This is a genomic window from Paludisphaera mucosa (genome assembly GCF_029589435.1).
Lineage (GTDB): Bacteria > Planctomycetota > Planctomycetia > Isosphaerales > Isosphaeraceae > Paludisphaera > Paludisphaera mucosa.
Genome location: NZ_JARRAG010000001.1, coordinates 978,019 through 1,035,689, shown reverse-complemented (window position 1 = coordinate 1,035,689; position 57,671 = coordinate 978,019). Strand labels below are relative to the sequence as shown.

43 protein-coding genes (2 of these 43 only partly in view) are annotated in these 57,671 nt (G+C 68.7%); 16 read left to right on the top strand and 27 right to left on the bottom strand.

What is annotated here, in order from left to right; genetic code table 11:
• From PZE19_RS04350 to amrB, 10 genes are all read right to left on the bottom strand, one after another.
• Nucleotides 1-144: the 5' portion of a hypothetical protein gene (locus tag PZE19_RS04350; protein ID WP_277859346.1), read on the bottom strand. 1,320 nt of this gene lie to the left of the window's left edge; only the first 144 of its 1,464 coding nucleotides appear in the window; it begins with the start codon at nucleotides 142-144; the stop codon falls past the left edge of the window.
• A 76-nt stretch (nucleotides 145-220) separates the two neighbouring features.
• The gene (locus PZE19_RS04345; RefSeq protein WP_277859345.1) at nucleotides 221-1,513 is read right to left on the bottom strand and encodes a hypothetical protein; all 1,293 of its coding nucleotides are present in this window, start codon (nucleotides 1,511-1,513) and stop codon (nucleotides 221-223) included.
• Between the two features lie 94 nt (nucleotides 1,514-1,607).
• Nucleotides 1,608-3,146, bottom strand: coding sequence for a class II fumarate hydratase (locus PZE19_RS04340; protein WP_277859344.1), 1,539 nt, complete (start codon nucleotides 3,144-3,146; stop codon nucleotides 1,608-1,610).
• Nucleotides 3,147-3,252: 106 nt separating this feature from the next.
• Nucleotides 3,253-4,053 (bottom strand): UDP-2,3-diacylglucosamine diphosphatase, encoded by an 801-nt coding sequence (locus tag PZE19_RS04335; protein WP_277859343.1) that lies wholly within the window; start codon nucleotides 4,051-4,053, stop codon nucleotides 3,253-3,255.
• Between the two features lie 119 nt (nucleotides 4,054-4,172).
• Nucleotides 4,173-8,636 carry a DEAD/DEAH box helicase gene (locus PZE19_RS04330; protein ID WP_277859342.1) on the bottom strand — a complete coding sequence of 1,488 codons (4,464 nt, stop codon included), beginning with the start codon at nucleotides 8,634-8,636 and terminating at the stop codon, nucleotides 4,173-4,175.
• 84 nt (nucleotides 8,637-8,720) lie between these two features.
• On the bottom strand, nucleotides 8,721-10,061 hold the full coding sequence (locus PZE19_RS04325) for a serine/threonine-protein kinase (protein WP_277859341.1): 1,341 nt from the start codon (nucleotides 10,059-10,061) through the stop codon (nucleotides 8,721-8,723).
• 79 nt (nucleotides 10,062-10,140) lie between these two features.
• On the bottom strand, nucleotides 10,141-11,076 hold the full coding sequence (locus tag PZE19_RS04320) for a PP2C family protein-serine/threonine phosphatase (RefSeq protein WP_277859340.1): 936 nt from the start codon (nucleotides 11,074-11,076) through the stop codon (nucleotides 10,141-10,143).
• A gap of 84 nt (nucleotides 11,077-11,160) precedes the next feature.
• Nucleotides 11,161-11,919 (bottom strand): PIG-L family deacetylase, encoded by a 759-nt coding sequence (locus PZE19_RS04315; RefSeq protein WP_277859339.1) that lies wholly within the window; start codon nucleotides 11,917-11,919, stop codon nucleotides 11,161-11,163.
• A 41-nt stretch (nucleotides 11,920-11,960) separates the two neighbouring features.
• Nucleotides 11,961-13,229 (bottom strand): precorrin-6y C5,15-methyltransferase (decarboxylating) subunit CbiE, encoded by a 1,269-nt coding sequence (gene cbiE, locus PZE19_RS04310; protein WP_277859338.1) that lies wholly within the window; start codon nucleotides 13,227-13,229, stop codon nucleotides 11,961-11,963.
• A 125-nt stretch (nucleotides 13,230-13,354) separates the two neighbouring features.
• Nucleotides 13,355-14,605 carry an AmmeMemoRadiSam system protein B gene (amrB, locus tag PZE19_RS04305; protein WP_277859337.1) on the bottom strand — a complete coding sequence of 417 codons (1,251 nt, stop codon included), beginning with the start codon at nucleotides 14,603-14,605 and terminating at the stop codon, nucleotides 13,355-13,357.
• A gap of 617 nt (nucleotides 14,606-15,222) precedes the next feature.
• Here amrB and PZE19_RS04300 point away from each other — a divergent pair.
• A complete protein-coding gene (locus tag PZE19_RS04300; RefSeq protein WP_277859336.1) occupies nucleotides 15,223-16,143 on the top strand; it encodes an outer membrane lipoprotein-sorting protein in 921 nt (306 codons plus the stop codon).
• A gap of 331 nt (nucleotides 16,144-16,474) precedes the next feature.
• A complete protein-coding gene (locus tag PZE19_RS04295) occupies nucleotides 16,475-18,733 on the top strand; it encodes an NfeD family protein (protein WP_277859335.1) in 2,259 nt (752 codons plus the stop codon).
• 21 nt (nucleotides 18,734-18,754) lie between these two features.
• Here the strand turns inward: PZE19_RS04295 and PZE19_RS04290 are convergent, their stop codons facing one another.
• From PZE19_RS04290 to PZE19_RS04250, 9 genes are all read right to left on the bottom strand, one after another.
• Nucleotides 18,755-19,153, bottom strand: coding sequence for a response regulator (locus tag PZE19_RS04290; RefSeq protein WP_277859334.1), 399 nt, complete (start codon nucleotides 19,151-19,153; stop codon nucleotides 18,755-18,757).
• A gap of 203 nt (nucleotides 19,154-19,356) precedes the next feature.
• Nucleotides 19,357-20,757 (bottom strand): DUF1571 domain-containing protein, encoded by a 1,401-nt coding sequence (locus tag PZE19_RS04285; protein WP_277859333.1) that lies wholly within the window; start codon nucleotides 20,755-20,757, stop codon nucleotides 19,357-19,359.
• Between the two features lie 171 nt (nucleotides 20,758-20,928).
• On the bottom strand, nucleotides 20,929-22,623 hold the full coding sequence (locus PZE19_RS04280; protein ID WP_277859332.1) for a GH3 auxin-responsive promoter family protein: 1,695 nt from the start codon (nucleotides 22,621-22,623) through the stop codon (nucleotides 20,929-20,931).
• 29 nt (nucleotides 22,624-22,652) lie between these two features.
• Nucleotides 22,653-23,744: an alpha/beta hydrolase gene (locus PZE19_RS04275; protein WP_277859331.1), complete on the bottom strand. Its 1,092-nt coding sequence runs from the start codon at nucleotides 23,742-23,744 to the stop codon at nucleotides 22,653-22,655.
• A gap of 100 nt (nucleotides 23,745-23,844) precedes the next feature.
• Nucleotides 23,845-25,131, bottom strand: a complete 1,287-nt coding sequence (gene fabF, locus PZE19_RS04270; RefSeq protein WP_277859330.1) for a beta-ketoacyl-ACP synthase II — start codon at nucleotides 25,129-25,131, stop codon at nucleotides 23,845-23,847.
• A 73-nt stretch (nucleotides 25,132-25,204) separates the two neighbouring features.
• On the bottom strand, nucleotides 25,205-26,527 hold the full coding sequence (locus PZE19_RS04265) for a beta-ketoacyl-[acyl-carrier-protein] synthase family protein (protein ID WP_277859329.1): 1,323 nt from the start codon (nucleotides 26,525-26,527) through the stop codon (nucleotides 25,205-25,207).
• A 136-nt stretch (nucleotides 26,528-26,663) separates the two neighbouring features.
• The gene (locus tag PZE19_RS04260) at nucleotides 26,664-27,206 is read right to left on the bottom strand and encodes a 3-hydroxyacyl-ACP dehydratase FabZ family protein (protein WP_277859328.1); all 543 of its coding nucleotides are present in this window, start codon (nucleotides 27,204-27,206) and stop codon (nucleotides 26,664-26,666) included.
• 162 nt (nucleotides 27,207-27,368) lie between these two features.
• Complete coding sequence (locus PZE19_RS04255; RefSeq protein ID WP_277859327.1) at nucleotides 27,369-27,755, bottom strand: acyl carrier protein; 387 nt, start codon at nucleotides 27,753-27,755, stop codon at nucleotides 27,369-27,371.
• Between the two features lie 381 nt (nucleotides 27,756-28,136).
• On the bottom strand, nucleotides 28,137-28,664 hold the full coding sequence (locus PZE19_RS04250; RefSeq protein WP_277859326.1) for a 3-hydroxyacyl-ACP dehydratase FabZ family protein: 528 nt from the start codon (nucleotides 28,662-28,664) through the stop codon (nucleotides 28,137-28,139).
• 389 nt (nucleotides 28,665-29,053) lie between these two features.
• On the opposite strand from PZE19_RS04250, the gene PZE19_RS04245 reads away from it, so the two are divergent.
• Complete coding sequence (locus tag PZE19_RS04245; RefSeq protein WP_277859325.1) at nucleotides 29,054-31,183, top strand: hypothetical protein; 2,130 nt, start codon at nucleotides 29,054-29,056, stop codon at nucleotides 31,181-31,183.
• 2 nt (nucleotides 31,184-31,185) lie between these two features.
• Here the strand turns inward: PZE19_RS04245 and PZE19_RS04240 are convergent, their stop codons facing one another.
• Nucleotides 31,186-32,379 carry a M28 family metallopeptidase gene (locus PZE19_RS04240; protein WP_277859324.1) on the bottom strand — a complete coding sequence of 398 codons (1,194 nt, stop codon included), beginning with the start codon at nucleotides 32,377-32,379 and terminating at the stop codon, nucleotides 31,186-31,188.
• A gap of 106 nt (nucleotides 32,380-32,485) precedes the next feature.
• Here PZE19_RS04240 and PZE19_RS04235 point away from each other — a divergent pair, with 106 nt between their 5' ends.
• Complete coding sequence (locus PZE19_RS04235; RefSeq protein WP_277859323.1) at nucleotides 32,486-32,818, top strand: hypothetical protein; 333 nt, start codon at nucleotides 32,486-32,488, stop codon at nucleotides 32,816-32,818.
• 142 nt (nucleotides 32,819-32,960) lie between these two features.
• On the opposite strand, the gene PZE19_RS04230 is transcribed toward PZE19_RS04235, so the two are convergent.
• A complete protein-coding gene (locus PZE19_RS04230; RefSeq protein WP_277859322.1) occupies nucleotides 32,961-34,109 on the bottom strand; it encodes a M20 family metallopeptidase in 1,149 nt (382 codons plus the stop codon).
• 96 nt (nucleotides 34,110-34,205) lie between these two features.
• Complete coding sequence (efp, locus tag PZE19_RS04225; protein ID WP_277859321.1) at nucleotides 34,206-34,769, bottom strand: elongation factor P; 564 nt, start codon at nucleotides 34,767-34,769, stop codon at nucleotides 34,206-34,208.
• A gap of 270 nt (nucleotides 34,770-35,039) precedes the next feature.
• On the opposite strand from efp, the gene PZE19_RS04220 reads away from it, so the two are divergent.
• The 6 genes from PZE19_RS04220 to PZE19_RS04195 all read left to right on the top strand — a co-directional run bounded on the left by PZE19_RS04220 (nucleotide 35,040) and on the right by PZE19_RS04195 (nucleotide 45,132).
• Nucleotides 35,040-36,386 carry an MFS transporter gene (locus PZE19_RS04220; RefSeq protein ID WP_277859320.1) on the top strand — a complete coding sequence of 449 codons (1,347 nt, stop codon included), beginning with the start codon at nucleotides 35,040-35,042 and terminating at the stop codon, nucleotides 36,384-36,386.
• Between the two features lie 75 nt (nucleotides 36,387-36,461).
• Nucleotides 36,462-37,205, top strand: coding sequence for a TetR/AcrR family transcriptional regulator (locus PZE19_RS04215; RefSeq protein ID WP_277859319.1), 744 nt, complete (start codon nucleotides 36,462-36,464; stop codon nucleotides 37,203-37,205).
• A 135-nt stretch (nucleotides 37,206-37,340) separates the two neighbouring features.
• The gene (locus tag PZE19_RS04210; RefSeq protein ID WP_277859318.1) at nucleotides 37,341-38,744 is read left to right on the top strand and encodes an efflux RND transporter periplasmic adaptor subunit; all 1,404 of its coding nucleotides are present in this window, start codon (nucleotides 37,341-37,343) and stop codon (nucleotides 38,742-38,744) included.
• Between the two features lie 66 nt (nucleotides 38,745-38,810).
• Entirely contained in the window at nucleotides 38,811-42,062 is a 3,252-nt protein-coding gene (locus PZE19_RS04205; RefSeq protein ID WP_277859317.1) for an efflux RND transporter permease subunit, read from the top strand.
• A gap of 134 nt (nucleotides 42,063-42,196) precedes the next feature.
• Nucleotides 42,197-44,062, top strand: a complete 1,866-nt coding sequence (locus tag PZE19_RS04200; RefSeq protein ID WP_277859316.1) for an alkaline phosphatase family protein — start codon at nucleotides 42,197-42,199, stop codon at nucleotides 44,060-44,062.
• A complete protein-coding gene (locus tag PZE19_RS04195; RefSeq protein WP_277859315.1) occupies nucleotides 44,059-45,132 on the top strand; it encodes an alkaline phosphatase family protein in 1,074 nt (357 codons plus the stop codon). The genes PZE19_RS04200 and PZE19_RS04195 overlap by 4 nt, the downstream gene beginning before the upstream one ends.
• Before the next feature lie 472 nt (nucleotides 45,133-45,604).
• Here the strand turns inward: PZE19_RS04195 and PZE19_RS04190 are convergent, their stop codons facing one another.
• Entirely contained in the window at nucleotides 45,605-46,438 is an 834-nt protein-coding gene (locus PZE19_RS04190) for a gluzincin family metallopeptidase (protein ID WP_277859314.1), read from the bottom strand.
• Nucleotides 46,439-46,728: 290 nt separating this feature from the next.
• Here PZE19_RS04190 and PZE19_RS04185 point away from each other — a divergent pair, with 290 nt between their 5' ends.
• From PZE19_RS04185 to PZE19_RS04170, 4 genes are all read left to right on the top strand, one after another.
• A complete protein-coding gene (locus PZE19_RS04185; RefSeq protein WP_277859313.1) occupies nucleotides 46,729-48,084 on the top strand; it encodes a hemolysin family protein in 1,356 nt (451 codons plus the stop codon).
• 149 nt (nucleotides 48,085-48,233) lie between these two features.
• Nucleotides 48,234-49,019 carry a (Fe-S)-binding protein gene (locus PZE19_RS04180; protein ID WP_277859312.1) on the top strand — a complete coding sequence of 262 codons (786 nt, stop codon included), beginning with the start codon at nucleotides 48,234-48,236 and terminating at the stop codon, nucleotides 49,017-49,019.
• 38 nt (nucleotides 49,020-49,057) lie between these two features.
• Nucleotides 49,058-50,551, top strand: coding sequence for a LutB/LldF family L-lactate oxidation iron-sulfur protein (locus PZE19_RS04175; protein ID WP_368411274.1), 1,494 nt, complete (start codon nucleotides 49,058-49,060; stop codon nucleotides 50,549-50,551).
• Complete coding sequence (locus tag PZE19_RS04170) at nucleotides 50,548-51,210, top strand: LutC/YkgG family protein (RefSeq protein WP_277859310.1); 663 nt, start codon at nucleotides 50,548-50,550, stop codon at nucleotides 51,208-51,210. The genes PZE19_RS04175 and PZE19_RS04170 overlap by 4 nt, the downstream gene beginning before the upstream one ends.
• 80 nt (nucleotides 51,211-51,290) lie before the next feature.
• Here PZE19_RS04170 and PZE19_RS04165 read toward each other — a convergent pair whose 3' ends face one another.
• The 4 genes from PZE19_RS04165 to PZE19_RS04150 all read right to left on the bottom strand — a co-directional run bounded on the left by PZE19_RS04165 (nucleotide 51,291) and on the right by PZE19_RS04150 (nucleotide 56,536).
• On the bottom strand, nucleotides 51,291-52,616 hold the full coding sequence (locus PZE19_RS04165; protein ID WP_277859309.1) for a citrate synthase: 1,326 nt from the start codon (nucleotides 52,614-52,616) through the stop codon (nucleotides 51,291-51,293).
• Nucleotides 52,617-52,777: 161 nt separating this feature from the next.
• Nucleotides 52,778-54,337, bottom strand: coding sequence for a Gfo/Idh/MocA family protein (locus tag PZE19_RS04160; protein ID WP_277859308.1), 1,560 nt, complete (start codon nucleotides 54,335-54,337; stop codon nucleotides 52,778-52,780).
• A 30-nt stretch (nucleotides 54,338-54,367) separates the two neighbouring features.
• Nucleotides 54,368-55,495, bottom strand: coding sequence for a DoxX family protein (locus tag PZE19_RS04155; RefSeq protein WP_277859307.1), 1,128 nt, complete (start codon nucleotides 55,493-55,495; stop codon nucleotides 54,368-54,370).
• Nucleotides 55,496-55,501: 6 nt separating this feature from the next.
• Nucleotides 55,502-56,536, bottom strand: coding sequence for an FAD:protein FMN transferase (locus PZE19_RS04150; protein ID WP_277859306.1), 1,035 nt, complete (start codon nucleotides 56,534-56,536; stop codon nucleotides 55,502-55,504).
• A 383-nt stretch (nucleotides 56,537-56,919) separates the two neighbouring features.
• Here PZE19_RS04150 and PZE19_RS04145 point away from each other — a divergent pair, with 383 nt between their 5' ends.
• Both PZE19_RS04145 and PZE19_RS04140 read left to right on the top strand, forming a co-directional pair.
• The gene (locus PZE19_RS04145; RefSeq protein ID WP_277859305.1) at nucleotides 56,920-57,144 is read left to right on the top strand and encodes a hypothetical protein; all 225 of its coding nucleotides are present in this window, start codon (nucleotides 56,920-56,922) and stop codon (nucleotides 57,142-57,144) included.
• Nucleotides 57,145-57,341: 197 nt separating this feature from the next.
• A protein-coding gene (locus tag PZE19_RS04140; protein WP_277859304.1) for an STAS domain-containing protein crosses the window boundary here: on the top strand, nucleotides 57,342-57,671 show its 5' portion. Its footprint extends 54 nt past the window's final position; only the first 330 of its 384 coding nucleotides appear in the window; the start codon lies at nucleotides 57,342-57,344; its stop codon lies beyond the right edge, outside the window.

Here is a 57,671-nt window from a genome sequence, read left to right as displayed (position 1 = left end):
CTTGCCCTTGTCGGCAAGTTCGTCGCCGACTGAGAGGAGTCCGGTCCCCGCCTTGACGTCCGGGTGTTCCTCGGCCCGGGCGAGGCCGACGGCGAGCATGGCGAAGGGGAGGACGAGGATCGACTTCAGCGCAAGCGAGTGCATGGAGACTTCCCTGGACGTCGAGGGCCTGAGGGTCGAACGTGACGGGTGGCGTCGATCGGGTCCGGCCCCGACCGGATCACTGACGATTCGCATTCGGCGAGGTCGTACGACGGATCGCGGAGGGCCGAGCGGGGACCGCGGCCGGCGATGTCGCGCCTGGTGCACCGGGAGTCGCGGGCGCCGGCGGAATTCGGAGGAGTTGCCTGGCCGCGATGAGGCGGACCTCCCCTGAGTCGCGGGGGCCGTTGCGAGAGTTGATCGTCCGGTGGGCCCGATTCGCCAGGTAGTCGAGGATGCCCGCCTCGGGGACGCCGAGGGTGCGGAGCATCCGGATCTCGCCGTCCCTCGTGAGCTTGCCCTTGTAGTGGGCGAGACCCGCGTAGGCGCGATCCTTCAGTTCCTGGCTGTAGCCGCGGCCGAACTGGTCGCAAAGGTCGTCGATCGCCTGACCCGCGTCCCGGCCTCCCGCGGAGACGATGTCCTGGAGCGCCTTGCGGAAGGTGACGCGCTCGTTGTCGACGCGCTCCACCGCTTCGGCGTCGAAGCGGGCCACGGCCTCCTGCTTGCGTCGCTCCAGCTCTTCCTGTTGAGCCTGTTTGAGTTCCGCCTCCTGGCGGATGCGTTCCATCATCTCCTCGCGAGTGGGGGGGGGCGGCTCGGCGAGTGGACGGGCGTCGGGTGCGGCCGAATCGGGGGTCGGAGCCGGCTTCGCCGTATCCGGCGAGGTCGAAGCGATGGAGATGCGAGAGCGGTCGCGCTCGACCGTCGGGGTTTCGCCAGGCGTCGTCGGGTTCGCCGCGACGGGGATCTCGTCGGCCGGCTTCGGCGTTTCCACGGGCCTCGACGCGACGGAGGTTGGAGGTGCAGGCTCGGAGCCCGGCCAGATCAAGGCGTCGGTGGAGGCCGCGGGCCCGGCCGCGGCCGGCTGCGGAAACGCCTGGGCGGACGGCGGCAGTCCCAGGGGCAGGGGCTGGCTCTCAAGCGTCAGCGGCATCGGAAGGACCTGGGGCTGAACGGCGATGGCCGCCGAAACCTGCGCGAGCGTCTCGTCCAGATTCGGCGAGGCGGCGGCTCCGGACGGCTTTTCGATCCCCGCTCCCGGCTCGTTCCGGGGGGGGGCGAAGCCGCCGCGGCTGAAGATTGGCTCCACGAAGAAGTGGTGGTAGCCCGCGAAGAGCGCCAGCGCGGTGATGAGGGTCAAGGGGAAGAGAAGGAACGGCGAGAGGCCCCGACTCCGATACTGGATCACCACGACGGGTTCGGCGGGCCGGGGCTCGGCCGGTGCGGCGGGTTCCGTCGTGCTCGACGGCTCCGACGGGGGCGGGTCGATCCAATCGGACTCGAGGTTGAATTCCGTCGGCTGGGTCATGAGACGTCGCCCTCGTGGTCGCGTGTCCGGCGTCGCGCCCGATTTTCTCCGAAAAGGCCCCCGCTCGCCCAGAGGAGTTTCGCCGAAACCCCCTTCAGCCGCCACTTCCCGACCCGGCGCCGACGCCCCGCTCGGTCTGGCGAAGCGGGTCGAGCAGCCGATCCACCTCGGCCCTGTTCGGGAAGCCCCCATGCTCACGGATCGCTTCGGCCGAGGCCGGCGCGCCGAGCTTGCGGGCGATCTCCTCGGGATCCATCCCGTCCAGGGCGTGGGCGACCTCGCGGACCGTGGTCCCCTCGCGATAGGCGGACTTCGCCAGGGCCGAAGCGTTGTCGTAGCCGATCCGGGGCGCCAGGGACGTGCACATGGCCAGGCTCTGCTCGACGTGCTCGCGACAACGCTCCTCGTCGGCCTCGATGCGGGTCGCCCCCTGGGCCTTCTGGCCTGCGAGGAACTCCCGAGCGTCGATGCACTTCCGAACGAGGTGATCGGCCGCGTCGGTCAGCAGCTCGATCGACTCCAGTAAATCGTAGGCCATGACGGGCATCATGACGTTCAGGTCGAAATTCGACCCCAACGCGTTGGCCCAGGCGATCGTGGCATCGTTCCCGACGACCTGCGCGGCGACCATCATGACGGCTTCCGGGATGACGGGGTTGACCTTCCCCGGCATGATCGAGCTCCCGGGCTGCAGCTCGGGGATGCGGATCTCGCCGATCCCGCAGCGCGGGCCGGAGCCCAGCAGGCGGAGGTTGTTGGCGATGTTGGACAGGCTCACCGCCGTCGTCCGGAGCATGGCCGAGGCCTCGACGACCGCATCCCGGCCGGCCATCGCCTCGAACAGGTTGGCGGCGGGCCGGAACGGCAATCTCGTCTCCCGTCCGAGGGCTTCGACCATCCGCACGGCGAACTCGGCGTGCGTGTTCACACCGGTCCCCAACGCCGTGCCGCCGATCGGCAGCTCGGCGAGGGCCTCGGACGCCACGCCGACGCGCCTCAAGGCGTGCTCGACCTGGGCCGCGTAGCCCGAAAATTCCTGGCCGAGCCGGATCGGGACCGCATCCTGGAGGTGCGTTCGACCGATCTTGACGACCGCGTCGAAAGCCTCGGCTCGCTCGTCGAGGGCGTTCCGGAGCCGTTCCAGGGAGGGGAGCAACCGCTTGTGGATCTCCTCGCACGCCGCGACGTGGATCGCCGTGGGGATGACGTCGTTCGACGACTGACCCATATTGACGGCGTCGTTGGGATGCACGGGAGACCGACCGCCTCGCTCGCCCGTCGCTTTCTCGTTCGCCAGGCCGGCGATGACCTCATTGGCGTTCATGTTCGTCGACGTCCCGCTGCCGGTCTGGAAGATCAGCAGCGGGAACTGGTCATCGCGGCGGCCGTCGGCGACTTCCTGGGCGGCCTCCTCGATCAGGACGCTGAGCTTCGCCTCGAGCAGACCCAAATCCCGGTTGACCCCGGCGGCGCTTTTCTTGATGAGGCCGAGCGCGCGCAGGAACGCGCGGGGGAACCTCAGCGAGCCGATCTCGAAATTCCGCCTCGCGCGCTCGGTCTGGGCGCCGTAGTAGGCGTCGACCGGCACGTCCATCTCGCCCATCGAATCGCGTTCCGGTCGAGTCTGCTCCAAGGGTAGGCTCCTGCTTCGGGGCGGAGGGCGCGCGGCCGAGAGGACGGTCGCCGGACGCCTTCCGACGACCATCGGCATGGAAACGCCGTGCCGATCGCGGAGATCGTCAGCCGAGGGCCGGCAGGACCGGGGCCGTCGGCCCCGGCGTCGGTTCGGAGCGCTCGATCGATTCGGGGTCGAGGACGAAAGCCGGCAGGGGCCAGAATTCGAGGCGGATCTCATCTCCATCCACGACGACGAAGGGACAGGGCGGCGTCTCCGTCCAGGTCCCGCTGTTGATGTAGACGACGCCGTCGTGCTCGGCCGTCAGGGGCAGATGGGTATGGCCGCAGGTCACGAAGCGGAACCCTCGGCCGCGGGCGTATTCGGCCGCCCGATGCTCGATGAGCTGGCTGTTGCGCTGGAACTTCTTGGTCAGGCGGCGGATCCAGCGGGCGGCCTGGTGCGGCATCCATTTCTGGATGTAATAAAAAGCCCCGCAGGCCAGGTCGGTCAGCCAGGGGTAGTCGCTGACGATCGTGTCGAACTGGTCGCCGTGGAGGATGAGGAGCCGGATCCGGCCGTCGTCGAAGACGTATTCGTCGTGGATGTCGACGCCGACGATGTGGCTGACGATCTCGGCCGGCCCGTCGTGGTTCCCTCGGACCCACACCACGCGGACGTCGGCACGGTCGCTGTTGCGGCGGATCTCTTTCAGGCAGGCGAAATGCCGCTTGCTGAGGCGTTTGAAGTTCAGGTCGTCGAAGATGTCGCCGTTGATGACCAGGGTGCGGCAGTGGCCGAACGCCCAGATCAGGAACTCCTCCAGCAGCCTGGCCTGACAGACCGCGCTGCCGAGGTGGAGGTCGCTGATCACGATGCAGTCGTAGATCCGGTTCTCGGGGCTCGTCGCGGTGTTGACGGACATCGTGAACGGGCGACTCCAACAGGACCTGACCGCTCGGCTCGACCTTCAATCGAGGCTACAACCTTCGCAGCCCCAAGGCAAACCCGCGCCCGTCCGAGTTCGGCCGATCCATGGAAACTTCAAACGCCGTTCGCCGACCAGGCGGCGTAATACGTCATCGCGGGATAGTCCCTCACGAAACCCAACTCGGCGAGCCGCTCCGCAGCGGGGCTCGCCAGCGAAGGCTGGCCGTTGTAGGTCTCGACCTTGAAGACCCGGCGCTCCGTCGAGACGAGGTCGAGGACCCGGGCGAGTGCGGAGTCCAGCTCGGCCTGCGACGCCGAGGCCAACCCGGTGAGCCGCTTCCCATACGCCTCCATGATCAGGACCGGTCGACCGCCCCGGAGGACGAGGTAATTGCCGGGCGACCGACTCAGCCGGGCCGAGCCGCCTTCCAGCAGCGCCACGTCGAGAGGCGCCCCGGCCCCGTAGAGATTGGCCGGGTCGCCCGCGGGGATCAGGATCTCGGGGTGTTCGCGGCCGGCGGCCGACGCCAGCGAGCCGAGCCCTTCCGCCGCCTCCTCGGTCGCGTACTGCACCCCCGACAGGCCCTCCACGAAATAGCCCCTGCGGATCTCGCCCCTCAACTCCAGGCGGGCGAGGTGCGGATACAACTCCGACCAGGGAGGGCCCCAGGGGTCCATCGCCGTCGTCTCCCGCGTCAGAACGCCGTAGCGTGCGAAAAGGACCTCGATCCAGGCCAAGGCGCGGCGCTCGAGATCGTCGTCGGCCGGCGGCACGACGTCCCAGCGGCCCTCGGGGCGCGCGAGGTCCGTCCGGCGCACACGAGGGCGACGCAGGCCGCCGCGTGGCACCGACGCCGCCACGTCGAGGATGTCGAAGGCGCCCGGACGTAGGGGGTCGAAGCGGTCGTTGCTCACCTTTCCCAATCGCATGAGCGATCGCAACGACCTCCGCAGCGCCATCGGCTCGATCGCCGTCGCTCGTGCCAGATCGGCCGCGAACGACGCCCCGCGGTGCCCCAGCGCTTCCAGAACGCCTTGCTCGGCGTCCCCGATCGAAATCGGTTCGGCCGGCTCCCGCCGGCCGCCAAAGAATTCGCGGGCGACGATCGCGACGAGGGGCTCTCCGACCCCCTCGGCCGCCGCGCGCCACGCCCAACCGCCGCGGGCGAGGGCGTCGTCGAGCCAGGACCCGACGAATCCGGCGACCCGCCGCGGGAGCAGCTCCTCCTCCCAGGCGAGGGCGGTCGCGGCGAAGCCCTGGAGCTGGTCGAGGGTCGCCTCGACGCCCTCGACGCCCGCGAGACGATCGTCGGGGTGGACGTGCTGGCGGCGGGCGACGAAGTCGGCGAAGACCTCGGGCGCCACGGCCACGCTCTCGCGACGGCGCTGGGCGAGCGTCAGCCGCTGGATCTCGGCGAGGTTTTCGCGCTCGGCCCATCGCGGGCCGTCCTCCCCGTGATCGATCCGGACGACGCCGCTCGATTCCACCCAATCTTCGAGCAGCGTCCGGGCGGTCGCCGCGGCCAGAGGATAGCGACCGAGGACGTCGGTCAGGCCGACAAGGGCGTGAGTCCGGAGGAATCGGCGCACGATGGTCTCGACCGCCCCCGGGTCGGCCTCGTCGGGCGTCGCGAACGCCGCTAGGTAGAGTGCGTGCTCCTCGGCCGAGATCCAGCGCCCGGGTTCGGCGGCCCCCGGCAGCTCGATCTTCACGGCCCGTCCCTGCGCGGCCAATTCGTTCGCGAAACCCTCCATCGGGCCGTCCAGCTCCGATGCGGCGAGGTCTCCGAGGGTGCGGAGCGTCTCGCCCATCTCGTCAGCCGTCCTGGGAGGCCGTCCGCGGTGGCGGAGACGGCCCTCGACTCGACCGATCGCCTGCTCGTCGAGCGTCCGGCCGGCCTCCAGGCCGTGCAGGAGACCGTCGAGCAACGACTCGTCCACCGCCGCCGACGCGGTCGGCTCGGGCTTCCGTCGGGGCTCGTCCCACTCGTACATGTAAGCCATGGTGAACTGGAAGACGAGGTCCGAGGCGAACGGCGAGGCCAGCTCGGCCGATCGCCTCGCGACCCGGATCGACCCCGCCGCGATGTCGTCTAGGAATCGCCGGAGCCTGGGCATCTGCAGGTCGTCGTCCAGGCACTCGCGATACGTCTCGACGACGATCGGGTGGTCCGGGAAGTCGCCGACGACTCCGAGCAGGTCCTTGGCTCGTAGGCGCTGGAGCCAGAGCGGGGTACGTTTGGCCGGGTCGGGACGCGGCATCAGGAGGGCCCGGCCTGCATTCTGGCGGAAGCGTAGGCCGAAGAGGGCCGTGTCGGGGAGGACGCGGCGGATGAGGCGGTCAGCCTCGGCGCCGTCAAGGCCGTCGAGCAGGTCGAGCGGCGGTTCGTCCGTCTGCGGTAGGCGGAACAGCAGGCCGTCGTCGCCGTGGAGGCACGACGCCGTGAAGCCGTAGCGATCCTGGATCCGCGCGAGCAGGGCGAACTTAAGTCCCAGGTGCATACGTCCGTAGGGGGAAAGCACGGCGAGCGCCATCTCGCCGGTGGGGTCGCGGAAGCTCTCGACGAGGACGGTCCGGTCATCGGGGACGACGCCGGCCAGCCGCTGCTGACGGCCGACGTGGCGGATCAGGAACCGCGCGGCGGGTGGTTCGAGCCGGCATTCGGCCTCCAGCCGGCCGGCGAGACCGGGATCGTCGAGGCCGCCGGCGATCTCGCGAGTCAGGACGCCGACCGCCTTGCCCAGTTCGAGCGAACGCGGGTTCGTCTCGCCCCTCCAGAAGGGCATCACGACCTGACTCCCGCCGGCGGGGCTGACGACGACCTTGTGGACGTCGATGAGGTCGATCCGCCATGCGCTGTTGCCGAGCATGAAGCTCTCGCCCACCCGCCTCTCGAACACGAACTCTTCATCCAGTTCGCCGAGCTTGGGCCCTCCCTCGCCCAGGTAGACGGGATAATGGCCGACGTCGGGGATCGTGCCTCCTCCGGTCAGCGCCAGGCGGGAGGTCCCCGGCAGCGCCGCCAGGCGGTTGTGGATCCGATCCCAGGCCACCCGCGCCCGCAGGTCGCGGATCGAGCCCGTCGAGTAGCGCCCCGAGACCAGGCTCAGCACGCGCTCGAACGCCTCCGCCGGCAGCTCGCTGAACGGGTAAGCCCGCTTCACCAGCTCGTAGAGGGCGGGTGCGTCCCAGCGATCGACGGCCACGCAGGCGACGACCTGCTGCGAGAGGACGTCGAGGCAGTTGCGGGGGACCCGGAGGGGTTCGATGTCGCCCGCGAGCATCGCCCGGGCGAGCGCTGCGTTCTCCAGGAGGTCGCTCGGCGTCTTGGCGATCAATCGGCCCCGGCTGGTCCCGCCGACGAGGTGGCCCGATCGCCCCACCCGCTGGAGGCCGCGAGCCACGTTTCCCGGCGACTCCACCTGGCAGACGAGATCGACCTCGCCCATGTCGATGCCCAGCTCCAGCGAGGCCGTCGACACGACCCCCTTGAGGTCGGCGTTCTTGAGCATCTCTTCCGTCGTGCGCCGCTCCTGAAGACTCAGGCTGCCGTGATGGGCGCGAAACGGGGTCGCGTCTCCCCTGGAATCGCCGGCGGCCTCGCCCTCGACGTCTCGATTCGCCAGCTCGTTGAGCCGGGCGGTCAGCTTCTCGACGGTGCGGCGGTTGTTGGCGAAGATCAGGGTCGAACGATGCTCCTCGACCAGCCCCAGCACGCGATCCTCGATCGCCGGCCAGATCGACCCGGGAGGGCCGAGACCGCCGCCGGCTTCCGAGGAAGGCCAGATCACGCGAAGATCCATCGGCTTCCGGCCGCTGGCGTCGACGATCGTCACGGGTCGGAATTCGGTGCCGCCCGTCGCCGTCGGCCGGAGCCCCCCCAGGTAGCGGGCGACCTCTTCGAGCGGCTTCTGCGTGGCCGATAGCCCGATTCGGACGAACGGCCGGCCGGTCCCCAGCGCTTCGAGGCGTTCGAGCAGCAGGGCGAGGAAGACCCCGCGCTTGTCGCCGCAGAGGGCGTGGATCTCGTCGACGACGACGTGGGAGACTTTGCGGAGCGTCTCCCGCGCCGCCGAGGTCAGCATCAGGTGCAGCGACTCGGGCGTGATGATGAGGATCTCGGGAGGCTTGCGAAGGATCCGCGCGCGTTCGCTCGCGGGCGTGTCTCCGCTTCGCACGGCCGTCGAGAGCGGTCGCAAGGGGGTCCCGGACGCCTCGGCCTCTTCCAGGATCCCTTCGAGAGGGACGCTCAGGTTGCGGTGGACGTCCGCGTTGAGGGCCTTGAGGGGCGAGATGTAGAGGATCCGCACGCCCCGGCCGCGAGTCGGCGATCGCCAGAGGAGGTCAAGCCCGGCCAGGAAGGCGGCCAGGCTCTTGCCCGATCCCGTCGGCGCGGCGACCAGCGTATTTTGGCCCGCCGCGATCGCACCCCATCCCAAGCGCTGGGGAAGCGTGGGCTCGCCCAGCGTGGCGCGAAACCACGAAGCGACCGGCGGCAGGAAGAGGTCGAGGACGTCCGCCCCCCCGCCCGGCTCCGTCGCGGAAGCTCCGCCCCGCTTCTTACGTCCCGACGTCATGGCGCCTCGCGAGTATCGGCTCCCGGTATGGACCGCCACAGTCTCCCATGATACAAAAGTCCACCGTCCGATCCATCGCCGGCGTCAGGAATGCAGGAGGAGGGCGATGGCGAGGATGGCGACCAGGCCGATCGCCAGGGCGATCAGGGAGAAGTGGACGAGCCAACGCGAGTCGCCGGCGAGCACGGAACGGCGCTCGGGATCTGCGAGCGGCCGGTATCGGGCCTTGAGCGGAGGCGGGGGCGTGCGCCGACGGGGAGCCGGCGTCGGCTCGGCCTCGCCGAGGCTTCGAAGCGAGATCACGCTGGGGCTCGAATCGGCGGTCAGCAGACGCAGGTCGTCCTCCTCGAGGACCGGCGGCGGCGGGTGGAAGGCGTGGGCCGTCTCGGCCGCGGACCCCAGCAGCGAGCGGACGAACATGGCGTCGGTCCAACGCTCCAGGTCGGTGCGCAGCTCGGCGCAGGTTTGATAACGGTCGGCAGGTTCCTTCGCCATCAGCTTGCGGACGATGGCGGCGAACGCCGGCGGCACGCCCTTCGCAACCCGCTCGATGGGTTCCGGGTCTTCCATCCGCTGCTTGAAGATCTTGTTGATCGCGTCGCCGCCGCCGAACGGCGGGTCGCCGGCGAGGGCGAAGTAGAGCGTACACCCGAGGCTGTAGAGGTCGCTGCGGACGTCGGCCCCGCTGGCGTCGCGCAGTTGCTCGGGGCTGGCGTAGTCGAGCGTACCCAGGACCGTGTTGGCGCGGGTGAGACCGCCTTCCTCGCCCAGGGCCTTCGCCAGGCCGAGGTCGAGGATCTTCGCGTCGCCCTCGGGGGTGATCATGATGTTCGATGGCTTGATGTCGCGATGCACGATCCCGGCCGCGTGCGCCGCCTGCAGACCGCTGGCGATCCGGAGGAACAGACGCGAGGCCGCCGCCACCCTCAACGGGCCGTGTCGCTCGCTCTTGACCATGTCGAACAGGCTGAGGCCCGGGATGTACTCCAGGACCATGAAGTGGACGTCGCCGTCGCTGCCGAAGGTCAGGGTCCGGGCCACGTTGGGGTGGTTGCAACGCATCGAGAGCTCCATCTCACGCCGGAACCGGGCCAGGCTGTTGACCTCCTCCTGGGCGCGGCGGGGCGGGAGCACCTTGATCGCGACCTTCTCGCCGTCCTTCTCGTGCGCGGCCAGGTAGACCTTGCCCATGCCGCCCTCGCCGAGCGGGCGGAGGATGCGATAGCCCCCCAGGAAGAAGCCGCGGGTCGCCCCCGCCAGCAGCTTGCGGGCCTGGTACTGGGTGAGGAGGCCCTGTTGCACGAGCCTTCGGGCGAGTCCCACGGAATCCAAGCGGCCGAACCGCGCGCGCGCCGTCGCCAGGTCGGCCGGAGATATCAGGCCGGAACGGTCTACGCACTCCACGAACTCGTCCAACCCGATCATCGCCCGACTTTCATCGCCAGGTGCCTTGAAAACCCGAAGAGGGCCGACCGCGAGGCGTCGCGAGGGCCTGCGGGTCGGGCTATTGCTGGGCGACGACGTGGACGATCAGGCATGTGACGTTGTCCTTCGAGTCGTTCGCGAGCGCCAGGTTCTTGAGCACCAAGGCCGCCTCCTGGGGATCGTCGACGCCACCCAGCACGCGGCCGAGTTCCACATCGGCGACGACCCCCGTCAGGCCGTCGCTGGCCATCAGGAAACGGTCGCCGCTGCGGACGTCCATCACCCGGAAATCCTCGGGCCCCCCCCGAGCGTCCTTACTCCCCAGGTAGAGGTAGAGGACGTTCTTGAACTTGTGGTTGGGCAGTTCCTCGGCCGTGATCGTGCCGGCGTCGAGGAGCGCGTCGGCCAGCGAATGGTCCTTGGTGAGCCGCTCAAGGACGCCGTCGCGGAGACGGTAGGCGCGCGAGTCGCCGATGCCGGCGACGTAGACCTTGTCGGGGCGGAACTGGGCGAGGACCACGGTGGTCCCCATGTTCGAAAACTCCGTGATCGCTCCCGAGCTTCCCAGGATCTCCTGGTTGACGTGGGCGACGGCCTCGCGGATCGCCTCCTGGACGTGACGCGGCTCGCATTGGTCGGGCGCCAGCCGCTTGGCGACCTCGCGCGGGATCAGCTCGACGGCCATGAGGCTGGCCTGCTCGCCCCCCTGCTGCCCCCCCATCCCGTCGGCGACGATGAAGAGGTTCGACGACTCCATCGTCATCGTCGAGTGGTCGCCGCTCTCGTTGAGGACGTCGTGGCGGACGGGACGGCGGCCGGGCACGAAATAGTTGTCTTCGTTATGCTCGCGGTAGTTCCCGCGGACCGAGACGACCCCCACTTTCAGCCGCAGGCGACCGGGGTCGAGCGTGAGCGACGAGAGGGTGGCGAACTCGTCGGTCGCTTCCGGGTCGTGGCCGGACCGTCCGCCGAACGTTCGTTGCCACCATCGCTTCAGGCTGGATAACACGGCCACGAGAACCGCCTTTGCCTTGTTCCTTGCACGATCCGACGACCCGGAGGCGCCCGCGACGGAGCCCCGTCGGACGCGGCGTCGACCTCAGGTCCGCGCGTGGGCCGGGCTCGCCCAGCGCATCAGGTCGTCGACGCCGACCGACCTGTAGGTCAGGAAAAGCTCGCCCGCCTCGTATCCGGCCGTCAGCCCGTGATAGCGATTCATGGTTTCCACGGCCTTGTAGATACCTACTTTGCTCGCGGGGAACTGTGTCTGATAGCACCGGACGGCTTCGAGCTTCACGTCCAGCGTGCTCCCCATGTCGGCGACCAGGAAACCCGAGGCTTCGGGCAAGTCTAACCCATGGAGCGCCAACGGAAAACTCAATTGGTTCTGGATTGTGTGGGGGGGCAGGCCGTCGAAGTGCTCGTCCCACTTGGTCAGTCGGCTGTAGAAGACGGCCGCATCGGTGATGAGCATGGCCTGGTAATGGTCGGGCGACGCCATCACGGTCTTGCCGCCGAACCCGAGGACCACCTTGGGGCGATGCCGCCGGAAGACCTTGGCCAGGGCGACGCGCGCCTCGAAGCCGTCGAAGAGGCGGCGATTCGGTAGGTTCAAGTTGATCCGCGTCTGGACGCCGAGGACTTCCGCGGCGCACCGAGCCTCCTCGAGACGCACGTCCGGGCCCGGGGACAGGGGCGTGGGCTCGCCGTCGGTCAGGTCGACGATCCCGACCGCGTAGCCCTTGCGCGCGAGCTTGGCGAGGGTGCCGCCGCAGGCGATCTCGACGTCGTCCGGGTGCGCCCCCACGGCGATCAGGTCCAGTTCCACGTCGGCGGCGACAGGCATACCTTGATTCATCCTTCGAATCGATCCTCGCGGGCGACGCCGGGCCTGGGGAATCAGCCCCGCCCCGCCCCCGACTTGGTCACGGCCAGCAGGAAGGAAGGGGGGATCGCGTCGAACCGGAGCGTCTCCATCTGCTCGACGCCCCTCGAGATCATGACGTTCCACACCCGGACCGGCTCGCCCAGCCGCTTCATCGCGCCGTAGGACGACGAGAGGGATTCGAGCGTCGCCACGTTCACGACCAGCGTCCCCCCCGCGCGGAGCCGGCCGTACGCCGCCTCGATGAGCGGGTCGAACTGCCGTCCCAGCCCCCCGATGAAGACGGCGTCGGGGTCGGGGAGGTCGGCCAGGGCCTCGGGGGCGCGGCCGGCGACGGCCCGGACGTTGGCCGTCCCGAAGGCCTCGGCGTTGGACCGGATCAGCGCGACGTCCACCGCCTCGGGCTCGATCGCATAGACCGCCCCCAGGCTGGCCAGCTGCGCCGCCTCGATCGCCAGCGAGCCGCTGCCGGCCCCGACGTCCCACACGACGCTCGTCGGCCGGATGTCGAGCTGAGCCAGGGCCATCGCGCGGACCTCGGCCTGCGTGACCAGGCCGGTCGCGGACCGCCCCTCGGCGAAGGCGTCTTCGGGGTTGCCGAAGAGACGACGGCCCCCCTTGCGACCGACCTGATCCGGGCCGCCCGCCTTTCGGATCAAGATCAGCACGTTGAGGGGGGAGAAATCCATGCCCACCAGCTCGCCGAGCTCCGCCTGCGTGACCCGCTCGTCGGGCGAGCCGAGATTCTCGCAGACATACGCCCGGAAGTAATCGACGCCGTGGTCCAGAAGCGCGCGTGCCACCTTGCCGGGCTGGTGCTGATCGCTGGAGAAGAGCCCCGCCTTCTCGGCCGTCCGGATCCGATCGATGACCGACTCGATCGGCCGACTCGCCAGGCTGGTCAGGTAGGCGTCCTCCCAGCTTTCCTTCACGCGGGCGAAGGCGAGCTGCATGCTGCTGACGTGCGGGACGACCTCGAAGGCGTCCTTGCCGAGGCGGTCGCAGAGATAACGGGCGACGCCGTAGAACAGCGGGTCGCCGCCGCAGACGAGCACCGGCCGCGACGCCGATTGCGACGCCCGGACCTGCTCCAGCGCCGCGGGCATCTCGGCCTCGAGGATGACCTTCCGGCCCGGGACCCGGCCCACCTGCGCCAGCGTCGAGGCGGGGCCCAGGATCAAATCCGCCTCGGCCAGGATCCGGCGGGCGCTCTCGGTCAGCCCCGCCGTTCCGTCGTCGCCGATCCCCAGGATCACCAGCTTGGATCGCCCCTCTGCGGTCATCGACCTCTCGCCTCGCAAAGCCCTCGGTAGCCGGCGAAGACGCCGATTCTTGCGAAAACCTTATTGTAGTCGGCGCAGGCGGCAGCGGCCAGGGAGTGGAGAGTCGCGGGCCCAGACGGGCGCCGTCAGGCGTTCGCGGCGTCTGCCTCGTGGAACACCATGCTCGCGAACGACACGCAGCACCGGCCGCGTTCGTCGATGGCCTGATCGTAGCGGAGGAGCTTGCCCTGCGACGGGCCGATCGCGTGCAGCATCGTGTACGTCGCGGCCAGGCCGCAGACCCGCCAGCGGTCGCCGACGTCGGAGGCCGTCCGGAACCATCCGGTCGGGTCGGCCGCCTCGGCCCGGTCCAGCATGCTCCGATCGAACCGGCGGATCCGATCCTGGAAGGCGGAATCGACGACCTCCGGGTCGCCGAACTCGGGGCCGACGTGGCAGAGGTCGACGCCGCCGATATACGCCACCTTCCTCCCTCCGGCCTCCTCGGCGGTCCGGAGGGCAGCGACGAATCGGGCAACCTCCGGATCGGTGATCGGGTCGACGCGGCGGGTGACGAAGTCGTGGAACGAACCGACCAGGATCGGCACGATCGTGAACGGGCGGTCGCCGAGGACGTGTTTCAGGAAGACGGCCTGGAACTCGATCGAATGCTCCGAACGGTGGGTCAGCTCGTCGGCGAACAGGTGGTCGCCCGCCTCCGCGACGAGCCGGTCGACGAACGCCTGGTCGGTCTTCACCGGCCCCAACGGCGTTGCGAAATCCTTCCGCGTCAGAACGAACCGGCTTCGGCAATACTGATGCGCCACGCCCAAGACGACGAAGACGTCGGCGTCGCTCTCCTCGACGAGACGCTTGTACGCCCAGGTGTACGCCGTGCCGCCTCGCGTGAAGTCGATGTGCGGGCTGACCACGGCCCGAAGCCTCGGGCCCCGGACCGGCTCGGAACGCGTCCGTTTTGGGGCCGGCAAGGCCAGGGGCCCGGCGCCCCCCCGGGCCCGGAAGTAGCGATCCAGCTCGTCCGCGAGCCGACGGGGCTCGGCGGCGTAGGAACGGCCCGCCAGCGCGGCCGGGCGTTCGCCGGCCTCGTGGAAGTCACGAACCGCCGCCTCGAATGTGGCCCCTTCGAACGCGATCGCTCGGTCGAGATCGTCGATCAGGCGCTGAAGGAACGCCGCATCGAGTCGCTCGCCCGTCGTGTCGAGGACGATCTTCTGAACGTCCTCAAGGCGATTGCGGCCGTTGAAATGACGAACGACGTTCTGGAAGACGGCGAGCGGGAGCACAATCGGCGACGAGCAGAACCGTCGCGGATCGTCCAGCACCATCAGGGGGGGATCGTTGTTCTCGATGCGCCGCGCCGAGAGGGGGCGAAGCATGGGGCGGTCGGGAGAAGCCATGAGGTGTTCGGATCTCGAAGCGTGTGTGGGAGGGGACCACGCCTTGCACAGCTTCGAAATCTTCGGGAGCCGGAGCGGCTCCGTCAAGCCTCGGGGATCAAGTCGATTGGCGAGGGCCGCGAGGCTCGATCGCGATGAGGGGCAGCGGCCAGGTTGGGGGCGCCATGTCCTGGATGGGGTGAGGTCGCATGTCTGACTCCTTCCTCGTTCGGAGGACGGCCTCCCTCGCGGGACGGCCGGCTCAAGCGTCGGGACGGCGTACGAGACAGATCACGGAAGTGTCTCATGCAAGCCGTGCGCCAACGAGCCCTTGCGATCCAATAGCCAATTCGCACGGCAGTTGCGCCAAAAGATACAAGCCAGGACTCCGTTGCGTCGGTAGGAGTTCGCGCTTTCTTCAAGCGTCCTGATGGAAAAAGCGACAATCACGGCCCATGGACTTCTCCCAAGGCCGCTGCGGCTGGACTGGTGGCAATTCCGGGTCTCTGGTAAGAACTCCTCAAGGCGAGGGCCTCGTGCGCCGACAAGGCGACGCGGGCCTCGGACCGGCGGGTAGGATACGCCCGGGAAGACAGGCTCAGGAGGGGGAGGGAGTCATGGGAAGACGAGGAGCGACGATCGGTGCGGCCGGACTGCTGGCGGCCTGTGCGGCCGGAGGATCCTTCGCGTTCGGCCAGGCCGCGCAGCCCCCCGCCGCCGCCCGGAAGGCCTTGGCGCCGGCCGAGGTCCAGGCGGCCCCCGCGCAGCCCCAGGCTGCCCCCGCGAATCCGGGCATCGACCTGGAGACCCTGCTGAAGCGTTGGGAAGGCCAGAGCTCAAAGCTCAAGACGCTCGACGTCGTCATCTTCCGCCGGGACGACGTCCCGGCCTTCGACGAGGTCGAATACTACGAGGGTCGCGCCTTGTTCAAGAGCCCCAACCTGGCGTTCATCGACTTCAAGAAGATCAAGCAGGACGACGCCGGCAAGCCCGTCAAGAAGGACGAAACGACCTGGGACAGCACCCACGAAGAGCGGATCATCTGCACTGGGAACGAGGTCTGGCAGTACAAGAGCGACACCCGCCAGATCTTCGTCTTCCCGCTGGAGAAGGACCAGGCGGCCAAGGCGATCGAGGAGGGGCCGCTCCCCTTCCTCTTCAACATGAAGGCGGAAGAGGCGAAGCAACGCTACGAGATCGGCCTGATGCCCCCCCCCAACGACAAATCGTTCGGGATCAGCATCAAGCCCAAGCTCGACGTCGACAAGGAGAGCTTCAGCCACGCCTTCGTGCAGCTCGACCGGGCCTACATGCTGCCGGTCCGGATCGTGCTCGTCTCGCCCGACGGCAAGAGCAAGAAAGACTTCAAGCTCGAATCCGTGAAGCCGAACGCCACCGTCAAGGAGGAGAATTTCGTGGGCAAGGAGTTCGCGAAATGGAAGGTCATCCGGAACCCGGCCGGCGAAGAGCGTCCCCGTAACGCGCCGCCCGCCGCGGCCGCCCGGCCCGTCCCCGCCGCGGCGGCCCCCCGGCGCTGATCCTTCGGCCCGTCGACGGCCTCCGGCGTTGACCCGAGCCCTCCCCCTGCGGAGGGCTCTCGCGCGCGCCGATGGTCCGCAAGCAGGACCGCTGACGGGGAGGGACGGATCGGCGGTTTGACGGTCATTTTCCCGAGCGCTATAATCAGCGCGGTGGAACGGTCAGGGACGCAGCCGGCGTGATCCGCGACATCGACGAGCCATCTGGACGCCGGGCGAGGCCGTTTCCGACCGGCCCGACGAGGCCAAGGTCTTCCGCGGCCCGTCCCAAGCGCGATCCCGCAGACGGCAAGCCACGACGACGACGGTTCTCGGAGGGAGTCCGACTCTGATGATAGCCCCCGTTGTCGCACGCCAGGGCCCCCCGCTTCGCATCTGCGCGACACTGCTCGCCTGCGGGCTCCTGACCGCCGCGACGATCCGGGCCCAGGGCCCGGACGCGGTGAAGGACGAATCGACGCCCGGCCAGTTCTTCACGATCGTCGAGCCGATCACGCACGAGACGATCACGCGGGTCCGCGCCGCGACGCGGAGTCTCGTCGACAAGGCGGCCGGCGGGGCGCGGGGCCGCAGCCCGATCCTGATCTTCCAGTTCCTCCCCGGCGACGCCGCGCCGGGTACCAGCGATTTCGGGGCCTCGTTCGACCTGGCGAATTACATCGCCAAGGATCTGGGGGGGGCCAAGCTGACCGTGGCCTACGTCCCCGAGCCGCTCTCGGGCTACGCCGTCCTGCCGGCCATCGCCTGCACGGAGCTCGTGATGGCCTCGCGAGCCACCCTGGGGCCGATCACCCCCGAAAATCAGGCATTCGACCTCGCTTTCCGCGAGCCGGTCCGATTCCTCGCCGTCCGGAAGACCCGCGACCCCGACCTGATCCTCGGCATGCTCGACCGCGACGCCGACCTGAGGCTCGTCCGCACGGCCGACAAGGGGGTCCACTACATCCTGGCCGAGCACCTCCCCGACTTCTTGAAGGCGAATCAGGTCGTCGACGACCGCCCCGCGTGGGAAGGGGGGCGCCGCGGCGTGCTCACCGCCGACCGGGCTCGCGAGGACGGCTTCAGCAAACGCGTCGCCGAGACGCCCGCGGACGTCGCCCACCTGTACCGGATCGACGGCCAGTCCACGGTCGACGACCCGACCCTGGGCCGGCTGCTGCGGCCGGTCTGGATAAAGATCGAGGGCCCCATCGAGGCTGCTCAGGTCTCGTACATGGGCCGACGCATCGAGCAGGCGCGGCGGGAGCAGGCCAACCTGGTCTTCTTCGAGTTCGACAGCCCCGGCGGACTGGTCGAGGCGGCCGACGCCGTCGCCGACCTGATCGTCGGAATCGACGACATGAAGACCGTCGCGTACGTCGGCGAGCGGGCGCTCGGCGTCTCGTCGCTGCTCCCCCTGGCCTGCCGCGACATCGTGTTCAAGCAGGCCGGCCAGATCGGCGACGTCCGCCAGTTCATCACCGCCCGGGGCCGGCTCGAACCCCTGTCCGAGGCCCAACTCGACGGCCTGGCCGAGAAGGCCGCGTTCCTCGCCGGCAAGAAGGGCCACCCCGAGGCCGTCGCCCGCGCCATGATCGACGCCGAGGCAGAGCTCGTCGAGGCCCTCGACCAGACCACGGGAGCCGCCCGCCTGCTCCTCCGTCGAGAGGCCGACTCCGACCGCGACCGGTTCCTCAACGTCCAGACCCGCAAGGAGCCCGGCCAGCCTCTGACGATCACCGGCGAGGACGCCCCCGGTTTGGGGCTCGGCCAGGTCGTTCGCGACGTCGAGGAGCTGAAGGCCCTTTACGGCCTGCAAGGGGTGACGATCCGCGTCGAGGGGCCGGGCTGGGTCGATTCGCTGGTGACGCTGCTGACCGATCCCTATGTGAGCTGGATGCTCCTCTTCGTCGGCCTGTTCATGATGGTCCTCGAGTTGAAGCTCCCGGGGATCGGCCTGCCGGCGATCGTCTCGGCCCTGGCGTTCATGCTCTTCTTCTGGAGCCACTACCTGAGCGGCACTGCCGACCAGCTTGAGATCATCCTCTTCCTCATGGGGCTGATGTCGCTGGCGGTCGAGTTGTTCGTACTACCGGGGTTCGGGGTGTTCGGCATGTCGGGCATCGTGCTGATGCTCGCCAGCATCGTCATGGCCAGCCACACCTTCACCTGGCCGACCCAGGAGTACGAATACCGCGAGATGGGCCTGACCCTCATCCAGCTCACCCTGGCCCTCCTCGGCGTGACCGCGGGTGGGGTCGTCCTGGCGCATTACTTTCCGGCCATCCCGATCTTCAACCGGCTTATCCTCAAACCCGAGCCGTGGACGGGCGTCGAAGGCGTCGACCCGACGATCAAACCTTCGATGGAGGGGTACGAGTCGCTCACCTTCCTGATCGGCGAGACGGGGCGCACGACCTCCCCGCTGCGGCCGACCGGCAAGGCGCGGTTCGGCAACATGCTGGTGGACGTCACGGCCGACAATTTCTACATCGAGCCCGACAGCCTCGTCGAGGTCGTCGACGTACAGGGCACGCGGATCACCGTCAAGAAGTGGTCCGGACCCGAGCCCGAATCGGACGGCGAGCTCGACGCCGACGCCACGGCCTGAGGGCCGTCCGGCAGCCCTCGATCAGCTCACCTGCTGGTAGAACTTCTGGATGACTCGGTGGACCACGTGGACGACCACGTGACGGCTCACGGGCTTCTCCAGGACGCAGAAGGCATGCTCGGAGAGGGCGCGACGCATCAGGTTCTCGTCGCAGGCGCCCGAGATCAGGATCGCCGGCAGAGCCCCGCGCATCTGGCGGAAGACCGCCAGGGTCTCCAGCCCGGAGAGCCGTGGCAGGTGCATATCGAGCAGGGCGATGTGCACGTGATGGGTGCTGACGATGTCGATGGCTTCCTCGCCGCTCTCGGCGAGGTAGGTCCGATAGCCGTGCGGAACGAAGATGTCGCGGAGGGTCTCGCGAACACCCGCGTCATCGTCCGTGATGAGGATCGAATAATCCTGAACTGCTGGTGACGGCATAGTCTCGATCCACTTTGATCCGCTCCGAGGATTCGATCACAAGGGTCGACAGCAAGCGGCAGGCCAACTGATCCCGATTCTCCCTCATTACCATACCCGATCGATGCAAAGTTCGTCGCGGTTTAATCTTAGAAAATCGAGATTCTCGGAACCGGATTCCAGCCCGGTGGATTCTCGAGACACCATGCCGGCCGATTTGGCAGTCAACGCGTGGTCGTCGACGCCGGCTGCGTCGCCGCGGCACCGGCGGCCTTGGCGATTCGGGAGAACAGCCCCTTGGCCTCGCCCCAGCGCTTGTCGGGATCGAAGGCCTCGACCGCGGCGAGTTCGGTCGGGTCGGCCTTGAGGCCCTCGTACCGATAGGACTCAAGGAGCCCCCCGTCGGCCTGACGGGCGGTCACGGCCACGGGCATCAGGGTGTCGGGGTCCAGATAGACGCGCCAGACTTCTCGGGTGGGGGTGATGCGCTGGACCAGGTGACAGGGCCGATCCATCCCCTCGGCCTGCTGGAGGCCCTTGTAGGTGAGCCTCCCCTCGGCTCCCGTGGGACGCCCCTGGGCGTCGACCTGGCTGGAGAGGTTGTTGAAGATCGTGTCGAAACCGGCCTCGGTGATCGCGTGGCGGCTGTTTCGCAGGGCGAGCGGGCTGTCGACGGGGATGCTCATGCGGGGGATCGGTATGGCCGAGTTCGCGATGTTGACGTGCATGACCCGGTCGTTGATCGCCGCCGAATAGATGACCTCGCGACCCTTGTTGGGCCCCTCGGGCCATTCGAGCCGGACCGCCTTCGGGTTGCGCCTGATGCTGAGGAGCGCCTTCTCCTCGGGCAAGACCTGGTTCCCGACCCGTTCGATGCGGGTGATCCCCACCTGGTAGGTGTTCATGGACTCGAGCCGGCCGCGAGCGTCGTCCAGCAGGGACTTGAGCGTCACTCCGCGCGTTTTCGCCGCTGGCTCGTCGGCGGGTTCGGCCTGGGCGACCTCGGCGGCCTCGGCGTTCGGCGCCTCCGGGGCGGGGGCTGGGCTGGGCTCGGGTTGAGCCTCCACGGGAGGCCGCTCCGGCGCGGCGGCGAGTTCGATCGGAGCCGCGGATTCGGCCGGGGCCGGCGACGTCACCGCGACATGGGCCGAATTGGCCTCAGGGGCGGCGGAGGCGACCAGGGGGCCGGGCTCGCCGTCGGGATTCTTCAGGACCGGCAGGCTCTCGGGCCGACCCAGGGTGACGCGGACGCTCGCATCGGAGGTCGATCGGGGCTGCGGACGCGGCTCGGCGGCCACGTCCGCCGGTTGCACGCGATCGCGTGCGACCAAAGCCGCCCCGGTCCCCGTCTCGTCCGATGGCCTGACGTCCCGGTCGGCGACGGTCGCCGCCTCGGCGGCCTTGACCCCCTTCGATCCAGCCATGTTCTGGGCGTAAAGGTCGTAGCCGGGCTCGGCGCGACCACGCGACCAGAGCATGCCCGACATCGCCCCCGCGCCGGCTCGCCAGGCCTGTCCCCCGGTCGCGCAGCCGACTTCCGCGCAGACGCCGACCGCGGCGGCGAGCAAAAGCATGCTTCGCCGCGCGGACCCGATCTTCTCCGCGGCCTCGTTCGCCGGATTCATGAGCTTCGCTCCCCCTCGATGGGGAATCCGTCGGACGGATCGTCCGGACGGCGGCCGTAAAGCCCTGGCCTCGATTCAGAAGACGCGTACGCTTACCAGATCCGGCGGATCCGGGCAAGTCGAACCGCCGCCCGCGACGGCGCCGCACGCCGCCCCGCCTGCCCGCCCTGCTCAGGAACCGATCGTCGCGACCGTCGGAAAGGCGTGGATCGCCTCGACGTCGGGGATCAGGTGCGGTTGCTTATACTGTTCGACGGTCCCGCCGCTGCGGGCGAGGCGGCGTTTCTGGAATTCGCCCCACGCCCCGTCCCGGATGCGGATCGTGCGGACGGGGCCGAGGCGGAGGCTGTCGCGCTTGGCGGCGTACTCGACGTTGAGCGTCCGGAGTTGCTCCTCCACCTCGGCCGTGAACCGATCGGCGGCCTCGCCCTCCGGCAGGTCCGAGGCCTCGACGAGGATCCCGTACGAAGGCGGATCGCCCCAGATCGGCAGGAGCAAGTAGGAGCGCAGGCGAAGCCCGACGCTCCGCTGGGCCGACTCGACGGCCGTGATCACCTGGTGTTCCGAGAGCTTCTCCCCCGTCAGGCTGGAGAAATGGGCCCCCTTGTTGAGGAACTCCACGATCGGGGCTTCGCCGTGGAACCCCACGCAGCGCACCAGGTCGAAGATGTTGTAGCGGTACAATCCCCCCGCCGTCGTCAGGAGGACGAAGTAGTTCTTCCCCTCCACCAGGTCGACCGCCTCGACGGTCTGGGGATCGGGCTTGTCGGCGTCCTCCTCGGGGATGAACTCGAAGTAGTGGTGGCGTATGTCGAGGACCCCGGCCGGGGTGTTGTCCTCGATCGGGATCGTCATCCGGCCCTCGGAAGCGATCAGGCCGACGTCGCGGACGGGCTTCTCGCCGAAGAACTCGGGGTAGCCTCGGAGGTAGGCCCGCATCGTCCCGCCCATCCAGTTGGAGAGGAACTCCAGGTTGGGCCAGTAGTCTTTCGGGAGCAGCCGGCCGGTCTCGGAGACGATCTGCTCCAGGCGACGCGCGGCGTCCTTGCGGCGGATGCGGGTCCGGAATCGAAGCTCCCTGCGGACGTCGTCGGGGATCGACCAGCGGGTGGCGAGGGTGCCGTCATGAAGGTCGCGGATCAAGGTCTCGCGCTCGCGGTCGCCGAGGCGGACCATGTTGAGGATCGTGCTGGGGTTGGCCGCGATGATGGTGCCGAGGTTCTTGTAGATCGAGTAGCGGAGGGCGACGTAATACTTCGACTCGACGTCCTTGATGCGCGAACCCGACGGCGGCATGCAGTAGGTGGTCCGGATCATCCGCGACTGCATCGACGCCGTGAGGCCGGTGATGGCCCCGCAGGGGATCCCGGCGGGCGTATAGCTCTCGCGCCAGTCGCTGGCGATCTGGAGGATCGGGCGGAGGCCGTTCTCGATGATGTCGGGGTGGGCGTCGAACGCCTGTATACCCCAGATGAGCCAGCCCTCGCGGTAGTTGTTGAGGGCCTCTCGGGTCACGGGGATGGTCTTGGGCCGGTTGGTCGTGCCCGACGTCATGGCGAACATGAGGACTTCCGTCCCCGGGCCGAAGAGGGCCGAGACGTCGCCGTTGCGGACGCGGTCGATGTAGGGCTCGTGGCGGGTGTAGTCGGCGATCGGCACCTGGCGGCGGAAGTCTTCGGGGCTGTGGATCTCGCCGAAATGGTGGTCGCGTCCGAAGGCGCTGTCGGCGTTGCGGGCGATCCGGGAGAGGAGCAGCTCGCGCTGGAACGCGCCGGCCCGCTTAGTCTGCTGATGGAACTCGACCGCCAATCGGCGGGCGCGGTTCGCGATCGGGCGGCCGACGAGCCGCTTGATGAATCTGAGCATGGGAGTCGGCGCCCCGGATTGGGAAGGGATCAGCCGGTGACGGATGAAGCGACGTTCGGGATGTGCCCTGGAGCCTCGACGCGGGCGGTCGCCGCGGCGGCGAACGCGGAGAAGTCCGCCTCGACGAGTTCGTTCTCGAACTCGGCCAGGGGGCGTCGGGGCGCATGGCGGTCGACGTAGGCGCCGAGTCGCCAAGCGTAGGCCTCGGGGGCCGATTCGCGGCAGCGATTGTGCTTGGCGTCGGCCACCATCCACTGTTCTTTGGGCTCGCGGGCCCGGGCGAAAAACTCGTGGGCGATGTCGGTCCCGATGTAGACGTCGCGCTGGCCGTGGATCTGGAGCCAGGGTCGGGGCGTGAGCCGCGCGACGGCCCGTTCGACGCTGGGGTAATGACAGTTCCGGGTCCGTTCGGTGCCGGCGCGGGCCACGTCGCCCAGGGTGGCGAAGATGAACCGGGGCACGAGGGCGAGGAACCAGCGGCAGCGGACGTAGATCTCCGCCCAGCGGACGATGTAGGAGGTCATCGTGCCGCGGGTGGGGAAGGCCCCGTCGGTCACGACGCCCCAGACGTCGGGCTCGTCGGCGGCGACCAGGAGGGCCGCGCCGCCGCCTCGGCTCACGCCGAAGAGGCCGTAGCCGGAGAGGTCGCGGTCGGGACGCGACCGAAGATACGCCAGCGCGCTCCGGAGGTCGTCGACCTCGTGGTTGGACGCGTACTGCAAGGGCTCGTAGGCCGGGTCGACGGCGCTCGCGCCATGGCTCCGGAAATCGAAGCTGAAGACGTCGAAGCCGCGATCCCGCAAGTGGTCGAGATAAGGCGCGTAGCTCCAGCGGTCGCTGAGGAACTCGTGGCAGAAGACGAGCACCCCGACGCGTGCGTCGGTGCGGGCCTTGAAATAGCTTCCCCTGAGCGTCAGGCCGTCGGACGAGGCGAACGCGGCCGGTTCGCCGAGGTCGTCCGGCTTGACCTTCAGCGGCTGGAAGACCGGACGATCTTCGAAGATCCGTCGGATCACCGGGCAGTACAGCCAGATCGTGGCGACGAGGAAGCCGCCGAGCGCGACGACGGGGATCGTCGCGAGGACCGCGAGGGCGATGAGCAGCGTAGAGAGGCCGACCACGGATGCACTCCCGTTGGAATCGCCCGGGCCGATCGCGGCCGGCCGTCGGCCCCGCGGGGCGCGGGGGTCGACGACGGATCGAACGGCGGCGGAACTTCGGTCAGTCGGTGTAGCGTTTCAAGATCAAGGTGATGTTCTGCCCGCCGAAGCCGAAGCTGTTGGAGAGCGCCACGTCGACCCGCTTCTTCCGCGCCTCGTGGGGGATGTAATCGAGGTCGCACTCGGGATCCGGGTTGTCCAGGTTGATCGTCGGCGGCAGCAGGCCGTCGCGGATGGTCAGCAGGCAGACGATCGCCTCGACGCTGCCGGCGGCGGCGATCAGGTGCCCCATCATGCTCTTGGTGCTGGAGATCGGCACGGTGTACGCGGCGTCGCCGAACGTCTTCTTGATCGCCAGGGTCTCGACCGAGTCGTTGACCGACGTGCTGGTGCCGTGGGCGTTGATGTAGTCGATCGCCTCGGGCTCGATCCCCGCGCCCTCGAGGGCCTCGCGGAGGCAGGCGATCGCGCCCCGGCCTTCCTCGTGGCTGTCGGTGATGCGAAAGGCGTCGGCCGTCGAGCCGTAGCCGACGATCTCGCCGTAGATCTTGGCGCCGCGAGCCTTGGCGTGCTCCAGCTCCTCCAGGACGAGCATGCCCGCCCCTTCGCCGATGATGAAGCCGTCGCGGTCGCGGTCGAACGGGCGGCTGGCCTTCGCGGGCTCGTCGTTGCGGGTCGACAGGGCCGTCAGCAGGATGAACCCCGTAACGCCGAACGGGTGGATCATGCTGTGCGTGCCGCCCGAGAGCATGACGTCGGCGCAGTCGTGGCGGATCATCTCGTAGGCCTCGCCGATCGCCTGCGAGCTGGCGGCGCAGGCCGTGAGGCAGTTCGAGTTCGGCCCCTTGGCCCCGAACCGGGCCGCAAGGTGGGCGGCGGGCGTCCCCGGCTCCTGCTCGGATTCGTGGACGACGTGCAGGTCCTGGGCGCCGTGCTTGGTGAATTCGTTCGTGGCGACCTTGCCCGACTTCCCGGTCTTGTAGACCAGCTTCACGAACCGGACGAAGTCCTGCTGGCCCTCGCCGGCGCCGAGATAGACGCCGAACCGCGAGCGGTCGAACGGGCCGTCGTGGGTCGAAAGGCCCGAATCGTCCATCGCCATCTTGCCGGCGGCCAGGGCGAAGCGGGTGTTGCGGGAATGCTCGGTCCAGCGGTCGGCGTCGTCGATGTAGGACGAGAGGTCGAAGCCCTTGACCTCGGCGGCGATCCGGGTGGGGAAGGTGTGCGCGTCGAAGAGCGAGATCGCGCCCACGCCGCTCTTGCCGGCCAGCAGCGCGGACCACGTCGACTCGACGTCCCCGCCCACCGGGGTGACCATTCCCATTCCTGTGACGACGACCCGCCGCATGGAGCAACTTTCCGGGCCTACGCCCGACCTTTGGATGTAATGAAGAGCCATCGGACGACGAGGCGCGACGCGCTCAGCCTGCGGGATCGACGGGCCCGCCCTTGACCACGACCGCGGAAGCCTGGCCGTTGATGGTGACGTTCGTGTTCACAAAGACGGGGTTATCCGTGGCGCGGGGGCCGCCGACCACGACGTCGATCCCGCAGCCGGGGTCGAGGTCGTCGCAGTTCAAGGTCGGCGGGATGAGGCCGCGATTCACGCCCACGAGGCTGGCGATCAGCTCGACCGCCCCCGCGCCCGAGGCGATGTTGCCGAGGAAGCCCTTGAGGCCGACGACCGGCACGCCCGAGCGTCCGAAGACGCGCTCGAAGGCCCGCGCCTCCGCGAGGTCGCCCAGCTTCGAGCCCGAGCCGTGGGCGTTGACGTGTCCGACGTCGCCGGGGCCCAGGCGGGCCTCTCGGAGCGCCCCCTTGACGGCGATCTCGGTCCCGCTGCCCTGCGGGTCCTGGCCGCCGCTCGGGACCGCGTCGCAGCCCGAGCCCGCACCCAGGATCTCGCCGTGGATCTTGACGCCCCGCCGGAGCGCGTGGCCCAGCTCCTCGAGGATCAGGATCCCCGCCCCTTCGCCCGGCAGGCTGCCGTCGCGACGCGCGTCGAACGGGCGGAGGCCCGCCGATGGTTCCCCCTCCCAGCGCGACATCGTGTTGTAGAGGGCCATCCGGGTGAGGCTCAGCGGGTGGATTTTCGAGTCGGCCCCGCCGGTGATCATGACGTCGGCCTTGCCGCGGGCGATGATCCGCGCGGCCTCGGCGATGGCCAGGTTCGACGAGGCGTCGGCCTCGGTGATCGTGTTGCTGGGCCCCTGGCAGTCCATCAGGATCGAGATGTGGCAGGCCAGCATGTTGGGAAGATACTTCAGCAGCCAGATCGGCTCGATGACCCCGATCGCCTCACGGCCCCAGACCGGGAACTCGAACTGGCCGGTGTTCGCCGAGGCCATCGAGATCGCCGGCGCCAGCTCGTCGAGCTCGGTCGAGATCAGGCCGGCGCCCAGGTCGATGCCGATCCGCGTGGGCTCGACGCCGCCGTCGACGAGGCCCGCGTCATCCATCGCCCGCTGGGCCGCGGCCACTGCGAGCTGGATGTCCCGGGCCATGTACTTCCGGCTCTTGCGGAGTGCGTTGCGGTATTTCGGCAGGGCGTAGCCCTTGAGGAAGTCGAAGTCGCGGATCTCGGCGACGATGTCGTTGGGCAGGCCCTCGACGGGGAAAGCCTCCACGCGTCGCAGCGCCCCTTGGCCGGAGGCGAGCCGCTCCCAGATGCGATCCGGAGCGTCACCCAGGGGCGTGACGAAACCTATCCCGGTGATGACGACGCGGCGTTCGGAACCAAGCATGAATGACCCGTCGAACTCCCGGTGAGGGCCTGCGACTCGTTCGCCCTGGGACGGCCCTGATCGGACCCTCCCGCGCGACGTCACGAATCTCCGAATGCGATTAGTCTACCCGAATCCCGCATATTTGGCGACCGTCTCAGGGCGTCGGCGCGACCGGGGCCTCGCCGTTGACCTCGCCATCGGCCAGGGCTCCTTCGTTCTCCTTGGCGCGCTGCTGCGCCTTGGCGAGGTCGAGGACGCCCAGGAGCTGCTGCGTGAAGACGAAATTCTTGGGGCCGAAGATCTGGTTGGCCCGGGTGTTGTCGAGGTGCGCGAAGACGATCTCCACGTCGGCCAGCAGCTCGGTCCCGAGGAAAGCCTTGCCCTCGACCACGGCCCCCTCGGCGCGGAGGTCGGTGAGCGTCACCTCATAGATCAGCTGGTCGCCGGCGCAGGCGACGCCGAAGAACTCGGCCCGGGGGATCTTGGCCAGCACCACCTTCTCGGCGAACCCTCCCGCCTCTCCCACGAGGATCCCGCCGGTCTGGGCCAGGCCCTCGATGATGAGCGACGCGGGCATGACCGGGTAGCCCGGGAAGTGGTCGTGCAGATGCTCCTCGGCGAGGGTCAGGTTCTTGATCGCTCGCGCGAACTGACCGCTCCGGAACTCCACAAACTTGTCGATCCAGATCCATCGCATGGTCGAGGGCGCCGCCAGGCAAAGGGGAAAGGGGGAGATGAGGGCCGGGCGCCCGCAGAATCCGAAGAACCCGACCGCGTCGGCCCGGGCGGGTGGAGGCGCTCCACCCGCCGCGGCGGGACGCGGGCCCATCGACTCTCCGGGACGGTCGAGCGGCCGAGATCAGGCGGCCAACTTGCTCTGCACGTACTGGACGAGCATGTCCACCGTATAGAGGTCGCCCATCTTCTCAAGGTCGGGATCGGCCTCGAACTTCGACAGGTCGGCGAAAGGGAGGCGGCCCTTCAGCTCGGAGATCCCCTTCGTCGTGAGCCGGCCGTCGTTGATCCACTCGGGATCGGCGACCAGGTTCTCGGGGAACAGCTCGCCACGGGGGATCTTGATGCCGAAGTTCCGCTCGAGGCGGAAGACGATGTCCAGGAAGTCGATCGACTCGGCCCCCAGGTCGCCTTGCAGGGTGGACTCTTTGGTCACGTCCTCCTCGTCCACTCCCAGCGCGTCGACCAGGGTGGACTGGACCTTCTCGAAGATCTCGTCGTATGCGGGCATGTCATCCTCAGGGCTAAGGGGGAACACGGGCTCGCACTCGATCCACGGCGAATCGGGGACGCGGTCGGGCCGGCGATCAAGTCGGCTCACTTAATCGTCGGCGAGATCGAGTGACGAACTTCAAGGGGGGCGGGTCGCAAGATGGAAGCCCGATTCACTTGGGGGGAGTGCCCGAATCCTTCGGCCGGGATTCGAGACACGTCACCGTATTGTCCAGAAAATCGGGATTTCTTGCAACCTCATCATGCTCAACCAATGATACGACGAAAATGGGCCGGATCGGGGGAATTTCCCGGCGGCCTCGTGGCAAGGTGCACCGACTGCACCGGATGCACCGATCCTGCGCCCCGCTCCCTGAAAATCCGCGGGGCGGACTCGCGCTCAGATCAGCTTGACGCCCGCAGGCTCCGGCGTCTTGGCGATGGCGCGGGCGCCGACCGACCCCTTGCGGAGGGTCGAATAGAGGTCGCGAAGGCCGGCGACGATCTGGGCGTCGACGCCGTGCAACATCGGGTTCTTCTCCCGCAAGTTGTATCGCGTGAGGACGATGCGGCCCTTGACCATCTCCTGGCCGTCGATCATGCCGACGCCCTTGAAGGTCGCGTCGACGCCGACGTCGGAGACCATGTCGATCTTCAGCTCCAGCTGACGGCCGGGCTCGACGAAGCTGCCGTACTTGATCGTCTTGGCCTGCTTGAGGACGATGATGCTGTGGGCGAAGTCTTCCGTCTCGCGGATCAGCCACGCCCCGGCCTGGGTCAGGGCTTCCAGCATGAGCACGCCGGGCATGACCGGGAACCCCGGGAAGTGGTCGGCGAGGTATTCCTCGGCGAGCGAGAGGTTCTTGACGGCGTGCAGCGAGCGGCCGGGCTGGACGTCGAGGATCCGATCGATGAGGACGAAACGCATGGAAGCTCCCGAAATCAAGAAGGCGAGACTCAAGGGGGCTCGACTCTCGAGCCGTCCGGGATCCGAGCGCCGCGGGAATCCGCCATCGGCGACCCCGCATCTTATCCCCGCCTGGGGGGCCCGTTCAAGGACCGGTCCACGACCCGTCGAGGAGGCCGCCGGACGTAACTCGTTCCATTGGAACATACAACTTTCGAGACCCCGGTCAAATCGGCGCTCGACGCCGGTGCGCGGGGACGGCCTCGGGCGACGCCGCCTCGCGCCCTTTCAGCTAGGAAGTCGACGCTTGCGGCTCTATACTTGAGACGAGTCGCCGTCGCGCCGGGCGATCGGCGTGGCCTCGGCGCGGAGCCCAGACGCGCCCACGAGTCGGCGGAGATCCTGCGATCATGTTCTCGAGCCTCGCGGGCCTCTCGTGCGTGCTCTCGGCCGCCCTCATGACGTCGTCCCCCCTCGCCCCGGTCGACTGGTCCCGGGACGGACGGTGGATCGCCTACACCCTCGTCGATTCGCCCGACGCCCCCGCCCTGCCGCCGGGATGGCTGCTGGCGCCCTCGGGTTCGGAAGCGGGGCCGACGTCTTCCTCCGTGATCGCCGGCTCGCAGAAGACCTTTCGAGTCTGGGCGACCCGGGTCAAGGGCCCGGATTCGGTGCTGATCGAAGAATCGAAGCAGCCACTCTCCTCGCCGACCTGGGGGGCCGACGGACGCACGCTCGTCTACGGTCGGTTCGTCTCCTCGCAGCCGGACAGCCCGTCTAGCCAGCGGGGCCGGTACGAGGTCGTCGTCCAGTCGGGTCTCGACCAGAAGCGAGTCGTCGTGGTCCAGCCCGACCTGGAACTCGAGGCCGCGGCTAGGTCCTCGATCCCCTTCCTCGGACCGACCCTGAGCGCCGACGGAAGGCGCCTGGCGGTTCCGCGTCCCGGGCCCGATGCGGGGGTCTGGGTGGTGCACCTCGACGAGGATCGCGCGACACGGGCCATCGACGAGGCTCGGATGCCCGCCTGGTCGCCGGACGGCCACCGCCTCGCCTATCTGAAGTCCAAGCCGGGGCCCGACGGGGAGCCGGTCGTGTCCGTCCACCTGTTGAATCCGGCCGGGACCGCCGATCGCGTCCTCAGCATCGAGGCCTCGCTGACGGCCTCATTCCTGACCTGGGGCCTCGACGGCCAGTCGCTCTTGATGATCGCCAACCCCAGGCGTGGGCCCTTCCGGAACACCCAGGTCGACCTGGTCCGAGTCGGCCTCGACACGGGCCAGACATCGCCCGTCTCGACCCTTGAGGCCGTCGCGCCGACGAACGCCCCGCGGCGATTCCGCGGGCCCACCACCCTGGCCGGCGCCGAGAAGTCGCCCGCGGTCCGCGTCGGATTGGCACTCGACGGCGAGCAGGAGCAGGCCGTCTGCCTGGTCGACACCGAGGGCCAGGATCAGGTCGTGAAGTGGGGCAACCTCCACACCCAGAACACCTTCAAGCGATTTCATCCGCTCGATGCGGGTCTCCAGATCGGCTCACCGGCTGTCGCACCCGACGGCCGGAGCCTGGTCTTCCGAGTAGAAGACGGCGGCGCGGGGCTCGTCGCCCTCCTCGACCTGAATTCGGAAGAGGTCACCCTCGTCGCCCCCGACGCGGGGGCCCGGATTCGCTGGTTGGATCGACTCGCCGCCTGCGCGGTGACGCTCCTCCAGACCTGGCTCCCCTCCCCGGATGCGGATGGTGCGGGGGTCCGCGCCACGGTCCTGCCTCTGCTCGCGGAGCTGGGAGGCGTCCATCCCCGGCAGTTCCGTCTCAAGCGCCTGGCGAAATTCGCCTCGGGACTCGTGCACGAGCCTGGCGATCCCGTCCCGGCCTCGGGAACGGGTCGGGACGGGCTAGCGGAATTCCGGCTGCTCTTCGCCTATCTGAATCAGGACTACACGGCCGCGGAACGCCACCTCGGCGCGATCGAGGCGACGACGACCGACCCTCACGCTCGGCTGAGATGGCTCTGCCTCCGGGCCCAGATCCTGCTGAGCGAGGGCGAGGTCGACCGGGCGCGCGGGATGATCGCCTACATCGACCGCGAGACCCAGCCGCAGGCCCTCTCCATCGAGGACGTTCCGTCGGGCTTCCAGATCGAGAGCGTCGCCAACCCTCAGAACGCCTGGGCGAAGCATCTTGCCCAGAAGGCGACCCAGGGCGCCCTCGTCCGCGGCCGGAACGGCCAGGTGGACCCGCAGGCCGGCCTCGACGGCCAGACCGCGGAGATGGGCGGTTGGGACGTCGACCGGATGCCGAACCTCCCCTTCGCGCCCAATCCGGGCGTCGAGCAGGGCCTCGTCCCTCTCCAGCCCGATGAGCTGGGCGTCCCGCCCCAGATCCGAATCCCGGGCCTGATCGAGCCGCCCGCTCCGGGGCTGCAGCCGCCGGCTCGGATGCCCCGCTTCGCGCCGCCACCGGGCGGGATCGAGCCGGGCCGGTTGCCCCCCCAACCTCCCGCCGCGGGCCTTCGGGCCTTGCAGCTGGAGATCGAACAGTAGGTTCAGAAGGTGGTCATCAGGACCACCCGGGCCGCCTGGATCAGGAGCGATCGTTCGGCGGGCGTCACCTTCCCACGCCCGGCGACCCCGTCCAAAGTCCGCAGGGCGTTGGCGATCACGAACCCCTGCGCGGCGTTGATTTTGAGCTTCTCGCGATTCGCGTCGAGGGTGCGCAGGACGTCGCGGATCGTGAGCGCCTCCTCGATCGGGTTGTCGGTCCGGTCGTTCCATCGCGGGAGCGTCGGCGCGTCGGCCGCCCGCGACGTGACGCCGTGGATGACCCGGCTGATCTCGGTCAGCTTGGGATAGTCCAGGGTCTCCGGCGTATCGCTCGGTGCGTGGTATCGGGGGTTTTCGCCGGTGCTGAAGAACAGGAAGGGGATTTTCCGGGTGCGGAAGGGCCCGTAGTCGCTGCGATTCAGGACGAGCAAGTCGGCTCCTAGGATTCCCAGCCGCACAGGACGCCCCGCCGCCGCCTCCGTCAGCCAGGGACGGAGCGCGGGGACGTGTTCGGTCCCCATCACGAAGAAAAAGTCGCCGCAGACGCCGCCCAGCGAACGGCCGATCATGTCGGCCGTGATGAACAACTCGATGTTCTCGACCGCGAACGGCGAGTGGGCGGCGAAGTAGCGCGAGCCGTAGAGGCCCGACTCCTCCTGGTCGAAGGCGAGGAAGACGACGGAGCGTTTGGGCTTCTCGATCGCGCCCGCCAGACACCGGGCCGTTTCGAGCATCATCGCGACGCCCGAGGCGTTATCGTCGGCCCCCGGGTAGAGGACGCCCTGCCGTACGCCGAGGTGGTCGTAGTGCGCCGAGACCACGACGCATCGCTCGGCGAGGCTGGGGTCGCTGCCCCGCAAGACAGCGCCTACGTTGCGGCCCAGGACCTCCACGGGAGGGGCCGGCGGGACCTCCTGGACGTACTGGCCTTGGAAGAGCGGCTCCAGCTTCAGGCGTTGGAATTCCTCGACGATGAGGCCTGCGGCCTTCCGGGCCCCTTCCCCGCGTCGGCCCTCCAACTCGGGGGACGCGAGCTGCCTCACCCAGCGTTCCAGGTTCGTACGTTCGGGCTCCGAGGCGCAGGCCTCGCCCGCCGAGAGGCCGAGGAGGGTCGCGATCGTCGCGACCGGGACCAGCCGAGCGATCGAAACGACCCTTGACGCGAGCTTGGGCGGGCGAATCGACGCGTCGTGCATAACCGCTCCTTGGGGCGAGAAATCGCCGTCCGAAATCGCCGCACGGCCGCGGATCGTGTGGCAAGCTGGTCGTGGATTGGGTTGGTTCCCTACACGGAGGTGGAACGTGTCGCGAGGCTCATGGATCATGGCGTTCGCTCTGGCCCTGGCGTTCTCGCTGGGCGGATCGGCGAAGGCCCAGGATTGGAACGACTATCTGCACTGGCCCTACGTGCCGCCCCAGGTCCCGGGCAACGGCTTCGAGTACAACGGGCTGTACGACGGCTGGTACAAGTACCCCCGAGAACAGCGGATCGTGCCCCAGATTCAGGGCCCGTACTACCGCAACTTCTACGGCGGCTACCGCGTCCTCGGCAAGTTTCGGCACCCCCACGGCTGGCACGATTGGGACAAGAAGAAGTTCTATCAGGGCAGCCACTTCACCATGGACGTCTTCTGATCCCCGATCGAGCTGAGCCGCCGGGCCGCCGCCCCAGGACTCACGTCCAGGGTGCTCCCGACGACAACCGCCCCGAGCCGCCTTCTCCCGAAGGGCGGCCGTCGGGGCGGCGTCGTTTCGTCTCCACGTCCATGGTCGCCGATCAGCCCAGAGCGCAGGCGATCCGGTAATACGCCTCGACGGCCAGGGCGACCTGATCCAACTCGACCCACTCGTCCCGGGTGTGGGCCTGCGCGATGTCGCCCGGCCCGAAGACGATCGCGGGCATCCCCACCTGCCCCAGCGGCCCCGCATCGGTCCCGTAGGGCACTCCGATCAGCTCGGGCGTCCGGCCGGTCGCGGCCTGGACGGCCCTCGTCAGTGGCTCCAGCCAGGGGCCGAGCGGCGTCTCGAGCGCCGGCATGCGGCCCCAGGGGACCTCGAACTCGACTCCTTCCATCTCGACCCGAGAGGCGACGAAGGCCCGCGCCTGCTCCACCGCCTGGTCGGGGGACTCGCCCGGGATGACGCGGCGGTCGATCTCGATCTCGCAGGCGTCGGGGACGACGTTCACGCTCCGCCCGCCGTCGATCCGACCGACGGAGAGGCTCGGCGGGCCAAGCCGCGGGTGGGGGGTCGATCGCGACAGCTCGGCGGCGTGCTCGGCCAGGGCGTCGACGATCCTCGCCATCCGATAGATCGCATTCACCCCGCGCTCCGGCGTCGAGCTGTGGCAGGCGACGCCCTTGGTCCGGACGACCCAGCGCACCGAGCCCTTGTGCCACGGCACGATGTCGAGCTTCGTCGGCTCGGCGACGATCGCGAGATCGATCCCCTTCTGGGTCTCGGCCAGCTTGTCCGATCCCAGGTGCGTGTATTCCTCGTCGACCGTGCAGGCCAGCACGACCGACGCCGAGCCCGCCGGGCGCTCGAAGCAGAGCCGGCGGAAGGCCAGCAGCATGGCCGCCATCCCCGCCTTCACGTCGCACGAACCTCGGCCCCACAGCCGCCCGCCCTCGACACGCGGTTCGAAAGGCGGGATCGTCATGCCCTCGACGGGGACGGTGTCCTGGTGGACGTCGAAGAGCAAGGTGCGTGCGGCCCGACCGGGCGCCTCGTAACGCGCCAGGAGATTGGTTCTCCCCGAGGCGACGGATTGCCGGATGACCGGGATCCCGGCGTCCCGGAACCAGTCCTCGAGGTATGCGCCGATGCGGCCTTCGAAGTACTCCGGGCCGCTGACCGGCCTCCCCATCGGGTTGACGCTGGGGATGGCGACCAGGTCGGCGAGGAGGCGGGTCGATTCATCCACGTGCCGCACCCTTTTGCTTCGACCGACTCGGGGACCGTCCGGGCCGGCGCGACATCGCGCGGCCCCGATCCCGGCGACGTCCCGAGCGGACGTGGATCATTTCACGCGTTCCAGATACTCGCTGGTGCGGGTGTCGATCCGGATCTTCTCGCCGGGCTTGATGAAGGGGGGGACCTGCACCTTCAGGCCGGTCTCCATGGTCGCTTCCTTGTACTGGTTCGTCGCCGTGGCGCCCGCGAGCGCCGGGGGGGTGTCGGCGACGCTCAGCTCGACCGAGTCGGGGATCTCGATCGAGACCGGCTTGTCGTTGATGTACTTCACCATCACCCGGCTGTTGGGCAGGAGGAAGGACATCGCCGTGCCGATGATCTCGGGCGAGAAATGGAGCTGGTCGTAGGTCTCGGTGTCCATGAAGACGTGCTCGTCGCCGGCGGAGTACAGGTACTCGTACTCCTTCGTCTCGACGTACGGGACCTCGATCTGGTCGACGGAACGAAGACGCTTGTCGATCAGCGCCCCGGAGTTCATGTTGCGGAGCTTGGTCTGGACCATGGCCCGGAGGTTGCCCGGGGTGTGGTGGGCGAAGTCGACCACGACGAAGTTCACGCCTTCCATCGTGATCACCATGCCGCGGCGGACGTCGGTCGCTTTGATCATCATGGCAGGTTGCGTCTCTCTCGGGGCCTGTCCAGACGGCGGCGGCTCCCTCCGGCCGGACCCGTCCATCGTGGAAATCTCAGGGGGCGACGACGCGTCGTCGTGCGACGGGAATCGCAGCCTGAATTTACTGGCCCCGCACCGTTTTGCCTAGTGCGGGCCCCACTTCCGACGTCCGCCCGGCTCGCCTTCGGCCTCCGGAACCTGTGCCGGATTCCCATCCCCGATAGAATGCGGCGGACGCCCCCCGACACGCCCCGCCCGAGGATCTCGGTGAAAGACGACCGCCCCGAAACCCGACCCGGCTCCGAGAATCTCGAGCCCGAACGCACCCCCTCCCGTCCCCTTCCCGACTTCGACGGGGGCGTGCCCGGCCGCCCGGCGGCGATGGAGGTCCTCCGCGACGGCAACTTCCTCCGCTTCCTGATCGGCGTCTTCCTGGTCCAGCTCGGCGCGCAGATGCAGAACATCGCGGTCGGCTGGGAGATCTACGAACGCACTCATTCGGCCCTGGCGCTCGGCATGGTCGGTCTGGCCCAGGTCGCCCCGGTGCTGCTCCTGGCCATCCCCTCGGGTCATCTTTCCGACCGCTATGACCGCAAGCGGCTGTTCCTGGCGTCCAACGTCCTGATGTTCCTGGCGGCGGCGGGGCTGTCGGCGGCCTCCGCCTTCGGATGGCCGGTGGGGTCGATCTACGCCTTCCTCTTCCTGACGGGAGTCGGTCAGGCCCTCAACCGCCCCGCCCGATGGGCCATCCAGCCGACGCTGGTGCCGCGAAGGCTGATGCTCTCGGCCGTCACCTGGAATTCCAGCTTCTGGCAGACGGCCGCGATCACGGGCCCGGCTCTGGGCGGGCTGGTCATCGCGCTCGCCCACTCGGCGACGGCGTGCTACGCCCTGAACACGGCCTTCCTCGCGTGCGTGATCGGCCTGAACGCCATGCTGAAGGTCCGGCCGACGGCCCGCGACTCGGGCCCGGTGACGATCCGCACCCTGCTGGCGGGCCTCCGTTTCGTGATGAAGACCGAGATGCTCGTGGCCGCGATGACCCTGGACCTGCTCGCCGTCCTGCTCGGCGGCGCGACGGCCCTGCTGCCGATCTTCGCCCGCGACATCCTCCACGTCGGCCCGGCCGGCCTCGGGTGGCTGCGAGCCGCACCTTCGATCGGCTCGCTGTCGATGGCCTTCCTCCAGACCCAACGGGCGCCCTTGCAGAGGACGGGTCCGGTGCTCCTGGGGGCGGTCGCCGGGTTCGGCGTCGCGACGATCGTGTTCGGGCTGTCGCGGAACGTCTACGTGTCGTTCGCCGCCCTGCTGCTGACCGGGGCCTTCGACAACATCAGCGTGGTCGTCCGCCAGACGCTCACCCAAATGCTCACGCCGGACGCGATGCGCGGTCGGGTGTCGGCGATCAACTCGATCTTCATCGCCTCGTCGAACGAGCTGGGCGAGTTCGAATCGGGGATCCTGGCGCGATTCACGGGGGCCGTCGGAGCGGTCGTCCTGGGCGGATTGGGGGCCCTCCTGACGGTGATCGCCGTCGCCGCCCTCTGGCCGGCGCTCCGCCGGCTTGGTCCGCTGAACGACCTGAAACCGGCCGATCCGGAAACCCTACCCTGATCTCCCGCAAGCGTTTCGGCAATCCGGCGCATTTCGACGGCTTGACGAATTTTGACGATCCGTCATAATTCGCCCATGAGCACGACCACGCGTAAGCAGAAGGAGATCCGTCAGCGCGAGGGCTACCTGCTGGACGTCGCCCGGAAGATGCTGATGGAGCACGGCTTCTCGGGGCTGAGCATGGACCGCCTGGCGGAGGCCACGGAATACTCCAAGGGGACGATCTACCAGCATTTCTCGACGAAGGAGGATCTGGTCGCGGCCCTGGCGGTCCAGAGCATCGAGCACCGTCGGGAGCTGTTCGAGCGCGCCCGCAAGTTCGACGGCCGGGCGCGCGAGCGCATGTTCGCGATCGGCGTGGCCGACGAGCTGTTCGGCCGCCTGCATCCCCAGTATTACAAGGCCGAGATGGTGATCCGGCTCGCGAACCTCCAGGATCGCGCCGACGTCCAGAGGCGGAAGCTGCTCCGCGACCGCGACCGCGAGTGCGCGGGCTGGGTCCGCGAGATCATCGAGGACGCGGCGCATGACGGCGACCTCGTCCTGCGAACCCCCTGGACGGCCGAGAGCCTCGCCAAGGCGACCTTCGCGATCGCGGTCGGCACGCACCTGGGCCTGGTCAACGCCGAGCCCCTTTTCGAGGGCGGCGAGTGCCCCATGGACCACGCCTGCTGCATGAAGCGGGAGAGCGTCAACATGATGCTCGACGGCTTCGGCTGGCGCCCCCTCTACACGGAATGGGACTACGCCGCGACCCGGATCCGGGTCATGGAGACGATCTTCCCCGACGAGTGGCGGATCATCAACGGCGACCAGTAGTTTCGACGTCCCCCGTCCCGGGGGGCCCACGTTACTCCACGCATCCTCCATTCGGGACCTCGCGTCGGGCTCGGGAAGCGCCACGCACCCATCTTCATTCATTCCGAGGACGCCCCCCATCGGGGCAAGGTGACCATGCTCAACCCACGAGCCTTGCCGACGAAGTCGCCGCGATCCCTCGCCCTGCTGGCCGCCGCGGTGGTCGCCGGGGCCTTCTCGGGCTGCGCGAAGCCGGTCGCCCCGAAGGCGCCCCCGCCCCCGATGGTGGGCGTCGTCGAGTCGCGAAGGATGGACGTCCCGGTCACCGACAGCCCCAACGGCACGATGATCGCCCTGGAAGAGGTGACCCTCCGGGCGCGGGTGCGAGGCTTCATCACCGAGCGGCACTTCGAGGAAGGCGCGTTCGTCAAGAAGGGGCAGCTCCTCTTCGTGATCGACGAGGAGCCGTACAAGGTGGCCCTGGAGTCGGCCCGCGCCAAGCAGGCCGAGGCCGACGCGGCCGTCCGCAAGGCCGAGCAGTCGAAGAACCGCGAGATGGCCGCGGCCCGGGTGGCCCTCGACGTCGCCCAGCTCAACCTCAAGCGGATCGAGGAGCGTCGGGCCCGGGCCCTGCTCAGCCGCAACGCCGGCTCGCAGGAGGATCTCGACCGCGCCGAGGCCGACCGCAAGCAGTTCGAGGCGCAGGTCGAGGCCGACCAGGCCAACTACGACCAGGCCATGGCCGACTACGACATCGGCGTGCTCTCGGCCAAGGCCCAGCTCGACGAGGCGAGGGCCGGGATCCGCCAGGCCGAGCTCGACCTCGGCTACTGCCGGATGACCTCTCCCATCGACGGCCGGATCGGCGTCGCGATCGTGAAGGTGGGCAACCTCGTCGGCCCCGGCCAGGAAGGCGGGAGCTTCTCCGAGCTGGCCACGATCCAGCAGCTCGACCCCATCGCCGTCGACATCCGCGTCAGCTCGCGATTTCTCGATCGCGCGACTCAGCTCGTGCGGAACCAGGCCCCGGTCCAGCTCACGCGCCCGGGCGTCGAGGGCGAGGAGCAGCACCCCTACCTCGGCCAGCTCTACTTCATCGACAACCGGATCGACGAGACCACTTCGACCTTCATGTCCAAGGCCCGCATGCCCAACCCCCACGGGACGCTCCTGCCGGGCGAGTACGTCAAGCTCAAGATGGAGATCGAGCAGCTCAAGGACGTCGTGGTGGTCCCGGGCCAGGCGGTCATGGAGACCGAGTCAGGGCCCGTGGTCTACATCATCGACAAGGAAGGCAAGGTCGCCATCCAGCGCGTCAAGGCGGGGCTGACGACCTACCAGGGCATGCGGGTGCTGTTCGGCGGCCTCGAAGCCGGCGTGCCCGTCATCATCGAGGGCCTCCAGATGATCCGCCCGGGGATGCCCGTCACGTCGCAGACCGTGACGCTCGCCCGGCCCGTCGAGACCCCCACCAAGGCCGAGGACGCAGCCGGGGCGGCCCCGGCCACCGCCGCCAAGGGCGAGAAGCCGGCCGTCCCCAAGGCCACGCCGGTCCACTGAGTCGTCGCCGAGCCGTCGAGCACCATCCACGAGGGTCCGTTCAACCCCAGCGAGCGTATATCCATCATGGTGAATTTCTTCATCGGACGGCCGATCTTCGCCACCGTCCTCGCCCTCCTGATGGTGATCATCGGCGGCATCTGCGCCTTCCTGCTGCCGATCGCCCAGTACCCGCCGATCGCGCCCCCGCAGGTCCAGATCACCACGACCTACACCGGCGCCGACGCGTTGAGCGTCGCCCGCACGGTCACGACGCCGATCGAGCAGCAGGTCAACGGCACCAAGGGCCTGATCTACTTCAACTCCGACAGCACCAGCAACGGCGTGTCGAACATCGTCGCCACGTTCGACGTCGGCTACAGCCAGGACATGGCCGCGGTCGACATCCAGAACAAGGTGCAGACGGCCCAGGCCCAGCTCCCCCCCGAGGTCAAGCAGTACGGCGTGACGATCAAGAAGACGTCGACCGACATGGTCTGCGTCGTCAACCTGATCTCGCCCGACAGCCGCTACGACGCCAACTTCCTCGACAATTACGGCCAGATCTACATCTCGGACGTGCTCAAGCGGATCCCCGGCGTGAGCGACGTCATGTCGTTCGGCCGCAAGTACGCCATGCGGATCTGGCTCGACCCCGACCGCCTGGCGAACATGCGGATCAGCAGCGAGGAGATCCTGGCGGCCGTCCGGTCCGAGAACTTGCAGGCCGCCGCCGGCAAGATCGGCGCCTCGCCGGTCCCCGAGGGCCAGCTCCGCGAGTTCCCGATCACGGTCAAGGGCCGGCTCACGAAGGCGGCCGAGTTCGAGGAGATCGTCGTCCGCCGCAACGACGACGGCTCGATCGTCCGCCTGAAGGACGTCGCCCGCCTCGAGCTTTCCTCCGAGAACTACGACACCGCCGGCTACCTCGACGGCCAGCCCGCCGGCGCCATGCCGATCTTCCAGTACGCCGACGCCAACGCCCTCAACATCGTCGAGGCCGTCCACCACGAGATGGAGCGGCTCAAGAAGGACTTCCCCGAAGGCCTCGACTACGCGATGGCCTACGACACGACCAAGTACGTCGAAGAGAACATCGAGGAGGTCCAGCATACGTTGCTGGAAGCCTTCGGCCTGGTCATGATCGTCGTCTTCTTCTTCCTCCAGGGCTTGCGGGCCACGATCATCCCGATGCTGGCGATCCCGGTGTCGCTGATCGCGACCTTCGCCGCGATGGCCCTCTTCGGGTTCTCGATCAACTCGCTGACCCTCTGCGGCCTGGTCCTGGCGATCGGTTTGGTGGTCGACGACGCGATCATCGTGGTCGAGAACGTCGAGAAGTTCCTGCATCGAGGCTACCGGCCCCTGGAGGCCACCCGCGCCGCGATGGCCGAGATCACGACGCCGATCATCACGATCACGCTCGTGCTGGCCGCCGTGTTCGTGCCGGTCGCCTTCATGCCCGGCATGACGGGGAAGCTCTACAACCAGTTCGCCATGACGATCGTCTTCTCGTTCGTCTTCTCGGCGATCAACTCGCTGACGCTCAGCCCGGCCATGGCCCGGCTGTTCCTCCGGCCCAAGCACGGCGAGACCCGATTCTTCCTCTTCCGCTGGTTCAACGCCGGGATGCGGTGGATCGAGGAGTCTTACGACTCGGTTCTGATCTTCACGGCCCGGCACTGGTGGACGATCGTCGTCCCCTCGGTGATGCTGCTGGCCCTGACGATCTACATGGTGTCGGTGCGGCCCAAGGCGTTCATCCCGACCGAGGACCAGGGCTACCTGATCGCGGTCGTCCAGACGCCCGACGGCACCAGCCGCGAGGTGACCTCGGCCGTGATCCAGAAGGTCGCCGCCATCGCCATGAAGCTCGACGGCATCAAGCACGTCGTCGCGCTCGACGGCCTGAACGTCATGAACTCCACGACCCAGAGCAACGCGGGAGTGGTCTTCACCCCTCTCAAGCCCTGGTCCGAGCGTCGCAGCCCCGAGCTGCGGGCCGACGCCCTGGCCCGGAAGTTACAGGGCCAGCTCTTCGCCGAGATCCACAACGCCCTGCCGCTGGTCCTCACGCCGCCGCCGATCCGGGGCCTGAGCCAGACGGGCGGCCATGAGCTGATGATCGAGGACCGCGCCGCCAAGGGGGTGGACGCGCTCCAGCGCGTCGTCGACCAGTTCCAGGACGCCGCCCGCAAGCGGCCGGAGCTGGCCAGCGTCTTCACCACCTACACGTCGCGCGTGCCCCAGCTCCGGTTCGAGCTGGACCGCATCAAGGCCCGCCGCCTCGACGTCCCGATCGCCGACGTCTTCGCCACGCTCCAGGTCAACCTCGGCGCCTACTACATCAACGATTTCGACCTCTACGGCAAGGTCTGGCGCGTGCTGATGCAAGCCGAGGGGGGCGTCCGCACCAAGCCCGAGGACATCTCGAACCTTTACGTCCTCAACCGCAAGGGCGAGCGCGTGCCGCTCAGCAGTTTGGGCGAGGTCCACTACACCCTGGGGCCCATCGACGTCCCCCACTACAACCTCTACACCGCGGCGAAGATGACGGGCAACCCGGCCCCGGGCTACAGCTCCGGCCAGGCGCTCGAGGCCCTCCAGAAGCTCGCCGAGGAGGTCCTCCCCGAGGGCTTCGGCTACGAGTGGACGGGGACGACGCTCCAGGAGGTGAAGACCGGGAACCAGTCGATCTACATCTTCACGCTGTCGGTCGTGTGCGTCTTCCTGTTCATGGCGGCCCTCTACGAGAGCTGGATCCGCCCCACCGTCATCGTCCTGACCGTCCCCCTGGCCATGTTCGGCGCCATCGTGGGCCTCTGGTTCTACGACATGCCGCTCGACGTCTTCGGCCAGATCGGCCTCGTCATGCTCATCGGCCTGGAGACGAAGAACGCGATCCTCCTGGTCGAGTTCGCCGTCGAGCAGCGCGAGAAGCACGGCAAGACCATCCTCGAGTCGGCCATGATCGCCTCCCGCGAGCGCCTCCGGCCGATCTTGATGACCTCGTTCGCGTTCGTCATGGGCGTCTTGCCGATGGCCCGTGCGACGGGGGCCGGCGCCTACAGCCGGAACTCGCTGGGCGTGGTGATCGCGGCCGGCATCGCCATCTCCACCATCCTCGGCCGATTCGTCATCCCGATCTATTACGTCCTCGGGGAACGCCTCGGCGACTACCTGAAGCGCGTGCGGAGCGGCGAGACGGAGTCGATCGACCACGATGACGAACATCCCCGGCCCCGTCACGACGGCGAGCCGGCGCTCGTCGCGGCCAACGGCAACGGCATGGTCCACTACCACGCCGCCGGAACCGCCGTCCACGGCTCCCCGGACTGAGCGGCGGCCGACGGCCCTTCGCCCCCCGCGATCCGAGCTTGCCCGAGGGATAGTCCCCTGGTAGGCTCGGCCCTCGCGGGGGGGCTCGCGCCCGGGGATTCCCCGCGCCGGGCCGAAGGGAGTGGGACGGAGTCTTGAGCAGCCCAGCGATACGCAAGGTCGTGGTCATCGGCCTGGACGGACTGGAGCCGAGTGTCGTCGAGGCGATGCTGGCCCAGGGTTCCCTGCCCAACCTGGCGAGGCTCGCCGGCGACGAAGGGGTGGCGCGGGTGGCCACGACCGCCCCGGCGCAGACGCCCGTCGCCTGGTCGACGTTCGCCACGGGGGTCAACCCCGGCGGCCACGGGGTCTTCGACTTCCTCCGCCGCGACCCGAAGACCTATCGCATCGACAGCGGCCTGAACCACTACGAGCAGAAGAACCCCCTGCTCCCCCCCCGCGCCGTCAACCAGCGCCGGGGGACGACCGTGTGGGACCTCCTCTCGGCGGCCGGGCTCCCCTCGACGATCCTCCGCTGCCCCTGCTCTTACCCGCCCGACCGCCTCCGGGGCTCTCTGCTCGCCGGCATGGGCGTTCCCGACCTCCGCGGCGGCTTCGGCACGTCGACTTATTACACCGCTGAAACCGACGTCGCCGCTCGCGAGAGCGAGAACGTGGTCGCCCTCGTCGACGACGGCCAGACCCCGGTCGCGACCCACCTGATCGGTCCCCGAAATCCCAAGACCCGCGCCGATTTCCGCGTCGACCTCCAGCTCGTCCGCGAACCCGAGACGGGCGTGTTGACGATCCGCTCGGCCGGCGAGCCGCGCGAGTTGCGCGTCCGCGAAGGGGAGTGGAGCGACTGGCTCAAGATCAAGTTCAAGCTCGGCCCGCTCCAGTCGGCGCACGGGATCGCGCGATTCCTGCTGATCCGCCGCGACCCGACGATCGTCCTCTACGCCTCGCCCGTCAACTTCGACCCTGCCGCCCCCCTCTTCCCGATCAGCGCGCCGCCCGAGTTCGCTCGCCGGCTCGCCGACGACGTCGGCAAGTTCCACACGGCCGGCTTCGTCGAGGACCACAACGGCCTGATCAACGAGCGGATCTCGGAGGAGCAGTTCCTGGCCCAGTGCGAGGACGCCTGGCGCGAGCGCCGGGCGATGATGGAGCACGAGCTGGGCCGGTTCGATTCGGGCCTGTTCTATTGCCTCTTCGACACGCCCGATCGGGTCCAACATATGCTCTGGCGATTCCGCGAGCCCGAGCACCCCGCGAACCGAGGCCGGCCCGCGAATCCGGTCCTGGCCGGGGCGATCGAGGACCACTATCGACGCGGCGACGAGGTCGTCGGCCAGGTGCTCGACCACGTCGACGACCGGACGCTGCTGATCGTCCTCAGCGACCACGGCTTCAGCAGCTTCCAGCGCCAGTTCCACCTCAACTCCTGGCTGCTGCGCGAGGGACTCCTCACCCTCAAGCCGGGCCTGGTCCCCGGCCACGGCGCCGGCGAATTCCTGCAAGGGATCGACTGGGAGAGGACCCAGGCCTACGCGATGGGCCTGAGCGGGCTGTTCCTCAACCTGCAAGGGCGAGAGGGCCGCGGGATCGTCCGGCCCGAGGACGCCGCGGCGTTGCGGCAGGCGATCGCCGAGAAGCTCTCGGGGGCCCGCGACGACGAAAGGGGCCGCGTGGCGGTCCGTTCGGCCCGGCCCCGCGATCAGGTTTACGCGGGGCCGCACGTCGACGAGGCGCCTGACGTGATCGTCGACTACGCGCCAGGGCACCGGATCTCGTGGTCGTCGTCGATGGGGGGCGTGGCGGAGGGGTCGCTCCATGAGGACAACGTCAAGAAGTGGTCCGGCGACCATTGCATCGACCCGGCCGCGACGCCCGGCGTCCTGTTCATGAACCGGCCGTTCCGACGCGAGGGCGCGAGCCTGGTCGACCTGGCCCCCACGATCCTCGACGCCCTCGGGACCGACAAGGGCCCGCTGATGGAAGGGAGAACGCTCCGGCCATGAAGATCCTGGTCATCGGTCTCGACGGCGCCGCGCCCGAGATCCTGCTCGGCGACGAACGGCTCTCCACGATCCGGAGCCTGATGGAGATCGGCTGCTACGGCCGCCTGGATAACGTCCTCGCTCCCGGCTCTGCCCCGGCCTGGATGTGCCTGGCCACCGGGCAAGATCCCGGCTCTCTGGGCTTCTACGGCTCCCGCAACCGACACGACCACGAGACGCAGCTCGTCGACGCGCGGTCGTTCCAGGCTCCGACCATGTGGGAGCAGGTCGCGAAGGAGGGGGGCCGGTCGATCCTCGTCGACGTGCCCCCCGGATATCCTCCGAGGCCGGTGGACGGCATCTCGGTCTGCTGCCTCCCCCCGCCCGACGCGGTCGACGGGACACTCACGCATCCGCCCGAGGTCGCGACCGCGATCGAGAAGCTCGTCGGGACCTATGCCGTCGACCCCAGAGACTTCCGGACCGACGACGAGGCAGGGCTGAGCCACAAGATCCTGGCCGTGAGCCGCAAGCAGTTCACGGTCGTACGGCACCTCATGGAGAACGAGCCCTGGGACTACTTCCACTTCGTGGAGCTCGGCCTGGACTGGATCCAGCGCGCCTTTGGGCGCGTCCAAGACGCCGAGGGCCCGTCCGCCGAGGTCGTCCGCGACTACTACCTGCACCTCGATGAGGAGCTGGCTAAGGTGCTGGATCTCCTGACCGAGGACACGGTCGTCCTGGTCGTCTCGGTCCAAGACGCCCGCGCCGGGCGGTCCTTCGGCGGCGCCTCAGAGCCGTCGTCGCAGATCCGCGAGGGCGACCCCGCCGACGACAAGGGCGACCGCGTCCATCATGGTGCCTTCATCCTGGCGAGCCCCCAGGTCCCGCCGGTCGGCGAAGTCGAAGGCGCCCGCCTCCTGGACATCGCCCCGACCCTTCTCGAACTCGCCGGCCACCCCCCCCTGCCCGACGCCCAGGGTCGCAACATCCTCGAAGGTCGGCTCCCCACCGAGCCCCCCCCGGGCGATGCGATCGACGACGACGAACTGGTCCGCGAACGGCTCCGCGGCCTGGGCTACATCGGCTGAAAACCAGGCCGTTTCGACGCTCGGCTTCGATCTGGCTTCGATGTGGGTTCGGTTCGGGTTCGCTCTTCGAACCGGACTGCCAGGCCTCCGAACGCAAATAACTATCGAATAATGCTTTACGACCAGACGTCTGACCCAGGAATTGGCTTCGGTCGTCGTTTTTCGTTATCGAAAAGAGGAAGGTTTCTATATCGATCGGATCTCCGGAAATCGCGGCAATACGCACGGGCCCCTATTCTGAGAATATGGCCCGAGTGTGCATCGCGGAGACGAAAAACCGGCACGAATCCTGCTCCCGCCGCGAGAAGGCGCCGCGCAGCGGCGGATGAGGGTCGTCGGAGTTCGCGAGGCCCCCGTCCGTATCCCCGTCTCGCATTACCCGCTCGAATCGTCCTTCTCCCCTCGCGGGAAAAGGACGTGCCGCCGCGTTGATCGTGCTCAACGGGGATCATGAACGCCGCGAGCCGTCAGCTCACGGACGGGGATTCCGGCTCGGGAGAGCGTCGACGGGTTCGCCGTAGGCGAGGACGGCTTCGTTCGCGGGGGGGGCGTTGCGGTTGGCGAGGAGGCCGCGGTGCCAGGAGCGCCAGGCGCGGTCGAGTTCGCGGACGTCTGCCAAGCCGTAGTGGTCGAGGGTCGCGCCGTCCCAGCCCGATTCCAGGCCGTCGCGGACGAACCGCAGGAAACGGGGGCGGCCGCCGATCTCGATCAGGAACCGCGAGATCGAGTAGCCCTGTCCGTAGAAGGACATGAGGTCCTTCGGGTACTCATCGATCCGGAACAGCTCGCCGAGGCCGATCTCGCCCCGACGCGCCAGCAGGTCGAGGGCGATCTGGTCGTGCCGCTTGCGCTCGCGCTCGTCCTCGCTGAGGAGCGAGGCGCCCTCGTCGGCCCAGCGCGGCATGGGGCCGCCGAAGAAGGCGGCGAAGACGGTGTGCGTGACCTCGTGGGGGAGGGCCGAGGCGAGGATGCGGTCGAGGCGGCCCTCGACGACCATGTTCTGGTCGCTGACGTGGCCGTGGTCGAAGCCGAAGGAGGTGAGCCCCCCCGCCTCGCCGCCCGTCAGCTTGACCTTCACCGGGCAGGGGACGGCCCAGTCGGGCAGCTCGCGGCCCAGCCAGGCCTTGGCGATGGTCCGCCGGCATTCCTCGGCGTGCTCGCCGACCTTGCGGGCGACCTCGCGGGTCGGGGCCTCGACGACGAAGTTGGTCGTCTGGTGCGATGCGCCGCAGAGGAGGGGCGAGACGCCCAGCAGCAGGGCGACGATCGAGCGGGGGGACGAAGACCGAGCGCTGTGAGCATCCATGCGGCGCACTCCTCCATGAGCGTTCGCGATCCTGGCCCGATCCTTCGAGCAAGAGACGGGAACGCCCCCGGACGCCGAGGCGTCAGCGGGGCCTCCGTCATCTTCAGGCCGAGACTTTAGCAGAATCGCCGGGACCTGTCGCCCCGATTTCCGGCCCGCCGCAAGCTCAGGCGTGGCACGGAATTCGAGAGTGTCAGGGCGGGCGCGATCGGTTAGAATCCCCTGTCCGCGTCCGAATCGCCCTCCGACACGCCACCCAATCCTCAACAGCAGGACCCGGCAAGCTCGCCATGGAGACGTCCCATTTCTTCATCATCTCGGGCCTGATCCTGGTCAACGCCTACTTCGTCGCGGCCGAGTTCGCGCTGGTGAAGGTCCGGACCAGCCAGATCGATCAGCTCGCCGAGCAGGGGAACTGGGCCGCCCGGCTGACGAGCAAGGCGCTCGACCGGCTGGACCTCTACCTGTCGGCCTCGCAGATCGGCATCACGGTCGCGAGCCTCGCGCTGGGGCGGGCGATCGAGAAGTGGATCGACCCGCTCATGGAGCACATCCTGGCGATGGTCGGGCTGGCTCATTCGCGGCTGGCCGTCGGCGGGATGTCGATCGCCCTGGTGCCGATCCTCTCGCTGACCTTCGTCACGTTCCTGCACATGGCCCTGGGCGAGCAGGCGCCCAAGACGCTGGCGATCCGGCTGCCGAGGGTGGTGGCCCTGGTGACCGCGCCGCCGCTCGTGCTGCTCGCCTACGTCTTCTGGCCGGCGATCTGGCTGCTCAACACCCTCAGCAACCTGACGCTCAAGGTCCTGGGCCTGGGCGGGGGGAGCGCCGAGGAGATCACGCACACCGACGAGGAGATCCGCCACATCCTGGCCGAGAGCGTCGAGGGGGGCCACCTCTCGCGCTCCGAGCGGATGATGATCGAGAACGTGCTGACCCTCGAAGAGAAGACCGCCCGGCGGGTCATGATCCCCCGCCCCGACATCGTCTACATGAGCCTGTCGCGGCCCCTGGAAGAGAACCTCAAGCTCGCCCGCCAGGCGGGACACACGCGGTACCCGCTCTGCGAGGACGACCTGACCTCCGTGATCGGCATGATCCACGTCAAGGACGTCTTCCGCAGCGGCGGCTTCCAGACCGGCCGGGTCGACCTCCGTCAGCTCGCCCGCAAGGCCCCCTACCTGCCCGTCACCCTGCGTCTGGACCAGCTCCTGCTGGAGTTCCAGCGCAACAAGGTCCACCTGGCGATGCTCCTCGACGAGTACGGCAGCGTGGTCGGCATGGTCACGCTGGAGAACGTCCTGGAGGAGCTGGTCGGGCCGATCCAGGACGAGTTCGACCGCGAGTCCCCCGACGTCACGCCGCTTGGCGAGGGCGTCTTCGAGGTCGAGGCGTCCTGCCCGCTCGACCGCCTCGAAGAGGCCGTCGGCGTCAAGCTGCCGGAGACCGACGCCGAGACCGCCGGCGGCCTGATCCTCGACCTGCTCGGCCGCCTGGCCCACAAGGGGGACTACGTCGAGATCGAGGGCCATCGCTTCACCGTGCTCAAGGCCGACCCCACCCGCGTGCGGCGGATCCGGATCGAACCGATCCGGCCGGAGGCCGAGGCCGAGTCGCGTCCCGGGCGTTCGGCCGAGGCGTCCTGAGCCGGGGCGAGGCCGGGCCCCGGTCGCCCTCGCCGGCCCCGGCGCGATATACTCGACCCAGTTCGCGACTCGCGGGATGAGCGGTCGGCCTTTCGGCCCGGCGTCGCGAGCCCCTCCGGCCGCCGCGGGTCCGCCAGAGGTCGGCGCCGATGCATGTTTCGCTGTTCATCACCTGCTTCAACGACACCCTGTTCCCCGGCACCGGCAAGGCCATGGTCGCCCTGCTCGAACGGCTCGGCCACACGGTCGCGTTCCCGATGGGGCAGACGTGCTGCGGCCAGATGCACTACAACTCGGGCTACCAGCGCGAGGCCCTGCCGATGGTCCGGCATTTCGTCGAGGTCTTCCGCGACGCCGAGGTCGTGGTCTCGCCGTCGGCCTCGTGCGTGAGCATGGTGCAAGAGGTCTACGCCCGGGTCGCCGAGGAGTTCGGCGACGAGACGCTCCGCCGCGAGGTCGCCGCCCTGGCCCCCCGGGTCTTCGAGCTGTCGATGTTCCTCGTGAACGAGCTGGGCGTCGAGGACGTCGGGGCCTACTTCCCGCACCGCGTCACCTTCCACACGACCTGCCACTCGATGCGGATGCTGCACATCGGCGACGCGCCGCAGCGGCTGCTCCGCAAGGTGCGCGGGATCGACCTGGTCGAGCTGCCCAAGGCCGACGAGTGCTGCGGGTTCGGCGGCACGTTCGCGGTCAAGAACGCGGACACGTCGATCGCCATGCTGTCGGACAAGATCCGCTGCGTCCTGGACACCCGCGCCGAGTACTGCGCGTCGGCCGACAACTCGTGCCTGATGCACATCGGCGGCGGCCTCCACCGCCAGCGGACGGGGGTCAACCCGATCCACCTGGCCGAGATCCTGGCCTGCACCGAGGAAGGTATGCCGGCCGTGGGCGTCGCGGCGGCGACGGCGGCCGCCGAAAGGAATTCCTGATCATGGCCCGACACGACCCGACCACCAACGCCGAGCTGATGTCGCGCGAGGGCGTCCCCCCGCTGCCCACCAAGCGGCCGGCCATGGCCTTCGAGGACGCGGCGAGGCTCTCGCTGGGCGACACCCAGCTCCGCTTCAACATGGGCAAGGCGACCACCACCATCCGCGGCAAGCGGACGAAGGTCGTCGACGAGATGCCCGACTGGGAGGCGCTCCGCGAGGCCGGCCGGGCCATCAAGGATCGGACGCTCCGGCACCTGGACAAGTACCTTATCCAGCTCGAAGAGAGCGTCGCCCGGGTCGGCGGCAAGGTCCACTGGGCGGCCGACGCCGAGGACGCCAACCGGATCGTCGCCGGCCTGGTCAAGTCCCACGGCGCCCGCGAGGTCGTGAAGATCAAGTCGCTGACCACCGACGAGATCGGCCTCAACGAGGCCCTCGCCCGCGAGGGGATCGCGGCGTATGAGACCGACCTGGCCGAGCTGATCATCCAGCTCGCCGACGAGCGGTCCTCGCACATCCTCGTCCCCGCCATCCACAAGAGCCGCGCCGAGATCCGCGAGCTGTTCCGCCGCACCCTGGAGGGGACCGAAGGCCTCAGCGACGACCCCAAGGCCCTCGCCGCCGCCGCCCGCACCCACCTGCGGAAGAAGTTCCTCACCGTCCCGGTCGCGATCAGCGGGGTCAACTTCGGCGTGGCCGAGACCGGGACCGTCTGCATCGTCGAGTCCGAGGGGAACGGCCGGATGTGCCTGACCCTGCCGAAAGTCCTGATCTCGGTGATGGGCGTCGAGAAGCTCATCCCGACCTGGCGCGACCTGGAGGTCTACCTGCAGCTCCTGCCGCGTTCGAGCACGGCCGAGCGCATGAACCCCTACACCTCGTTCTGGACCGGGTTGGCCCCGCCGGGCGACGGGCCCGACGAGTTCCACCTGGTCCTGCTCGACGACGGCCGGACCAAGGTCCTCGCTGACCGGATCGGCCGCCAGGCGCTCCAGTGCATCCGCTGCTCAGCCTGCCTCAACGTCTGCCCCGTCTACCAGCGGACCGGCGGCCACGCGTACAACTCGGTCTACCCCGGCCCCATCGGCGCCATCCTGACGCCCCAGCTCGTGGGCGTCGAAAACGCCGGCTCGCTCCCGTACGCCTCGTCGCTCTGCGGCTACTGCTACGAGGTCTGCCCGGTGAAGATCAACATCCCCGAGGTCCTGCTCCACCTCCGCGGCCAGGTCGTCCGGAAGAAGCAAGAATCCTTCCTCGGCCGCCTCTCGCCCGAGAACGTGTCGATGCAGGGCCTCGCCAAGGTCTTCTCGACGCCGCGGCGCTACGCGGCGATGCAGAAGCTCGGCCGGCTGGGCCAGAAGCTCGTCGTCAAGAACGGGGTGATCGACAGGCTCCCCGGCAGCCTCGGCGGCTGGACGGCCGTCCGCGACGTCTACCCCGTCGCCCAGCAGACCTTCCGCGAGTGGTGGGCCGAGCGCGAGCGGACCGTGAAGCCCAAGCTGCCCCCCCGCGAGGAGACCCGGCCGTGACGTCGTCGCGAGAAACCGTCTTGAACCGCATCCGGGCCGCCCTGAAAGACGTCCCCGCCTCCGAGCGCCCGGAAGACGTCGCCGTGGACCGCTCGTACGAGCACGTCGACCACGCCCCCGAGCGCGAGCGTCTCGAACGCTTCATCGAGCGGGTCCGCGAGTACAAGGCGAAGGTGAAGGTCACGCGCGTCGAGGGCCTCGCCGCCGCGATCGCGGCGTCCTGCGCCGCCCGGAACGTATCCCGCCTCGTCGTGCCGGCGGACCTCCCCGAAGGCTGGGCGCCGGCCGGCGTGACGCTGATCGCCGAGCCCGGACTGTCCAACGACGAGCTGGAGCACAGCGACGGCGTGCTGACCGCATGCGCCCTGGGCATCTCGCAGACCGGGACCGTCGTGCTCGACAGCGGGCCCGGCCAGGGCCGACGCGCGATCAGCCTGGTCCCCGACTACCACCTCTGCGTGACCTTCCAGGAGCAGGTCGTCGGCCTCGTCCCCGAGGCCGTCGTGAAGCTGCAGTCCGCCGCCGAGTCGCCGGATCGGCCGATCACGTTCATCTCCGGGCCCTCGGCCACCTCCGACATCGAATTGAATCGCGTCGAAGGGGTGCACGGCCCGCGGACGCTCGAAGTGATCGTCGTCACTGCGCTCGACGTGGAGTGAGCGAAGAGTCGTTCGACGTCGACGACGGCTTTCCCCCCCCTCGCGGGGGAAGGCCGTGAGTTGCAGCCGCGTTGCACGGATCAACAGCCGCGGGACGCGATCGGGACGTACTCGCGCTTGCCCGAGCCGGTGTAGATCTGGCGGGGGCGGCAGATGCGGCGGTCGGGGTCGCGGTAGAGTTCGTACCAGTGGGCGATCCAGCCCGGGACGCGGCCGATCGAGAACATGACGGTGAACATGTTCAGCGGGATGCCGAGGGCGCGGAGGATGATCCCCGAGTAGAAGTCGACGTTGGGGTAGAGCCTCCGCTCCAGGAAGTAGTCGTCCGTGAGCGCGATCGCGGCCAGCTCGCGGGCGATGTCGAGCAAGGGGTCGGAGACGCCCAGGGTGTCGAACAGCTCGCTGCAGGTCTGTTCGAGGATCTTGGCGCGGGGGTCGAAGTTCTTGTAGACCCGGTGGCCGAAGCCCATCAGCCGGAACTTGCGGTCCTTCACCTTGGCCACGACCGAGCGGGGGTCGTCGCCGCCGTCGTGGATCTGCTGGAGCATCTCGATGACGGCCATGTTGGCGCCGCCATGGAGCGGGCCCCACAGGGCGCAGACGCCCGAGGAGACCGACGCGAAGACGTTGGCCCCGGAAGACCCCACCATCCGCACGGTCGAGGTCGAGCAGTTCTGCTCGTGATCGGCGTGGAGGATCAGGAACTTCGTCAGCGCCCGGACCACCTGGAGCGGCGGCTCATATCGTCGGTGCGGCATCGAGAACATCATGTGCAGGAAGTTGCGGCAGTAGCTGAGCGAGGGGTCGGGATATTCCATCCGCTGGCCCTTCGTCATCTTGTAGCTGAACGCCGCGATCGTGCAGACCTTGCTCATCAGGGTCGCGGTGGCCCGCAGCAGCCGCTCGTCGTCCATCTCGGAGGACAACAGCTCGGGATGGTAGCATCCGCAGGCGTTGATCATGGCCGAGAGCATCGCCATCGGGTGGCCGTGCGACGGGAAGCCCTCGAAGTGGTAGCGCATCCCCTCGTGGAGTAGCTGCTCGTCGGTGAGCATCCCCCGGAAGCGCTCGACGTCGGCCTTGGCCGGCAGCTGGCCGAAGATCAGGAGCATGGCGACCTCGACGAAGCTGCTCTTCTCGGCCAGCTCCTCGATCGGGTAGCCGCGGTAGCGGAGGATCCCCTCCTCGCCGTCGATGAACGTGATCGCGCTGTTGCACGCGGCGGTGTTGCCGAAGCCTGGGTCGACGGTGATGTAGCCGGTCTGGTCGCGCAGCCGGCCGATGTTCACGCCGTGCTCGCCCTCCGACCCGACGACGATGGGAAGCTCGACTTCCGCCTCGGGGAGCTGCACGCGGGCGGTCCCGCGCGCGGCGTCGGCCGCGGCGGGGACGGCGGTGGACTGCATGGAAGGGCCCTCGATGGGAGCCTGGCTTTTCGGACGTGACGGGAGGACGCGAGACGACGTCGGCTCGGTGTGGGAGGAGGGCCGCCGGGCCGGTGGGGCCGGGAGAGGAGGGGAGGCGATCGGCGGGCGGAGGGGGAGCCTCCGCCCGCCGCGAGGGCGGATCAGCCGCGGTTGGCGACGACGGTGGAGCCGTCGGGCGTGTCGTCGGCGGCGTAGTCGAACCACTTGGGATCGAACTCGATCCGGCGGTTCTGATGCATGGCGATGTTCGTGGTCAGGGCGATGACGGCGTCGGCCAGGGCGACCTCGCCGCGGCAGCGGGGCTGGTGCTCCGCGTCGGCGTGGTAGTTGGAGGCGTCGCCGTGGCGGATGCAGTAGGCGAAGTGCTCCAGCTCCTCGCGGTAGCCGCGCGACGGGTCGGCCGTCGCCAGGCCGCCGATCGAGGTCGCCGCGCTGGGGCCGGCGGTGCTGGGGCTGGTCTCCAGCACGGGCTTCTTGTTCTGGGTCTCGACGGTGACGCTCGTCGTCTTCGAGAGGGTCGCGGCGCCGGCCTCCTTATAGAGGAGGATCTCCTTCTCGCCGGCGACGATCATCGTCCCCTTCGACCCCATCACCTGTTCGCCGTAGCCGTCGAACGAGTTGGTGTTGATCGAGGAGTAGGTGACGACGATCCGGTCCTTCTCGTCCGAGCCCGGGAACTCGAACATGGTGAAGACGTGGTCGTCGGCCTCGCGGCCGTCCTTGTAGAAGTAGGTGCCGCCGACGCCGGTGACGGCGATCGGGTGCCGCTTGCCCAGGAAGATCGAGCAGGCGTCGAGCTGGTGGCTGCCCAGCTCGGCCATCAGGCCCGCGCCGGTGCGGCTGTAGAGCCGCCAGTTGATCAGCTCGTCGAGGCTCTTGTAGCCGAGGGCGGCGTAGTCGATGTTCTTGTCGGCGTCGGGGGGGATCCGCTTCCAGGAGTCCTGGTAGATCAGGTTCCCCTTCTCGTCGTGCATGTACTGGGGGAGGCCCGTGGTGGTGTCATAGACCGGGTTGCCGGCCTTGTCCTTCTGGACGCGGGGCTGGGCGTTGTTGCGGTGCCAGAGGGCCCGGATGTGGCGGACGTCGCCGAGCACGCCGTTATTGAGCAGGAAGTTGGCGTTGTCGTAGAGGGCCGAGTAGTGCCGCTGGTGGCCGACGGCGAGCAGCTTGTTGGTCTCGCGGGCGACCCGGCACATCTCCTTGCACTCGGCGATCGAGTGGGCCATCAGCTTCTCGGTGAAGACGTGCTTGCCGGCCTTCATGGCCTCGATGGCGACGGGGGCGTGCAGCCAGAGCGGCAGGGCGATGACGACGACCTCGACGTCCGGGTCGGCGTACATCTCCTCCTTGTTCTGATACTGCTTGATCGCCTTGACGTCGCCCTCGGTGTACTGCTTGTGGTTGGTGAACTCCTTGCGGGCCCGCTCCTGCTGCGAAGGGCGGATGTCGCAGAAGCCGATGAAGTTCATGTAGTCGCGGTTGTGGAAGCGGATCATGGCCTGGCAACCCTCGTCGCCGGTGCCGATGATCGCCGCCTTGACCGGCGGCTTGTCACCCAGGCCGTTCTTGTAGCCGAAATAATAGGCGCCCATCGCGGGGGCGGCGACGGCGGCGGCCAGCCAGTCGCGGCGGCTCATGCCCAGGGCCCGGTTGGCGTTCTCGCGGCCTAGAAGGCGCTGTTCGGCGGTCAGATTGGTCATCCCAGGCTCCTCTCGAAGGGGTAGGCGTCTTTAGGGTCGGCTCGCGAGTCGGGCGGTTTCGGTCTTGCGGGAGTCGGCGGCGTACTCGGCGTCGTCGGAAGCCTCGATCAGGCCTTCGCGACGGGCCAGGCGGCGGCGGCGGCGTGCGCCGAAGAAGAGGGCGTCGAGCCCCACCCAGTGGGCGCTCGGGGTGGCGGCGATCAGCAGGCAGGCGATCAGCTCGATGAGGTTCTTGCTGACGATGAAGTAGTTGCCCTCGACCTTCGGGTTGTCGGGCAGCCCGGGCCAGGGGGGCATGGAGAAGTAGATCATCGCCAGGAAGGCCGCCGCGCAGAGGGCCGAGAACGGCGTCAGGAAGCCCAGGATGAGGCAGACCCCCATCAGGATCAGGCCGTACATCGTCAGTACGTTGGCCACGTCCAGAAAGGTCGTCGGCCCCTGATATTCGGCCTTTCGAAGCCGCCAGCCGTCGTAGGCGTTGGCCGCCGAGGTCGGCAGCTTCGACTTGAGCCAGGGGAACTCCCAGCTCGCGAGCCGCGCCTGCTTCTGGTCGGACGTGGCGAGGCCGATCACGGCGGCCTTGAGGTCCTCGCCCTGCGCCACGATCGGCGCGGTGAGGGTCTTCTTCTCGCCGTCGAGCGTCTTGCGGGCGTCCCAGGCGCGTTCGAGCTGGAACGACATCGACTTCGGGTCGCGCTCGACGAGCATGGCCTCGCGGAGGTCGTGGTAGTACTTCTCGCGGCCCTGGACGTTCGTCGGGTTGTGGAACCAGTAGTCGGCCCACACGCCGGCGTCGTCGAGGAGCTTCTTGGCCTGCCCCTTCTGGTCCTCGTCGAAGTCGTAGTGGCGGCCGATCCCGCCGACCATGTCGGTCCACGACTTCTTGAGCCGCTCGGGCTCCAGCAGGTCGAGGCCGTTGGGATCGGGCAGCATCCCGCGGAAGTAGGGGGCGAACGGGCCGTTGGCGTTTTTGAGGTAGATCTCGGCCGAGAAGGGCTTGCCGTGCTCGCCGGCCTCGTATTTCTTGACGCCTTCGGTCAGGAAATGCCAGCCGATCGCGACCCGGAGCAGGACGAGGAAGAGCGCCCCGAGGAACCCTATCTGATAGCGTCTGGCGGCGTTCAGGGGACGCCTCCTTTCTCTCTCATCACCAGGCATGGGCTGTCAAGAGGAGGCGTAATCGCCGGGGCCGAGCCCCATCGCGACGACGCGCGGGCTGCGGTCGGCCGGGCCCTCCTCCACGAACACGACTCCGACCTCGGGGCGGCGGGCGACCAGGTCGCGGGCGGCCTCGGGTCCCATCACGTACAGGGCCGTCGAGAGCGCGTCGGCCTCGGCGGCGTCGGGGGCGAGGACGGTCACGCTCGCCGGCCCCGCGGCCGGCTCACCGGTGCGGGGGTCGAGGATGTGGCCGTAGGTCCGGCCGTCGGCCTCGAACCGCTGGAAGGCGCCGCCCGAGGTGCCGATCGCGCGGTTCCGGACGCGGAAGACGCCCAGGGGCGTCTCGTCGTCGAACGGGTTCCGCAGGGCGATCTCCCAGCGGTCGGCGAACCGTCCCGGCGGCGACCCCAGCGCGAAGAGGCTCGACCGGCCGCCGTGCACCAGCGCCGAGGTCGGCAGCCAGTGGCTCCGGATAACGTCGACCGCGCGGTCGATCGCGAACCCCTTGCCGATGCTGCCGAGGTTGATCACCATCCCCTCGACGTCGAACGCGACGGTCCGCCGTTCGCGGTCGAGCCGCAGCTTGCGCCAGCCCGACCGAGCCAGGGCCTCGGTCCGTTCGGCCTCGGATGGCACGCGTCTGGGGCCGCGGACGAAACCCCAGGCCTGGGACAGGGCGCCCGCCGTGACGTCGTAGGCCCCTCCGCTCCATTCCGAGAGGGCGCGGGCGCGTTCGAGGAGGGCGAAGAGGCCGGATTCGACCGCGACCGGGCCGGCGTGGGCCGTGCGGTTGAGGCGGCTGACCTCGGAATCGTCGCTATAGATCGTGAGCTGGACTTCCAGGGCCTCGACCCGGTCGAGCGCGCGGCCGGCCAGTTCCACGGCGCCGGGGACGCGGGCGCCGAGGCGGATTTCGAAGGCCGAGCCCATTCCCGGGCGGTGGATGCGGAGCAGGTCGGTCGCGCCGGGGGCCTCGGCGGTGCCGCGGGGCGTCTCCGAGCCCAGCCGCCGCAGCCGCATGAGGTCGCGACGATTCACTCCGCTTCGAGGAGCCTTCACGCAGAGGGGCCTTTGCAAAGGTGTGGGATCCGTGCGGGGCCGAGCGGAGCGTTCCCGGTCTGCAGAGGCCGCGGATCGCCGTTCGAGTCGGCCCATCGACTATAGCAGACGGACCTTCCGCGCGAAGAGGCCAAAACGAGAAAGCACTCGTCCGGGGGCCTCCGAAAGACGCTGCGTCGTTTTTCCTGATGTCGCGCCCCGTCGCGCGCCGATGGATGAACCGGTCAGGATCGAGCCGGGCGGGTCGAGATCACGTCTCGCCGACGCGCCCCGGACTCGTGCTCGGCCCTCGAGCGGATCATGTAGCGGCCCTGGGACCGATCGGCTCCCGGCCCGTGGGAATGCACGGAGGACGAAAATCGATGGCGACCGCACGTCTGCGACTCTTCCCGTACCCCGAGGAAGACACCCAAGAGGCCGAGGCTCCGTCCATCCCCATCCGGCTTTGCGACCTGTATCCCCTGCTGGCCCAGGCGTATCGCGACAACTACGTCTGGCTCCGCGACTTCGAGAACGACGAGATGCTCGTCAGCGGCGACCTCTACGAGGTGGTCCGCGCCTTCTCGAACTGCCGCCCGTCGGCCTGAGCCGGCCGCCTTCCCGACCATCCGAGCCCGCCCGGCGCCGCCGCGGCGGGCCGGTCCGCGACGGCGACGGGCCGCCGGTCGGCCGCCTTCGACCTTGCTCCGGCAGGGGCGAAACCCTAGGCTAGGGGGGCAGACCTTGCAGGTCGTCCCCCACGTCTCGGCTTGATTCGGCACCTCATCGAAGCGAGCGCCCACAGATGGTCACCAAGAAAACCAACATGACCGACGAGGCCTTCACGATCGAGCGTCATGGCGACGTGACCGTCATCACGGCGACCCCCGCGTTGGAGAAGCTGTCGTTCCGCCTGGAAGAGCAGGCCGCCGAACTGATCCTCGAGCCGATCAAGAGGCAGGACGATCCCCTGATCGTCTTCGACCTCAGCCGGGTCAACTACTTCGGGTCGATGTTCCTGGCGCTCCTGATCCGCACCTGGAAGCTGGCCTCCGCCAACGGCGGTTCGATGGCGCTCTCGGGCGTGACCCCGCGGACCCGCGAGTTGCTCCGGGTGACCTCGCTCGACATCGTC

What these genes read in the sequence shown, in the direction of transcription:
- PZE19_RS04345 (WP_277859345.1), bottom strand. Translation starts at nt 1,513, where the DNA reads ATGACCCAGCCGACGGAATTCAACCTCGAGTCCGATTGGATCGACCCG.
- PZE19_RS04335 (WP_277859343.1), bottom strand. Translation starts at nt 4,053, where the DNA reads ATGTCCGTCAACACCGCGACGAGCCCCGAGAACCGGATCTACGACTGC.
- PZE19_RS04330 (WP_277859342.1), bottom strand. Translation starts at nt 8,636, where the DNA reads ATGACGTCGGGACGTAAGAAGCGGGGCGGAGCTTCCGCGACGGAGCCG.
- PZE19_RS04325 (WP_277859341.1), bottom strand. Translation starts at nt 10,061, where the DNA reads ATGATCGGGTTGGACGAGTTCGTGGAGTGCGTAGACCGTTCCGGCCTG.
- PZE19_RS04315 (WP_277859339.1), bottom strand. Translation starts at nt 11,919, where the DNA reads ATGAATCAAGGTATGCCTGTCGCCGCCGACGTGGAACTGGACCTGATC.
- cbiE (WP_277859338.1), bottom strand. Translation starts at nt 13,229, where the DNA reads ATGACCGCAGAGGGGCGATCCAAGCTGGTGATCCTGGGGATCGGCGAC.
- amrB (WP_277859337.1), bottom strand. Translation starts at nt 14,605, where the DNA reads ATGCTTCGCCCCCTCTCGGCGCGGCGCATCGAGAACAACGATCCCCCC.
- PZE19_RS04300 (WP_277859336.1), top strand. Translation starts at nt 15,223, where the DNA reads ATGGGAAGACGAGGAGCGACGATCGGTGCGGCCGGACTGCTGGCGGCC.
- PZE19_RS04295 (WP_277859335.1), top strand. Translation starts at nt 16,475, where the DNA reads ATGATAGCCCCCGTTGTCGCACGCCAGGGCCCCCCGCTTCGCATCTGC.
- PZE19_RS04290 (WP_277859334.1), bottom strand. Translation starts at nt 19,153, where the DNA reads ATGCCGTCACCAGCAGTTCAGGATTATTCGATCCTCATCACGGACGAT.
- PZE19_RS04285 (WP_277859333.1), bottom strand. Translation starts at nt 20,757, where the DNA reads ATGAATCCGGCGAACGAGGCCGCGGAGAAGATCGGGTCCGCGCGGCGA.
- PZE19_RS04280 (WP_277859332.1), bottom strand. Translation starts at nt 22,623, where the DNA reads ATGCTCAGATTCATCAAGCGGCTCGTCGGCCGCCCGATCGCGAACCGC.
- fabF (WP_277859330.1), bottom strand. Translation starts at nt 25,131, where the DNA reads ATGCGGCGGGTCGTCGTCACAGGAATGGGAATGGTCACCCCGGTGGGC.
- PZE19_RS04265 (WP_277859329.1), bottom strand. Translation starts at nt 26,527, where the DNA reads ATGCTTGGTTCCGAACGCCGCGTCGTCATCACCGGGATAGGTTTCGTC.
- PZE19_RS04260 (WP_277859328.1), bottom strand. Translation starts at nt 27,206, where the DNA reads ATGCGATGGATCTGGATCGACAAGTTTGTGGAGTTCCGGAGCGGTCAG.
- PZE19_RS04255 (WP_277859327.1), bottom strand. Translation starts at nt 27,755, where the DNA reads ATGCCCGCATACGACGAGATCTTCGAGAAGGTCCAGTCCACCCTGGTC.
- PZE19_RS04250 (WP_277859326.1), bottom strand. Translation starts at nt 28,664, where the DNA reads ATGCGTTTCGTCCTCATCGATCGGATCCTCGACGTCCAGCCCGGCCGC.
- PZE19_RS04245 (WP_277859325.1), top strand. Translation starts at nt 29,054, where the DNA reads ATGTTCTCGAGCCTCGCGGGCCTCTCGTGCGTGCTCTCGGCCGCCCTC.
- PZE19_RS04240 (WP_277859324.1), bottom strand. Translation starts at nt 32,379, where the DNA reads ATGCACGACGCGTCGATTCGCCCGCCCAAGCTCGCGTCAAGGGTCGTT.
- efp (WP_277859321.1), bottom strand. Translation starts at nt 34,769, where the DNA reads ATGATGATCAAAGCGACCGACGTCCGCCGCGGCATGGTGATCACGATG.
- PZE19_RS04215 (WP_277859319.1), top strand. Translation starts at nt 36,462, where the DNA reads ATGAGCACGACCACGCGTAAGCAGAAGGAGATCCGTCAGCGCGAGGGC.
- PZE19_RS04210 (WP_277859318.1), top strand. Translation starts at nt 37,341, where the DNA reads ATGCTCAACCCACGAGCCTTGCCGACGAAGTCGCCGCGATCCCTCGCC.
- PZE19_RS04205 (WP_277859317.1), top strand. Translation starts at nt 38,811, where the DNA reads ATGGTGAATTTCTTCATCGGACGGCCGATCTTCGCCACCGTCCTCGCC.
- PZE19_RS04195 (WP_277859315.1), top strand. Translation starts at nt 44,059, where the DNA reads ATGAAGATCCTGGTCATCGGTCTCGACGGCGCCGCGCCCGAGATCCTG.
- PZE19_RS04190 (WP_277859314.1), bottom strand. Translation starts at nt 46,438, where the DNA reads ATGGATGCTCACAGCGCTCGGTCTTCGTCCCCCCGCTCGATCGTCGCC.
- PZE19_RS04185 (WP_277859313.1), top strand. Translation starts at nt 46,729, where the DNA reads ATGGAGACGTCCCATTTCTTCATCATCTCGGGCCTGATCCTGGTCAAC.
- PZE19_RS04180 (WP_277859312.1), top strand. Translation starts at nt 48,234, where the DNA reads ATGCATGTTTCGCTGTTCATCACCTGCTTCAACGACACCCTGTTCCCC.
- PZE19_RS04175 (WP_368411274.1), top strand. Translation starts at nt 49,058, where the DNA reads ATGTCGCGCGAGGGCGTCCCCCCGCTGCCCACCAAGCGGCCGGCCATG.
- PZE19_RS04165 (WP_277859309.1), bottom strand. Translation starts at nt 52,616, where the DNA reads ATGCAGTCCACCGCCGTCCCCGCCGCGGCCGACGCCGCGCGCGGGACC.
- PZE19_RS04160 (WP_277859308.1), bottom strand. Translation starts at nt 54,337, where the DNA reads ATGACCAATCTGACCGCCGAACAGCGCCTTCTAGGCCGCGAGAACGCC.
- PZE19_RS04155 (WP_277859307.1), bottom strand. Translation starts at nt 55,495, where the DNA reads ATGCCTGGTGATGAGAGAGAAAGGAGGCGTCCCCTGAACGCCGCCAGA.
- PZE19_RS04145 (WP_277859305.1), top strand. Translation starts at nt 56,920, where the DNA reads ATGGCGACCGCACGTCTGCGACTCTTCCCGTACCCCGAGGAAGACACC.